The sequence below is a fragment of the Streptomyces sp. NPDC057743 genome (assembly GCF_042798755.1).
In the GTDB taxonomy this organism is placed as follows: Bacteria; Actinomycetota; Actinomycetes; order Streptomycetales; family Streptomycetaceae; genus Streptomyces.
The window spans coordinates 334,105-389,563 of sequence record NZ_JBHVJX010000001.1 but is presented as its reverse complement, the minus strand read 5'-3'; the positions used below and the strand labels follow the sequence as shown (position 1 = coordinate 389,563).

The following is a 55,459-nucleotide window of genomic DNA, read 5'->3' as shown; positions in this document are numbered from 1 at the left end:
ATTCCCCGCCAGAATGCAGAAGTTGACCTGAAGGGGCGATTCGGGTGTGGCACTCTGCACACCATGCACCGAGCCGACCGCCACCCGTCGCGCCGCACGTTCCTCGATGTCACCGGCGCCGTGATGGCCGCCGGCCTGACCGCCGGGTGCACCTCGTCGCACTCCACCCCGTCAGACCCACACGCCCCTTCCCCCGCGGCCGCCCCCATGCCGGTTGCGGCGACGGGCCGGCACCAGGCAGGCATCACGCTTCCCCAACCGGCTCAGCCCCATCTCCTCGCCGTGGTGGCCGACCTCGGCGCCTCCGTGGCTCCCGGCCCGCTACTGGCCGAACTCGGCCAGGCCATCCGCACGTTCACCACGGGGACCGACCCGCGGCTGCTGGGCCTGCCACCGGGCGACCTCACCGTGACCGTCGGCGTGGGCCCCCGGCTGGTGCGCACGGCCGGCGCCTCGCTGCCCGGCGCGGCCGACCTCCCGCGGTTCTCCCGCGAGCGCTTCGCCCCGCAGGCACGCGGCGGTGACCTGCTGATGCAGATCTGCGCCAGCGACGCGTTGCTCCTGCCGGTCGTCTCCGCCGCGCTCCTCGCCCAGGCCGGTGACCGCATCCGCGAACGCTGGCGGCAGTCCGGACGCCGCGGTACCAACGTGCCGGTCGGCAACGGCCGCACCGCGCCACGCAACCCGCTCGGTTTCATCGACGGCATCGTGGGCCCGCACACGACCGCCGAACAGCGACGCGACCTGTGGCTTGCCGGTCCCCCCGCGGTCGCCGGCGGCACCCTTGCCGTGCTGCGGCGCATGGAACTCGACCTGCCGCGGTTCGCCGCGCTGTCCGTAGCCGAGCAGGAAGCGGTCTTCGGACGGCGCCGGGCCAGCGGTGTCCCGCTCTCCGGTGGCACCGTCGACTCGGGCCCGGAGCTCGGCGCCAAGACACCGGACGGGCGCTACCTCGTCCCCGCGGACGCCCATGCGCGCAGGGCGCACGCCACCGTGGTGGGGGTCGGCCTCATGCTCCGCCGCTCCTACAGCATCGACGAGCCCACCCCCGGCCTGCTCTTCGTCAGCTTCCAGAACGACCTGCGGACCTTCACCGCCACCCTCGCCCACATGGACACCTCCGACGCGCTGTTGCCCTTCACCACCACAACCGCCAGCGCGACGTTTCTGATCCTCCCCGGCTTCGACGGTCAACATCCGCTCGGTTCCCGGCTGTTCGGCTGATCACGCCGCGCCCGTGGCACTCACGGGGAGGCTGCGCGGTGTTCAGCTGGCGATGCCGACCGGGTGGACCTTGATGCTCTCGTCGTACGAGCCGCCCAACTTCAGGGCGTCCGCAGGCCACTTCAGGGACACGCTGTGGGTCTCGTTCGGCGGCGTCACGATGATGTTGGTCGGATTCGTCTGGCTGTCGCCACTCACGTCGGCCTGGTACGAGATGCTGAAGGTGGCGGTGTCACCAGGCTTCAGGTTGGTGATACGGGGCACCTCACGCCCGCGGTGAACAGGGGCGGAGGTGCCATCGGCGTCCTTCAAGTCGACGCCGGCGAAGCCGGTCACCGAGCAGGTGCTGCCGGCCTTGCTGGTCATCTGGATGGTGATGTCGCCCGTCTTCTGGTCATGCGAGGAGTTGCCGGCCTCTATCACCAGGTCGGAGGTGCGGCAGAACCTGCTCTTGCCGCCACCCTTCGCCCCACCGTTCCCCGCGTGGGCACGGGAGGAATTGGCCTCGCCGGTACCCGACTTCGCCTCGCCGGAGCCCGGCTGCGTCTTGCCCTCCTGCTTGTCGGTGCCCTGCGCCTCGGACGAGCCCGAAGCGCCGCCCTCGGCACCGACCGAACCCGCGCTCGCGCCGGACTGACCCGCCAGCTTCGCCGCGTTGGCGTCCGAGCCGGAGCAGGCGGTCAGTGACAGGGCAGCGGTCGCGGTCAGGGCCGCGGCGGCAACCCGCACGGCGCGGCGACGAGCGATGCGGGCATGGGTGGTGGAGCTCATTTCGGGTCCCCCCGGTGAAGTCGGTGTCGGTATCTCCTCGCTACGACACCCACTTTGATCAAGCCCGCTATCGCTGCGCTGCCGCACCGCTAACGCCCAACTAATACGGCGCTCAGGGTACTTGAGGCCCCCGGTACTCCTGCATCGCGTCGATCAGCCAGCGCGCCAGGTAGTCGGCGAACGAGGAGCGCGGGAGCAGTCGGTACGTCGGCTCGGCGTCGAGCTGCCAGAGGAGTACGGGGACGGGGCCCACCGTGGTGGACACCGCCTGGCCGGGGCCGAAGGCCCGGGGGTGGAGGTCGAGCGGGCAGCCCTTTTCCAACACCTGTCGGGCGGCGGGGCCGCGCAGCTCCACCGTGGTGCGGTTCGCCGAGACGTTGACCACCGAGCCAGGGTCGGTTCCGAGGGCGGCTCGCAACTCGGCGGTGACGGCGTGCTCTTCGGCCTGGGACAGCACCAGCCACTCGTCGGGCCCCAGCCAGGCAACGGTGTGGTGGCCTCCTTGTGCCGAGGCGGTGTCGCCGCACCGGCGTGGGAGGGGCGTGCCGAGGGTCTTCTCGATGCGGTCGGCCGCGTCGGAGCCGGGGTCGACGCGCAGGTTCACCATGGTGGTGAACGGCCGCTCGGTGAGCGTGACTTGGCGGGTTCCGGTGACGGTGGCGGCGCGCATCCGCTGCGTCAGGTGGGCCAGGGGGCTGGTGCGCAGGGCCACCGGGCCGGTACCCGCGTCGGTCGTCGTCGGCTCAGCCATCTCGCTTGGTCCCTTCGGGGTCGTAGAGGACGGGGTCGGCCACCTCGACGGGGACGAGGTCCGTGCCCACCGGGGCGAGCAGGGTCTCGCCGATCCTGGCCCGTCCGCCGGCGACGAGGGCGAGGGCGAAGGGGCGGCCGAGGGCCGGGCTGTGGTAGCTGGAGGTGACGTGGCCGAGCATCGGCACCGGCCCGGCCTCGGGGGTCAACGGCACGTCCGGCGCGATGAGTTGGGTGCCCTCGGGCAGCCGGGTCGTGCGGTCGCTCGGCAGCAGACCGACGAGTTGTTTGCGGTCGGTGCGGGCGGTGTCGGCGCGGGAGTAGGAGCGCTTGCCGAGGAAGTCCTTCTGCTTGGAGACCGCCCAGGACATGCCCGCGTCGTGCGGGGTGACGGTGCCGTCGGTGTCCTGGCCGACGATGATATAGCCCTTCTCGGCCCGCAGGACGTGCATGGTCTCGGTGCCGTAGGGGGTGATGTCGTGCGGGCGGCCGATCGCGTAGACCTCGTCCCAGACGGCCGGGCCGTACCACGCGGAGACGTTGATCTCGTAGGCGAGTTCGCCGGAGAAGGAGATCCGGCAGATGCGGGCCGGGATGCCGGAGGCCAGGGTGGTCTCGCGGAAGGCCATGAAGGGGAACGCCTCGGCGGACAGGTCGACTTCGGGGGCGAGGTGGGCGACGACCTCGCGCGAGTGCGGGCCGACGACGGCGATGGTCGTCCACTGTTCGGTCACCGAGGTGCAGTGGACGTCGAGTTGGGGCCACTCGGTCTGGAGCCACTCCTCCAGCCAGTCCAGGACCGCGGCGGCGCCGCCGGTCGTGGTGGTCATGAAGTAGCGGTCGTCGTCGAGGCGGAGCGTCACGCCGTCGTCGAAGATCATGCCGTCCGGCTTGCACATGACGCCGTAGCGGGCCATGCCTGGCTTGAGCTTCTTGAAGGCGTTGGTGTAGATCCGGTTGAGGAACTCGCCGGCGTCCGCGCCCCGGATCTCGATCTTGCCGAGGGTGGAGGCGTCCATGAACGCCACGCCCTCACGGGCCGCGCGACACTCGCGGGCCACGGCGGCGTCCATGTCCTCGCCGGGCCGTGGGTAGTAGCGGGGGCGCTTCCACTGCCCGACGTCCTCGAAGACCGCGCCTTGGGCGAGGTGCCAGCCGTGCAGGGAGGTGGTGCGCTCCGGGTCGAAGAGTGCGCCGCGCTCCCGGCCGGCCAAGGCGGCGAACGCCACCGGTGCGTACGGCGCGCGGTACGCCGTGGTGCCGATCTCGCCGGGTGACGCGCTCTGGCCGAGCGCCTCGGCGATCACCCCGATCGCGTTGACGCCGGACGTCTTGCCCTGGTCGTTGGCCGTACCGAGCGAGGTGTAGCGCTTGACGTGTTCGACGCCGCGCATGCCGGCGCCGGTGGAGCGCAGGATGTCGGCGGCGGTGACGTCGCGTTGGAGGTCGACGAAGTGGGTGTCCAGGCTGCCGTTGTCCGGGCCCGGTACCAGCCATAGGGCGCGTACTGCGGCAGGGCGTGCCTGCTGGTGGTGTGCCGCGGTGGGGGCCGGCGCCGGGAAGCCGGCGTCCGTGGCCGCCAGCGCCCCGGCGCGGGTGCCCTCGGCCAGGCAACCGTCGAGCGGGTACGTCCCGTTCGCCGCGCCGGCGATCCGCTGGTTGCGTACGGTGCCGTCGGGCACGAAGGCGACCAGGTCCTCGTCCCAGCGCAGGCGGCCCTGGCGCTGGCTGTGCAGGTGAACTACCGGGCTCCAGCCACCGGAGACGGCGAGCAGGTCGCAGTCGAATGACTGGGTGGGGCCGGTGAGTTGACCGTCCGCATCGATCGCCTGGACGGTGACCGACGCGAGCCGCCCCTGGCCCGTGGTGGCGACGACCGTGCTGCCGGTGAGGACCCGGGTGCCGGTTGCGGCGGCGACCTCGGCGGCGCGCGGGAACAGTTCCGGTCGGGCGTCCACGACGACGGCGATGGGAATTCCGGCCGCGTGCAGATCGGCCACCGTCGCGTAGGCGCTGTCGTTGGTCGTACTCACCACTGCCCGCGAACCGGGCGCCACGGCATAGCGGTTGAGGTAGGTGCGCACGGCCCCGGCGAGCATCACCCCGGGGCGGTCGTTGCCGGCGAAGACCAGCGGGCGTTCGTGTGCGCCGGTCGCCAGGACGACCTGGTTGGCCCGGATGTGCCACAGGCGTTGGCGGGAGATGCCTTGGGAGGGGTGGGGGGCGTCGGCTCCGAGGTGGTCGGTGCGGCGTTGGAGTGCCAGCACGTAGTTGTCGTCGTAGGAGCCGAAGGCCGTGGTGCGGGGCAGGACGGTGACTTCGGGGGCCGCGTCGAGGGCCGCGCGGAGCTCGGCGACCCACTCCAACGCGGCCTGGAAGCCCACCTGTTCGCCGTGTCCGGAGAGCAGCGAGCCGCCGGGCTCGGGCTGGTCGTCGACGAGGATGACGCGGGCGCCCGAGCCGGCCGCAGCGGCGGCGGCCGCGAGCCCGGCGGGCCCGGCGCCGACGACCAGGACGTCGGTGTGGACGTACTTCTTGTCGTAGACGGCGGGGTCGGGGGCCGGGTCGAGCCGGCCCATCCCGGAGAGCGTCGTCGCGGACAGGCCGTCGTACAGCTCCACGGTCGTCGCCGGCAGCATGCCCTCCGAGCAGGGGCCGTCGAGCTGCACCAGGGCGTTGGGTTCCTCGACGCCCGCGGCGACGATGCCGCGCGGGCGGCCGCGGTAGAGCGACGGGGCGAGGGCGACGAGGCCGTTCGCCAGCATCGCGGAGGCGACGGTGTCGCCGGGGTGACCGGTCAACTCCCGCCCGTCAACGGTGAATTGCAGAACGGTCGTGCGGTCGATGCGGCCGCCGAGTGGGAGCCGGAAGTGTGGGTCGGTCATCGGTTCCCTCCGGCCTGGGGCAGTGGGGGGCGGGGCTCGTCGAGCCGGTAGGCGGCGAGTACCTCGTGGGTGGCGGTGTCGCGCAGGACGTTGAACCAGCGGCGACAGCCGGTGCTGTGCATCCACCGCTCGGCGAAGGGGCCCTTGGGGTTGTCGCGGTAGAAGAGGTACTCGGCCCACTGTCGGTCGTCGAGGTCCGTGGGGTTCTCGGGGTAGGGGACGTGGGCCTGCCCCCCGTAGTGGTACTCGGTCTCGTCGCGGGGACCGCACCATGGGCAGTTGATCAGCAGCACGGTGTCCTTCTCTCGGCGGCGCTCGGTGGGCTCAGCCGGCTCGGCTGGTTCGGTGGGCTGCTCAGTGGGCGACGGCTGCGGCGCCGTGTTCGTCGATCAGGGCGCCCGTGGTGAAGCGTTCGAGGGCGAAGGGGGCGTTGAGTGGGTGCGGTTCGCCGGTGGCGAGGGTGTGGGCGAAGGTCCAGCCGGCGGCCGGGGTGGCCTTGAATCCGCCGGTGCCCCAGCCGCAGTTGACGTAGAGGTTCTCGACGGGGGTGGTGCCGATGATCGGGGAGGCGTCGGGGGTGACGTCGACGATGCCGCCCCAGGTCCGCAGCACATGCGCCCGGGCGAAGATCGGGAACAACTCGACGGCGGCGGCCATCTGTTGCTCGATGACGTGGAAGGAGCCGCGCTGCCCGTAGCCGTTGTAGGCGTCGACGCCCGCGCCCATCACCAGTTCGCCCTTGTGTGCCTGGGAGACGTAGACGTGCACGTGGTTGGACATGACGACGGTCGGGTGGACCGGTTCGTGCAGTTCGGAGACGAGTGCCTGGAGGGGGTGGGACTGCACCGGCAGTCGGACGCCGGCGCGTTCGGCCAGTACGCTGCTGTGGCCTGCGGCCGCGAGGCCGACCCGGCCGGCGTGGATGCGGCCGCGACTGGTCTCGACGCCCACGACGCGTTCGCCGTCCCTGAGGAAGCCGGTGACCTCGCAGCCCTGGATGAGGTCCACGCCCAGTTGGTCGGCGCGGCGGGCCAACGCCCAGGCAACATGGTCGTGTTTGGCGATGCCGGCCCGTGGTTGGTAGGTGGCGCCGAGGACCGGATAGCGGGTGCGGGGCGAGACGTTGAGGATGGGGCAGACCTTGGCGACCTCGTCCGGTTCGAGCCATTGGGCGTCGACCCCGTTGAGGTGGTTGGCGCTCGCGCGGCGCACGCCCTCGCGGACGTCCTGGAGGGTGTGCGCGAGGTTGAGGACGCCGCGCTGACTGAAGAGGAAGTCGTAGTCCAGCTCTTCCGGGAGCCGTTCCCACAGCTTGAGCGCGTGCTCGTAGATCGCGGCGCTCTCGTCCCAGAGGTAGTTGGAGCGGATGATGGTGGTGTTGCGGGCCATGTTGCCGCCGGCCAGCCAACCCTTTTCCAGGACGGCGACGTTGGTGATGCCGTGGTTCTTGGCGAGGTAGTAGGCGGTGGCCAGACCGTGGCCGCCCGCGCCGACGATGATGACGTCGTAGGAGGGGCGCGGCTCGGGGTTGCGCCAGAGGAAGTCCGGGTGCTCCGGCAGCGGTTCGGCCGTCATGTGGCGCGTCCCTTCAGGTCGGTCGGGTGGGAGTAGAGCGGGAACGCACCGGCCAGCTTCTCCACCCGGTCGCGCAACAGGCCCGCGCGCTCGTCGCCGAGCCGCTCGTCCTTCAGTGCCTGGGCGATGATGTCGGCGACCTCCCGGAACTCGGTGTCGCCGAAGCCGCGGGTGGCCAGGGCCGGAGTCCCGATCCGCAGTCCGGAGGAGACCATCGGCGGACGCGGGTCGAACGGCACCGCGTTGCGGTTGACGGTGATGCCGATGCGGTGCAGCCGGTCCTCGGCCTGCCGCCCGTCGAGCGCGGAGTTGCGCAGATCGACCAGCACCAGGTGGACTTCGGTGCCACCGGTCAGCACGGTGATCCCGGCCTCGGCCACGTCATCGGCCAGCAGCCGGCCGGCGAGGATGCGGGCGCCGTTGAGGGTGCGTTGCTGGCGCTCGGCGAACTCCTCCCCCGCCGCCACTTTGAACGCCACCGCCTTCGCCGCGATGACGTGTTCCAACGGCCCGCCCTGCTGGCCCGGAAAGACCGCCGAGTTGAGCTTCCTGGCCAGCCCGGCCCTGCTGAGGATCACTCCGCCGCGCGGCCCTCCGAGGGTCTTGTGCGTCGTGGTCGTCACGACATCCGCGTACGGCACCGGGTTGGGGTGCAGGCCCGCGGCCACCAGCCCGGCGAAGTGCGCCATGTCGACCATCAGGTACGCACCCACCGCGTCGGCGATGCGGCGGAAGGCGGCGAAGTCCAGCCGGCGGGGGTAGGCGGACCACCCCGCGACGATCATCTTGGGCCGGTGGGCGAGGGCGAGTTGCTCGACCTCGTCCATGTCGATGCGCAGGTCGGTTTCGCGCACGTGGTACGGCACGACGTGGTAGAGCTTGCCGGAGTAGTTGAGGCGCATGCCGTGGGTGAGGTGCCCGCCGTGTGCCAGGTCCAGGCCGAGGATCGTGTCGCCGGGGTCGAGCAGTGCGGACATCGCGGCGGCGTTGGCCTGGGCGCCGGAGTGCGGCTGCACGTTCGCGGCCTCCGCGCCGAACAGCTCCTTCACCCGGTCGATGGCCAACTGCTCGACGGTATCGATGTGTTCGCAGCCGCCGTAGTAGCGGCGGCCCGGGTAGCCCTCGGCGTACTTGTTGGTGAGGACCGAGCCCTGGGCCTCCATGACGGCGGCCGGGGTGAAGTTCTCCGAGGCGATCATTTCGAGGGTGGACTGCTGGCGGTGCAGTTCGGCGTCGACCGCGGCGGCGATGTCCGGGTCGAGCTCGTTGAGCGGGCGGGAGAGGGAGGAGGGGGCGAATGTGCCGTTGGACGGGTCCGTTGCCATCTGTGCACCATCCTGGGAGCCAACTAATGGGCAACTGATATATCAGTTGCTGCGGTAACGTATGGGAGCTCGGCGAACAGGTCAAGGGGGCATCATGCAGCAGGCGGCGACCGCATCCGACGACGAGGAACTCTCCCTCGCCGAACGGGCCTACCGCGCCATCCGCGACCTGCTGGTCATGCTGGAGATCCGCCCGGGCGCACCGATCCACGAAGAGCAACTGGCGCAGTCCCTCGGCGTCGGACGCACCCCCGTGCGCGAGGCCCTCAAGCGGCTCCAGTACGAGCGCCTGATCACGACCTATCCCCGACGCGGCACCTTCGCCACCGACGTCAACATCACCGACCTCGCCCATATCTCCGAGGTCCGCCAGGAGTTGGAGCCGCTGGCCGCCGCCCAGGCAGCGCGACGCGCCACGGCCACCGACCGCACCCACCTCACGGCCCTGCGACAGGAACTCACGACTGCGGCCACCCGCCCCCTCGACGCCGTCGCCCTCATGCACCTGGACCTCCAGGTCCACCGCGCCATCTACGCCACAACCCACAATCCGTACCTGGAGGACACCCTCGTCCGGCACGACAACCTGGCCACCCGCATCTGGTGCCTGTTCATCGACCGCCTCTCCGACATGGCCGGCCACGTCGAGGAACACGGGCCACTGATCGAGGCGATCGTCGCCGGCAACCCGGAGCAGGCGGCAGGGCTCGCCCGCGACCACGTCGAGGGTTTCGAACGGGCGATTCGCAACGCCCTTTGACGAGGCGGCCGTTGACCGCCCTCGACGTGCGCGCCGCGTTGGCCACGACATCGCCGCCCGCCTCGACTCCGGCGCGGCCTTGACTGCCACCCTCACTCCGACAGCCCAATAGCCCCTGACTGCGCGAGCCCGCATCGCGGCTCTCTGCGTCGCCGCCGGGCTCGCCTCCGCCCCTACGGTCGCGCGTCCGTCCGCCCCATGCCATGGTGAACCGACCGGTTCAACGGACATATGAGGCAAGGCGCAAGGCGCTCCGGCATCGCGTTTCCGCAGTCGTCCGGGGGCGCCTCTCGGGCCGCCTGCATCCTGCCGGGTTGGGCCGATGGGTCCGGCGAGAGGAGGCCGGGATGCCGGCGGAGGGCGAGGAACAACCGTCCTCCCCTGCGTTGACGCGACTGGCCGCCAAGGCAGCGAGCAGGGGGCTTCGGCGCGCGGCCCGGCGCTTGTTGGCGCGGGCGTTGACGCGGGATCCCGGGTACGAGCCGGCGTGGTTGTGGCTGGCGGCGGTGGCGCGCGACGACTCCGAGCGCCGGTTCTGCCTGGAACAGGCGGCGAAGGCGTGCCCCGACAGCGTTGCGCACCGTGATCTGCGGCGGTTGCGTCGGGTGGAGGCGTGCCCGCCGCCTGAGGTGGCTCATCTGGCAGGTCCGCCCCCGCCGCCGGAGGCGGTGCCCGGTCGTGCGGAGCGGTTCGGCGGCCGGAGCCGGTGGTGGCTGGTGGGTGCGGCCGTCGTGGTGGTCCTGGCGTTGGTGCTCGGCGTGCTGCAACTCGTCCGCGGGGAGGAGAAGGAGCCACTGTACGTGGCGCTGGTGGCGGGTTCCCGCAACGGGGCACTGCGGGGCGAGAAGGTGGTCAAGGCCGTCCAGTCACATCTCGACCACGTCAACGAGAAGGGCGGCGTGCATGGCCACCCCGTGCGGCTGTTGCGCTACGACGACAAGGCCGCGACTGACCCGGCGACGGCGCGTGCCACCGCCCGGCGAGTGGTCGCCAACGGCCGGGTGATGTTGGCCATCGGCCACTTCTACAGCGACAGTGCGCTGGCCGCCGGCCCGGTGTACGCCGCCGCCGGCGTTCCGCTGATCACCCCCACCGCCGCGGTGGATGCGGCCACGGCCGAGCCCTGGGTGTTCCGCGCCATTTTCGACGACAGCTACCAAGGGCGGTTCATCGCGGCCTACCTCCGCCATGTCCTCAAGTCCCAGACGGCCACCGTCATCCACGACGACAGCACATACGGCCGGGACATGGCGTCCGGATTCACCCGGGCGTTCGCCAAACTGGGACGGGTGCGCCGGGACCTCTCGATCGGCCCACGGTCCGAGAGCGCCACGGAGCGGAGCCGACACATCGACGCCATCGTGCGTGCCGTGCGGGCCGACCCGGACGCGGGGACGATCGTGCTGGCCACGGAGTACACCCCCGTCCCGCCCCTCGTCCTCGCGCTGCGCACGCACGGCGTCCACAACCCCGTCATCGGCGGCGCAGACCTCCGTCCGGACACGCTCTCCCGCACCCTGGCCGCATTGCAGGAGCGGCTGCCACGGGGGCCGTCCGTCACCCAGCAGCTCTATGTGGTGTCCCCCCAGCTCAGCGACAGTCTGACCGGGGCGGGGGCGCAGTGGGCCTACTCCTTCCGCCGCCGCTTCGGTACCACGCCCTCCTGGGCGGCCATCGCCGCGCAGACAGCGGCCGATGCGGCCGTCCACGCGCTGGATCGGGCCGGCGTCGGCGCCAGTACGGCCTCGGCCCGCGACCGGCGGGCCGTCCGGGACGCACTGGCGGCCATGGACAGCCCCGGGCGGGGCTTCTCCGGTCTCTACGGTCGGGTCTACTTCGACCGGACCCGCTCCTTGCGGGTGCCGGCCAACGTCGGCGTCATCGAGCGCGGCCAGTTCGTCTCCGCTCCCCTGCAGCTCGTCGAATACCGCGGAGACGAGGGCGAGTTGGCCCAGGAGCGCGCCGCGGGCCAGGTCGTCGACTTCGACGGCCGGGTCCTCTCCCTCCAGCAGGTGGTGCGCACCGGCTTCAACTTCAACCGGATCAGCGATCTGGACACCCGTGCGCGGAAGTTCAAGGCCGACTTCTTCCTGTGGTTCCGTTACTCGGGCGATGACGGGGTGACGGATGTGGAGTTCGCCAACCAGTCGGATCCGCGGTACCGGCTGCCCGCACCGATCCGCAGCAGAACCGAGGGAGGCGTGAAGTACCGCCTGTACCGGGTGGTTACCACCTTCACCGCGGACCTCGACTTCCACGACTACCCCTTCGACCGCCAGCACCTGATCGTCCTGCTCCAGAACCGGACGCACGCCGCCTCGCGCGTGCTGTACGTCGGCGACCGCGCCATGCTCAGCCAGAGCCAGTCCGAACTGCTGCAGAGCGGCCGGGACCCCGGCACCTCGGTCAACGACCTGCTGAACTGGCACATCCAGGAACTGGCGCTCCACAAGGACCGCGTGGGCAGCACGGCCAGCCTGGGCGACCCGGGCGTCAGCCAGGCCGAAGCCGGAGTCCACTACAACCAGTACACCGCCAACTTCACCATCGCCCGGGACGTCGGCAGCTTCCTGGTGACGAGCCTGCTGCCGCTCATGCTGCTGGTCATCGTCACCTACGCCACCCTCCTGTTCCCCCGCGACCCCAACCACGCCCCCACGCGGGTCAGCATCCAAGTCACCGCCATCCTCACCGCCGTCGTCCTGCGCACCACCATGCTCAACGCGCTGCCGGACGTCGGCTACACGGTCGCAGTGGGCTGGGCCTTCTACGCGTACTTCGCGCTGACGGTCGCCTGCGTCTTCGTGGTACTGGCCGGTGCCTGGCTGATGGAACACCGACGGATCGCGGCCTGGCGCAGACTGACCCTCATCGCACGCATCGGGTTCCCCGTCTACTGCGCCGCGGTGGCGCTGGTGTACGTGCTGTTGTACGGCTGATCCTTGCGATCCGGGAAGCCTGACACTTCAAGCACTCCGTGCAGACGTGCGGAGCCTGCGTGGTGGTTGGACACTCGGGAGTGCTGCGCCTGCGAGCAGGCGGACGACGGGCGCAAGCCCCCGTTACGCCCCTGGCGGGCGGACGCGGACGCTCAGAGTTCCTACGCCTGGAGGTCGAGCATGGCACGGCTCCACCTACGCACAGCAGCCGCTGCAACCCTCGGCATGCTGATCACGACCACCACCTTGTCCCTGGCCGCCAACCAAGCCGCGGCCGAACAGTCAGCTCCCTGCCGCACTTCCGACCTGACGCCCTCCTGGGCACCCGGCGGATCGGCCAAGCCCGGGGGCGTGCCGGACGAACAGCTGACCGCCGTGGTGGCGGTGAAGAACACCGGTTCCCAGGCATGCACCCTGCATGGCTATCCCAAGGTGACCCTGAAGGCGGGCACGGCACGGTCCGGAGCACCAACGGAGACGCTCCACGACCAGGTATCGGTGAAACCGAAGACGGTGACCCTCAAGCCGGGCGCATCCGCACGGTTCACCCTCACCTTCCTCTCGGAGAAGGCGAGCAACGAGAACGCCCTCGTCCCCGCGGTCGTCGACATCACCCCACCAGGCAACACCAAGTCCAGGGAACTGAAGTGGCGGTGGGGCCCCGTGCTCAGGCACGAATCGGCCACGCACCCGGGCAACTTCGTCAGCCCGGCCCACCCCTGACCCTCACGACGTACCGCTCGGCCGGGCAACACCGGACGTTCCCAGGTGCTCCTCGTAGACGACGTGGACCTGCTGAGCGCGCGCACCGTTGCCGGCAATGCTGCGCGCCGGTGCTCACCACCCCAATGCCCCAAGTGCGCCGCGGAGTTACCGCGCTACCCGACGGCTCCATCCGCATCGTTGCCGTTCACCGCTTCAGGCGTCCGAGCGTCGATCGCCAACGCGCCGACGACGGCGCCGAATTGGACGGGCACGCCCAGGCGCAGCGACCCGTCGGTGGCGCAGGGCACACCAGCCGGCGTACATACGATTATCCCATTGCGCTTCCCCTTGGCATATGCCTCACTCTGCCAACTCCCCGGCGTGTTCCGCCGATTGGAACTGGGGACTGTTCGGCGGTGACGGTCACTCAGGGGCGCCCCCTTGAGTTCCGTTTCCCGCAACGCCCGGTCCTGTCAGGGAGGAAAAATGGCACGGCTCCACTTCATCAAGGACGACGGCTTCGCCCGCTACAAGGTCCCGCTCACCGGAGGAACCCCCTTCGTCCTGTACTGGGACAAGGGGGACCAGGGCATCTTCTACCCCGTGACGTTCTACGGGGGCGGCGGCAGCGCAGGGGAGGACTTCGCCTACTACACGAAGGGGCAGGAGGGGAAGGGCATTCCCGCCTCCGCCGTCCTCCAGCTCCGCTTCGACACCGCGGAGGAGCACCTCACCCCGGAAAGCCTGGCCGGCAAGCCGCTCCAGTACCGCAACGGACGCACGGGCTCATGGATTCGGCCGTACCAGCGCAAGGGCGACTACTACTACATCGCCGGCAGCAACTCGGGCGAGAACCGCATGCGCAGCATCAAACGGGCCGTGGTCTACGAGGGAGACCGGATCCGTTTCGCCCTGCGCATGGACATCGAAGGCAAGGGCGACTCGTGGTTATCGCGGGACGAGCACCTCGGCAGCATCCGCATGCGCGACGACGAAAAGCTCTGGGGCCGCCTGATAGCCCACCGGCGCGGCGACGTCGCCAACGACGCCACCGGCGGGATCAACGCCCTGTACTACCCCCGCTCCTACGGCGAGCTCACCGATGGACTCATCCTGGCCTCCCAGGACATCGACCCCACCGGCGAGGAGAACGACCCCGACGACGAAGAGAGCGAAACCGAGTAGCCCGCCGGACAAGCGGCGCGGACCGCCTACAGCCGTCATGAGCTTCCCCCGCGAACGCAAGGAAGCCGTGCCGGCATAACAGCCCGAAGACCCCTCAGGTCCACTCCAGCTCGGAGTGAACGTCCGAGGGGCCTTCCCGTAGCAGAACCCGAACGTCCGACCAGCGCAACGCTCCCGATCCTGGCCGCCCAACCACACCTGAAGGACGCTCACTTGGGGCCGAGCCGCAGACCGCATGGCGTGACGTCGCCCCAACCTCCTTCTGTGGCCGGCCAGTAGGAACGCGATAAGGCAATGCGGATACCCGCAACGCGTCAACTTAACCATTTCTTCTCGCCGTTCTGACACATACCGCAAGACCGGGCCCGTGCACATCACAACAAAGCAAAAAGCAGGACAACCCTCCGGCGACTTTCCGAGAATGGTACGGAGCGCCATCTTGCGCCCTGCTGCACACACCGTGCCGGGCCGTACACGCCGAGTTGAAGCGTCCCAACGGCGCTCCCGCAAGCGATGTTTGAGGAGTTATTTGTGCCGGCTGAACACGCCGAGAATGCCGATGCCGAAGCCGCGAGCCGAGACTCGCTGAAAGTGGAAGAAATAACCGTCACCAACCCTGATGTGACGAGAAGGGCGATTGGCGCGGCGGCGATCGGAAATGTCACGGAGTGGTTCGACTTCGGCGTCTTCGCCAATCTGACGCCCGTGCTCACCGCGGTGTTCTTCACCGGCGCAGGTGAGACCATCGGCACGATCGGCACCCTCGGCCTGTTCGCCGTCGCCTTCCTGGTGCGCCCGATCGGCGGCATGTTCTTCGGCCCGCTCGGCGACCGCATCGGCCGCACCAAGGTCCTCTCCATCACCGTCATCATGATGGCCATCGGCACCTTCGCCATCGCCTTCATCCCCGGTTACGAGACCATGGGCCCGGCCGCGCCCCTGCTGATGCTGCTCGCGCGGCTGATCCAGGGATTCTCCACCGGTGGCGAGTACGGCGGGGCAATGACCTTCATCGCCGAATACGCCCCCGACAAGAAGCGCGGATTCCTTGGCAGTTGGCTGGAGTTCGGCACCCTGACCGGCTATCTGTTCGGCGGAGTAGCCGGCCTCGTCATCCAACTGCCCGGCGTCATGTCCCACGAGGCGCTGCTCTCCTGGGGCTGGCGTATACCGTTCCTCATCTCCGGCCCCATCGGCATCATCGGCCTCTATCTCCGCCTGAAATTGGAGGACACCCCGGCCTTCCAGGCAGTGGTCGCGGAGACCAAGGGCCGCGAGGGCAACCAGACCCTCAAGGAGATCCGCCGGATCTTCGCCAACTACTGGCGACCGATGCTGGTCTGTATGGGCCTGGTGCTGGTCTTCAACGTGGTCAACTACATGCTCACCACGTACATGTTGGAGTACATCGGCAAGTTCGCCCCCTCGGTGAGCTCCACCTGGGCGCAGCTCCTGGAGATCTCCGTCCTGGCCTTGGGGATGATACTCATCACCTTCGTCGGCCGGCTCTCCGACCGCATCGGCCGCAAGCCGGTGATGTACTTCGGCTGCGGCATGCTGGTCCTGCTCGGCGTGCCCTCGGTGCTCCTGATCCAACAGAACACGCTGACGACCGTCTTCCTCGGCCTGGTCCTGATGTCGTTGATGCTGCTCTGCTTCAACAGCACCGTCCCCTCCGCACTGCCCGCGCTGTTCCCGACCGAGATCCGGTACGGCGGCCTGTCGATCGGCTTCAACCTCTCCGTTTCGTTGTTCGGCGGCACCACCGCCGTCATCAACGCCCTCCTGGTGGAGGCTACCGGAGACGTCAACGTGCCCGGCTACTACCTGATGGCCGCCGGCGCGATAGGCGCCGTCGCCTGCTACTTCGCGGTGGAGTCCGCCCGCCGCCCACTGCCCGGCTCCGCCCCCGCGGTGGAATCCGTGGAGGAGGCCCGCGAGTTGGCCCGCACGGGACTCGCCACGCGCTGAACCAGCTCCCCCAACGGCCCGGGGCCACGCCGCGCTCGTCTCCCGAGCGTCTCGGTGGTGGGCTCCGGGCCTTCTCACGCCCACCACGAGTGACGATCACCGTGCGACGGGCCGTCCGTGTACCGGCGGGGCTCCCGGGTCCGTGCGGACCGATGCCTCCCCGGCGTACCGGGCGCGCGTGACTCGGCTGCGCCGGTCGTCGTTAGCACCTGTGATGTCTGAGCGCCTGCCTGCCGAAGGTCTCCCCGTTGCGGTCATTGGTGCCGGCCCCAGCGGCCTGGCCACCGCCGCCATGCTCGCCCGCCTCCGCGTACCGGTAGTCGTCCTGGAACGCGGCGACCACGCCGGCGCGAGTTGGGCCGAGCGCTACGACCACCTGCGGCTGCACACCACCCGGGGCGCGTCGGGGCTCCCGGGCCTCAAGTTGCCCAAGCAAGGCGGCACTTGGACGGGTCGGGACGAGTACGTGAAGTATCTGGAGCGGTACCGTGCCCTGCACCACCTGGACGCGCGTACCGGGACCGCCGTGCATCGCGTCGAGCGCTCCTCGTCCCTTGGCGCACGGTGGCGGGTCCACACGTCCTCCGGTTCCCTCGCGGCCCGGGCCGTGGTCGTGGCGACCGGACGCAGTCACACGCCCCACCTCCCCAACTGGCCCGGACGCGACGGATTCACCGGCACCTTCCTGCACTCCGCCGAGTACCGCAACCCCGCCCCCTACCGCGGGAGATCCGTCCTGGTGGTGGGCGCCGGCAACAGCGGAACGGAGATCGCCACCCTGCTGGCCCGGCACGAGGCCGAGTGGGTGTGGATCGCGGTACGCACTCCCCCCAACATCCTCCCGCGCAGCTCCAGTCGCTGGCATCTGCTCGGGCGGGTGACGGAGCCACTCCCCCTTGCCTGGCGCGACCGCTCATCCCTCCTGACGCAGCGCTGCACACTGCCGGACATGACCTCGTTCGGCATTCCCCGGCCCCGCACCGGGCCTTTCGTCCGCAATGTACGCGAGGGCGTAAATCCCGTGCTGGACCACGGTTTTGTGGCGGCGGTGCGGTCGGGGCTGGTGGAGCCGGTCGCCGCGGTCGCCGCCTTCGACGGCCCCCGCGTGCTGCTCGCCGACGGCACGCACCTGACCCCCGACGTGGTCATCGCCGCCACCGGCTACCGTCCCCATCTGCACGCCCTCCTCCCCGACCTCGACGTCCTCGACGAGGCCGGCTACCCCACCGTCCACGGCCGCCGGACCCACCCCACCGCTCCCCACCTGTACTTCGCCGGCTTCACCAACCCCCTGAGCGGCGCGTTGCACCAGGTGGGCGTCGAGGCCCGGGCCATCGCCCGCGCCATCGCCCGAGGACCAAGCACCCCCGCCTCGGTGCCCCGCCCTCGGGACGGCCATCACGGCCGCTGACCCCGCGGGGAAGCACACCGTGGGCCCCACCACAGCCCCTCAGCCAGTCAACGTCTCCGCCAACCAGGCAATGCCGCCCACCGCCACCCCGTACCCGGGAATCGCGAGCAGCGGCCAGGGAACGGGGCGCGGGACCAACACCTTGGCGTGGAAGGCGAGGTCACGGTACTCGGGCATGCCCTCGGTGCCAGGCAGTGTCATGAAGCGCGGCCGTACCGTGCAGAACAGCAGCCAGTCGATGACCAACAGGTCGAAGAGGGTGAGGGCCAGGAAGCCGGTGGCGCCCAAGGCAAACGGCGGCAGGAATCCCAGCCGACCGTCCACCCGTCCGTGGAGGTCGAGCACACCGGCCACCGGAACGGCCACGAAGAGCAGGAGGTTGAGCAGGCCGGCCACCGCGGCGGTCTGTCTACCGCGCGCGCTCTGCCCCCCGTAGCGCTCTCTGATCGCGGGCGGGTAGTCGGAAAGCAGGGCGTCCCGTGCCACGAGCAGAGCACCGATGACGACCAACGTGAACAGGGCAACCAGGGCGAGTGCGTAGCCAACACTGACACGAGCGACGTCCAACCACGTCAGGGAAGGATTCATGACATCCGAGCGTAGGGCCAACCTGGGAAGGCTCCGTCATGTGCTCCGTCATGTGCTCCGTCATGTGCTCCGTCATGTGCTCTGCCATGTGCCTGGGATGTCCCTTACGGAAACCACACCTCGCGGATGGTGTCCTCGCCCTCCTCGCTCCGTTCGACGAGGAACGTCGACTCGAAGCGTTCCTCGTCCGCATAAACGGACAGGGCGCCGCCGGTCAGCATGTGGAGGAGGGCGTCGTGGTCGACGGCCTCATCGCCGTCGGCGTCGGATGCGCCGCTCAGCACATCGGGGGCGATGCCGGCAGCGGCCAGAGTGGCACGCGGATCGCCGGTGACCTCCCACTCGCCGAAGCCCTCGATCGTCAAGTCCGGGGCGTGCGGGGCGTCTGGAGTGACTGGGGTGCTGGGCGCGGCAACGAGAACCTTCGTGTAGGAGGCGCCGAAGTCCCGTTCGCAGACGGCGACGATCCAGGCGTTCGGATGCCTGTCCTTCTGTGCCTGGAACTCGTCCTCCAGGGCGCCGGCCAGCACTCCGTCCTCGACGAGCGCCGGGTCACTGATCTTGACCGTGGAGCCCCACACGGACGCGCGCACTCCGTCCAGTTCTTCCCGACTGGCCGGGCTTGGTGGATGCGCGAGTCGGGACGGGGTGCACTCGTGGCGGATGGCGGAGACGGTTGAGAGGGACAGCACCGCGGCCCTGGCCGCCCCCGGGTCGTGGGCAGTGGCGGGCGGCCGTTCGTGGGGCAGGAGTGGGGCGCCGAAGGGCGGATGGATGATGACCAGATGCGCGTGTCCGCTGTGACGCGGGTCCACCTGTGTTTCGGGAGATACGAGGCTCATGGTGCCGAGTATGTCGCGGCCCACTGACACTCACGGGGCGGTGGTCAACGGCCCGCCGTGGATGGGTGGTTGGGAGTACTGGCGCGCTCTCAGCGCGCACTCCGCGGGCAGATGCGGGGCTCGTGCGAGCGCGGGCAGGGCCACCGGTCGGTAGCGGCGCAGCTCACCGCTCCGGCCAACTCCCCAGTCGGTCAGGGGGACTTCGGACGATCGGTGCCGACGTGTCCCGGTTCGCGCATCCCCGGGTTGTCGCGATGCCGGGGTATCCGCTTGGATCGCCTTCTGTGAGTAACTTCCAGCCGCCACCGCCTCCCCACCAGCCCCAGCCCGGCCCCGGCTTCGGCCCCCCGCAACCGCACTACGGTCAACCGCAGGGCGTACCGCCTCAGCCGTATCCCCCGCAGGCCCCAGCACCGCAGGGACCAGTACCGCCTCACGGGGCGCCGCAGCCGTTGCAGCCGCAGATGGGCATGCGGCAGGGCCCGCCCCCGCACCTGCTCGCGACCCCCGGCATGCGCCTGCTCGCCCGCTTCATCGACTACCTGATCGCCGCCGTGTTGATCGGGGGTGCCTGGGTGCCGACGAGTATCTGGATGACGAGCACGTTCAAGGCCGGAGACGACCGCGGGGCGCCCATCGTTCTCGGCCTCTTTGCCTGGACGCTGCTCATCGGCCTCTTCTTCGAACCGCTGACGATGGCGATGGGCGGCACCATCGGCAAGGCCATCTGCGGCCTGCGCGTCGTCAAGCTCGAAACCGGTGAGAAGCTGGGCTTCGGTCACGCCCTGGGACGCTGGCTGGCCTATCTCGGCATCGGCATGGTGCCGGTCCTGGGCCTCATCAACGTGCTGTCGTGCATTTGGAACGAGCCGTTCCGGCAGTGCATGCACGACAAGGCCGCCAACACCGCGGTCGTCAAGCGCCGCTGAGCGGGGCGTCTGAACCGCCCCGCCTTCCTGACTCCGCATCAACACGCCGTGGTATCAGGTGAGTTCGAGCGAGAACCCCCGGCCGCGTAGGCTCCTCGGGAGTACGGGGCACGGGAGAGGATACTGGGCGCGGGTGAGGAGCAGCCGTGGGCACGGGGTTCGCATCGGGTGCGGAGCAGTGGCGGGCTCGCCTGGGGACGCTTCGCCAGGTCGTCCGTCAACAGATGGTGGCCAGGCAACTCGCGGTTCACCTTCCGGACGTGCCGGCCCGGCGGGTTCTGGACGTGGGCTGCGGGCAGGGCACGCAGGCCCTGCTCCTCGCCCGCCGCGGCCACCACGTGGTGGGGCTGGACTCCTCCGCCCAGCTCCTTGATGACCTGCGTACGGCCCTGGAAGCGGAGGGGCCCGAGGTCCGGGAGCGCGTGAGCCTGCTCCAGGCAGATGCCGAGCGGCTCACGGAGCTGTTCGCGCCGGCCAGCTTCGATGCCGTGCTGTGCCACGGCGTTCTGATGTATGTCGACGACCCGCGCCCGCTCCTGACGTCCATCGCGCAGGTGACGGCTCCCGGCGGGATCGTCTCGCTCCTGGTGCGTAACGGCGATGCCCTGGCGATGCGGCCGGGTCTCCTCGGTGACTGGGACGGCGTTGAGCAGGCTTTCGAGGGCACCTCCTACCTCAACCGCATCGGGGTCAGGGCCCGCGCCGACCGCCTGGACGACTTGACGGCTGCGCTCGCCGAGCGGGGCATGCCGCTGCGCGAGTGGTACGGCGTTCGCGTCTTCACCGACGCCGCCGCTTCTGATGCCGCGTTGCCCGAACCTGGGGAGCTCGACCGGCTGTTGGCGTGCGAGGAACGGGCCGGACGCACCGATCCGTATCGCCACGTGGGCGCTCTGCTGCATCTGCTCGCCACGCGTCGGGCGGACCAGGCGCCGACCTCCTGAGGTCGGCCCTCTTCACCTTGGCGACGATCGGCCGCAGGCGCTGGTCGACGCTTCGCCTGCGGGCCGGTAACCGCACTCTGGCCCGTGCGCACAACGCGCAGAACGCCGATAACGGGATGCGCGCGCACAACCTGGAGCGGCGCGACCAACGTCGGATAGCTTGCCCGGCTGGGACGGAGGGCCGACCGCCCCAACAAGCCGAACCGACCGGGGAGTTCACATGGCGCCATTCATCGAGCCGGTGGGCGGAACGCACCGCACGAGCGGAGGCCGGCGGTGACGCCGCACACCTGGACGCTGCTGATCACCCTGGCGGCCGCCATCGGGGCGCTGATCGTGTTGATCAACTCGCGGTTGCGGTTCCATCCGTTCGCGGCGTTGGTGCTCGTCTCGATCGGCGTCGGCCTGGCCGCCGGTGAATCCCCCGGCACCATCTCCACGTCCCTGGAGCAGGGTGCCGGCAAGATTCTCGGCAACGTGGGTGTCACCTTGGCCTTCGGCGCCATGTTGGGCCGGGTGCTGTCGGACTCGGGAGCCACCGACAAGATCGCACGGCTGGTCGTCGACCGCGCCGAGGGCCGACGGCTTCCGTGGTACATGGCGGCCGCCGCGTTCGTCATCGGGATCCCGATGTTCTTCGAGATCGGGCTGATCGTGCTCCTCCCGCTGATCTTCAGCGTGGCCCAACGCCTGCGCCACACCGACAAAGTCAAGGGTTCGCCCTACCTCTACCTGGCCGCTCCCGCGATCGCGGCGCTGTCGACGCTGCACGGCATGGTGCCCCCACACCCCGGGCCGCTGATCGCGGTGCAGGGCCTGCACGCAAACCTGGGCCTCACCACGCTGGTCGGCCTCGTCTGTGCCATCCCGACCGTCATCCTCGCCGGGCCGGTCTACGGCCGATGGATCGCGCCGCGACTCGCGGTGTACCCCGACAGCGAACTGGTGGCCCAGTTCACCGGCGGCCGCACGACATCCGGCGACGATGTGGTGGCGCCGGCCAGAAAGCCCGTCCCCACCGGGTTCGCGGTCACCGCGGTCCTCGTTCCCGTGGCCCTGATGCTGCTCAACACCCTGGCCGAGCTCGCCCTCGCGAAGACCAGCCCCCTACGGCCGGCGCTTGCCTTCATCGGTGAGCCGGTGATCGCCATGTTCGCCGGCTTCCTGGTCGCGCTCTTCGTCCTCGGATACCGCAGCGGCATGCCCTCCGAGGCGATCCGTACGTCCTTGGCCGACAGCCTCAAGTCCGTCGCCGGAATCCTGTTGATCATCGCGGGCGGCGGGGCGTTCAACCAGGTACTCGTGGACTCCGGCATCGGCAAGGCCGTTCAATCCGCAGCAACCGGCGCGCACCTCAACGTACTTGTCCTCGGCTGGCTCGTGGCGCTGCTGCTCTCGTTCTCGACCGGATCGGCGACGGTGGGCATCGTGGCCGCGACCGGCATCCTCGCGCCCCTCACCGCAACGGGAGGGAGCCTGCACACCGCACTGCTCGTCATCGCCATCGGCGCCGGCTCCATCGGCCTCAACTACGTCAATCACGCGGGATTCTGGCTGGTCAAGGAATCCTTCGGCATGACGCTGGGGCAGGCCACGAAGTCCCACACCGCCATCCAGACCCTCGTCAGTGTCTGCGGGCTCGCCATGACCCTGCTGCTGTCGAGCCTCACCTGATCGCGCTGCCCGAACCGCACTGCCAGGGCCAGGTGTTGAGTACCGGGCCTGGCTCACCCGAGCACTCCGCGGTCATGCTTTCCCCTCAAAGGGACTACGGCATTCCTCCCTTACCGCCCACTTTGATCACGAAGACTGGTGCGGAGTCGTGTGCCACCCGAAAAGGGAGGACCCTATGCGCAACGACCCCAACCGGCCCCACGACCCGCCGCCCGTCGACTGATATGGACGGACTCGCCCCACACCCGAGGACTGACTGGGCCCACGAACTCAGCGACCATCTCGACTGGCACTGGCGGAATCGGCTCCGCCCCCGGCTGGTGGGGCTGACCGACGAGGAGTACTTCTGGGAGCCGGTTTCCGACTGCTGGACAGTGCGCCCGCGCCGCAGCGAAAGCGAGAGGGGCGGCGGACAGTTCACCGTCGACTACGCCTTTCCCACCCCTGCCACCGCACCCTTCACCACCGTCGCCTGGCGGCTGGCGCACCTCACCGTCCATGTCCTGGCCAAGCGCGCCGAAATGTATTTCGGCGGGCCACCGATCGACTACGACGGCTACGTCTACGCCGGCACTGCCGCCGCCGCACTGGCTCAGCTCGACCGGTCTTACGACGACTGGTCGTCCGGTATCCGCCAGGCAACGACGGCAGAGCTCGGCCGCCTACTCGGGCCGAGCGCTGGCCCGTTCGCCGACCGCCCGCTGGCGGCAGTCGTGCTCCACATCAATCGCGAGGTGATTCATCACGGAGCCGAGATCGCGTTGCTGCGCGACCTGCATCTCCACCTGCCTCAAGCCTGATGCTTGCATGCTTGCGCAGCCCGCCCGTGGCAAGTACCCGCGTAGCGTTGGGCTTTGACTCGTCTGCCGCGGGGCGGGTACGGCTCACTGATTGCTTACCTGGGCAGGGAGACTCGCCCTGACCGGTCGGTCGGTGAAGTAGTCGACGATGATATTGATCACCTCTTGGGGGCGCTCAAAGCACACCCAGTGGTCCGACTCGGGGATGGTGAAAAACTTCCCCTCCGAAATGGTTTCCGCGAAGGCCCGTTGGTACTTTGGGGCGGATACGGTGTCGTGTTCTCCACAGAAAACCAGGGTAGGTACGCCTTGGAGGCCACCGGTGGGGTTGAGTTCCTCGGTGGCCGAGCGGTTGAGGTGAGTGAAGTTCTGCGGGCTTGAGGAAATCGCATGGGTAACCAGTCGCTTCACGTAGCGATGGGCCAGTTTTCGGTTTTGGACCACGCGACTCTCATCCTGGCAAAGCCACAACTGCAGCACCCGGCGAATGAACTCCTCGGGCTCACCGCAACTCATGTAGCGCGCGGCTGCGCGCCATTGGGAGAGCTGCCGTTCGGTGACGTATGCGGGCACGCCGCCGAGAAGAAGACGGGAGATTCTTTGGGGATGGCGTCGAGCGAAGGAGAACGCGACGGCAGATCCAAAGGAGTATCCGAACAGATTGACTCGATCGTAGCCGAGGTCGTCGAGGACGTTCTCCAGCGCACGGCACATGGTGTCCATGCCTTGGTCCATCCGTAGCGGGTCAGCTTCACCTGCGCCGGGCAAATCGAGCGTCAATAGGTTGGCCAACGGGCCTACCGGGCCATCGAGATGGCCCCATCCGTGTTTGTCCTGTAGGGCGCCGCCTAGCACGAGAATCGGTTCGGTTTGCGGATTCGGTTGCCGCAGGAGCCGGTAGTAATACGTTAGCCCCTCCACAGTGAGGGCCTTGACGGTCTCCGCACTCGATTCCATTTTGAAGGTATATCCTCAACTTCGTGGCAGCATGAGCTCAATGACGGCTGATCACCAGGGCGGAGTTGTGTCCGCCGAACCCGAGAGAGGATTTCACGGCGAACTCGAAGCGTGCAGGCCTGGCGTCTTTAGCCACTACCTCAACGGGGATTTCAGGGTCCGGGGTTTCGAAGTTCGCAGTCGGCGGCACCAGTTGATGCTGGAGTGCCAACACAGCAAACGCCGTCTCGATGGCACCGGCCGCGCCAAGGGTGTGCCCGGTCATCCCTTTCGTTGATGTCACCAGAGGGTGTTGCCCCAGGACGCGATGCAGCATTGCCCCTTCGATCAGGTCGTTCAGCACGGTGGACGTGCCGTGCGCGTTGACGTGGCCGATGTCCGCGGGACTCACGTCCGCATTGGCCAAGGCGGCGCGCAGGGCGCGTTCGGCGCCCGCCCCTTCGGGGTGCGGAGCGACCGGAGAGTAGGCGTCATTGGACGAGCCGTATCCGACGACGTGGGCCCTGATGCGTGCGCCCCGAGACCGGGCGTGCTCAGGGCGCTCCAAGACAAGAATTCCGGAGCCTTCCCCCAAGACGAACCCGTGCCGACCGGCGTCGAAAGGGCGGCAGGCGCCTGCCGGGTCGTCCCGTTGCGTAGAGAGACCTCGCGTCTTGCACAGACTCGCCACAGTCAGTCGCGAACACACTGACTCGGTTCCACCTGCGATGGCGATGTCGCACATTCCCGCCTGCAAGAGTTGGCGCGCGTAGCCGACGCTGTCCGTTCCCGACGCGCAGGTTGAGTTGACGGCCATGCTCGGTCCGCAGGCCCCCAGGTCTCGGCAGACACTTGATGCGGCGCTGTTGCTCGTGAAGAGAGCGGCCAGCATGGGGGACACGCGGCGATGGCCGCGTTGCAGCAAAGTCGCGTGCTGCGCCTCGTAGTTGGGGAGTCCGCCGTTGGCATTGCCGATGATCACCGCTACCCGCGCCGGCTCCCACTGGGAAGGGGTAAGAGCGGCGTCAGCCACGGCTTCTCGGGCCGCCAACACGGCCAACTGCGAAAAGCGATCCATCAGTCGTCGGCTGTGCACGTCCAGCTCGGCGGCGATGTCGGCTCCGTCGACCAGATACATGAAGTCGTTCTGGAGGCCCTGCAGTTCCTCGGGCTGACGAACACCCGAAGGCTTGTTCTTGTGGGTCACCTCCTCCCAGTTCGCTGCGGCTCCGATGCCTGCCGCAGTCAGCATGCCGATGCCGGTTACGGCCGCGGCATAGGAGGCGTTCGACTTCCGACGGTTTCCGGTTGCGGCCGTCACGGGACGAACCCCGTCCGCATTCATGACAAGCTCGTCAGCTTCGGCTCCCGCAATGACCACCATCTTACTACAGGAGTCTTCTTCGTGAGATCAAGCGTCGCGAGCAGGCTCTTCATCCGGTCCCTCCCTTTGCCGCCGTTTGTTCAAACGAGCCCGAGGGGCCCAGCACGTCCGGACCAACGACGGCACTGACAGGGGCGTCACTCTCTCGCCGGTAGCGATTTCTTTCGATTCACATCCTTGAGAGTGAGTGCCGGGCCCGTTTCAACCAGGTGTGTTGGGTGGCCAGTTGGGCCGGCAGGCAGGGGAAGGCACGTTGGGGGCGTGGTGCACACGTTTGTGGCGTGCCGTCATCCGCACGGCGCCGCAGCCGTCAGGAAACGCCAGCACCCTCACCGCGGCCACAAGTTCGGTGGCACTACCCGCTGTTCACCGTGTGGGTATACGACGCGTCGGCGTCATCGCCTTGCGGGCCTTGCCAGACCAGTACCCGCAGCGGGCGGCCGTTGGCCTTGACGGCACCGAAGCGCGCCGCTCGATGAGCCACGTCCGACTCCTTCACGAAGCGGCGCTCGGCGACCTGCTCACCCTCGTCGACGGGCCACCACTGGTCGGGAGCGTCCTTCACGTCGAGGCGCCAGGTGTACCGGACATAGCGGCTGAGGACGTCGTACACGCGCGCGGGCGCAAGGCCGATCGCCTCGGCGATGGCCGGTGCCCGCATGCCGCGCTGCGCCGCGTGCAGGATCACGGCGGGGGTGGCGGCGACGACGGCCTCGCCGGCAATGCGCAGCGCACACACGTCGCGGAGGTCGAGTTCGTTGGCGAGCTGCTCCAGGTGCGCCTGTAGGTGCTCGGGATCGCCACACCGGCTTTCGTAGTTGTCGGCGATCCACCGCACGTGATGCAGTGGGTCGTCGCTCTCGTCGGCGCCGTCACCGGCTCCGGGGGTCGCGGCCCGGCGTTCGCGCGCGTACTGGTCGAACGCGTCTATGACCTGGAGCATCAGCCGTGCAGAAGGCTCGGCGGATGACTTTCTTGTGGCCCCTAGCCGGTCGGGGATGTGGTCGGCCATGCGCGCGATGCTAGCGGCCTGCTCTGCAGGCATATGTGGGGACACGTCGGTTTCGCGCCACCGCACCGCGCGGCGACCTCGCCGCGGTGGCGCACCGATGCTCTGTTTATCCAACTCCACTGCACTGCCGTGTAGTTGTGCATCACGGGCGTTCAGGTGCGTGCCCCATGCATCAAGGTCGGCGCGGTGCGCTTCCCACTCGTGTTGTTGACTCCGGCGGAGCGGTGGTCCGCTCCGCGCCGTGCGGCCGAGGGCTCGCGCTTACGACAGCGTCAGCACGGACGCCGGGTAGAGGGCGACGCGCAGCGCGCCACCCTCGCCCGCGCCGCCCGGTGGGGCGAACCGCGGGTACGCGCCGCCGCTGACCTGCAGCCGCACCCGATGCCCGGCCGCGAAGCGGTACGCCGTGGCGCTCATCGGTACCACGACCTCCAGCGGCTCCGCCCCGTCCCGGGCCCGCACGCGCACCAACCCGTCGCAGACGTTGACCGACCGCCCCCGCTCGTCCACATCACACAGTCGCGCGAAGATATCGAAGGCACGGCCGATGGCGATGCCGTCGGAGGCGCCGTCACCGGTACGCCGCGCCCACTCCCCCGTCACCCGCAACCGCGCCGCGACCGACCCCAGCACCTCCAGCGGCTCGTCCAGCACCGGGCCGGTGAACGTCAGCACGTCCGCCCGGGCCTCCAGCGCCCGGTTGTTCCGGCGCCCCGCACCCTGCGAGAGCACCGGACCGCCGACGGCCGGCGTTGGATCCGCAGGGTCGTAGTGGAACTCCGCCACCGGGCCCGCCCCGCCCTCCGGCGCCTGGCGCCCGAGGCGGCCGCCCGCGGCCAGGTACCAGGGCCCGTCCGGGGACGGTGCCACCGGCGGCCAGTCAGCGAGATCCCGCCACTGTCCCCCTCCGTCCCCGCCTACGTGCACCCGCACGCCCGTGGAGCGCAAGCCCTCCCGCTCGCCCCGGAGCTGCGCCCGCAGCCAGGCCAGGCTTCCCGCGAACACCTCCGGCCAGCCCTGCTGGAACGCCGAGGTGTGTGTCCAGGGCCCGATCAGCAGCGCGGTCTCGCCTCCTGCCTGTCGCAGCCGCCGGTACTGCTCGATGTTCTGGTCGAGGAACACGTCCTGCCACCCACCGATCACGCACGTGGGGACCGTCGGCTTCTCCGCGGCCGCCCCTGTCAACGCCCCGCGCCAGTACGGATCGTCACCGTCAGTCCGCATCAACGCCTCGGTCAGCCAGGTGAGTTCACGCAAAGGGCCGGACGCGTCCGGTATCCGCAGCCGGTGCGCGCCGCGCAGCCATCGTCGGGCCCCCAGCGCCGCCCGCAGGAACGGCACCGCTCCCCGGTGCAGGTACTCGATACCGACGCCCGACACCAGCGCGTTCTCCAGATGAAGCGCGCCGCCACCGTGGATGAACGCATACGGGTCGTGCATGCCGACCTGCACCACCATCGCCCGCAGCTCCGGCGGCGGCTCCAGGGCCAGCGCCCACTGCACATACCCCAGGTAGCTGGGGCCGATCGTCCCCAACACCCCGTTGAACCAGGGCTGTTGGCGCAGCCACGCCACCGCGGCCCGCCCGTCCGCCGCCTCGTTGCGCCACGGTTGGAACACGCCGCCCGACCCACCCGTGCCGCGACAGCTCTGCACCACCACATGGAAACCCTGCTCGGCGAAGAGGATTCCGTAGAGCGCAGCCCACGGGTTTCCCCGCCCATAGGGCGAACGCACCAGCAGTGTCGGGAACTCCGTCCCTCCGCACGGAAAGTAATGGTCGGTCAGCAGTGGACTGCCGTCGGCCGCGGGGGCCACGAGCGCCGGTTCCCACCCCACCTCGTACGGGCCGACCGGCAGTTTCCGCCAGGTCGCCCGCATCCAACGCGCCGACAGCGGTGGCCTCCGATGCGGAGCGCCCCCACCCGTCACGCTCCCTCCGACGCCAGGCATGCTCGATGCCGTCATCGCTCTCCCCCTCCATCACGTATTCTCGTACACAGCACGAGAATAGCGAATGCTTGGATGACCCCATGGACCCCCAACAGCTCTGGCTGACCCCCGACCGCCCCCGGCGTGGACGCCGTCCGGCCTTCAGCCGCGAGGCGATTACCGAGGCTGCGGTCGAACTCGCCGACGCCGAGGGGTTGGAGGCCGTCACCATGCGGCGGGTGGCCGCGCAGGTCGGTGCCGGCGCGATGTCGCTCTACAGCTACGCTCCCGACAAGGAGACGTTGGTGGACCTGATGGTCGACCATGTCAATGGCGAACTCCCCGTGACCGGCCCCCTGTCGGGCGACTGGCGGGCTGACCTCAAGGCCATCGGACATCTTCAGCGTTCCCTGATGTTGCGTCATCCCTGGTTGCCCGCGGTCCTGTTCGCTCGCCAGACGCTTGGCCCGCACGCGTTGGCGTTCCTGGAGCACGCCCTCGCGGCGCTGCGCCCCACCCGGCTGGACGGCGCCTCCAAGCTGGAGGTCTTCAGCCTCCTGACCGGCTTCGTCGCCTCCCATGTCACCCACGAACTCACCCGCTCCGCCGCCGCGGACGCCCCGGACCGCGCCGCGGCCGAGGCCCGCTATCTCGCCACTGTCGCCGCCGACGGCCGCCATCCGGAACTCGCCGCGGCGTTGGCGACACCCGGCCGTCCGCTCACGCCCGACGCGACGTTCGCACGGCTCTTGGACCGGTTGGTCGACGGGCTCGACGCGGACCCGGGGGCGGGGACGGGCGCGAGGCCGGGCGCGTAGGGAACCACGGCTCGCCGCTGCCACCACGGTCTCGCCTCGGCAACGGCTTGCCCCGCCGTGGTCACCGCACCGCCAAGTCCCGCGTCCGAACCGGCCGAACCGCCCGATGGGTGAGGCGCGGGCGACAGGCCGTACGCATGGCAAGGGGCGCGCCCTCAGGCGCCCGGCGTGACCAGGTCCTGGGAGCCGATGACGGTCAGGAGGGCGAGGCGTTGGGCGTCCCCGGTGCCGGGTTCTGCGGTGTAGACCATGATCCGTAGGTCGCTGCCCGCCACGGTGAGGAGGTCGCAGTCCAGCGTCACGGGTCCGACCTGCGGGTGGTCGATCGTCTTGCGCGGGGCTCTGCGGTGGCCGGGGGTGCCGGCCTCCCAGAGCTCGGCGAACCGTTCGCTGCCCGTGCGCAGTTCCGTGATCAGCCGTTGCAGCCCGCGGTCGGCGGGGTAGCGCTCGGCGACGGCGCGCAGGTCGGCCACGAGCGTGGCCTCGTGTTCGCGTTGCGCCTGCGGCGTGCGGCGGGCCCTGCTGGCGCCGGCACCGAGGAAGTGGCGCCACACGCCGTTGCGTTCGTTGCTGCCCTGGGCGGGCAGCTCGCCCATCAGGGCCTCGTACGGGGCGTTGGCCACGAGCAGGGTCCAGGCGGCGTTGAAGACCGCCACGGGCGTCCCGGTCAGTCGGTCCAGCAGCCGTTGAATGCTCGGGGTGAGGTACGCAGGCACCGTCTCCGGTCCCGGCGGTGCGAGCCCGGCCAGCTGGAAGAGGTGCGCGCGCTCCTCCATCGACAACCGCAACGCCCGGGCCAGGGCCTCGACGATCTGGGACGAGGGGTTGGTGGCCCGCCCCTGTTCGAGCCGGGTGACGTAGTCGACGGAGATCCCGGCGAGCATGGCCAGCTCCTCCCGGCGCAGACCGGCCGCGCGCCGCCGTCCGCCGGTCGGCAGCCCGGCCGCCTCGGGTGGGACGCGGTCGCGCCAGCGGCGCACCGCCTTGCCGAACTCCGTCGTCGCCATGCGACCAGTGTGCCTCGCGGACCGTCCGGTCTTCCTGGTACTGCCAGTCCCAGGAAGACGGGTCTCCTGGCTGTCGGAGCGGGCCGGCCGGACGATGGGGTCATGACGACAACACTGATCACCGGAGCGAACAAGGGCCTCGGCTTCGAGACCGCACGCCGCCTCGTCGCCGCAGGTCACACCGTCTACATCGGCAGCCGGGACGCCGCCCGAGGCCGCCAGGCAGCCGAGAAACTGGGTTCCCAGGCACGGTTCGTGCAGCTCGACGTCACCGACGACGCGTCCGTCGCGGCCGCGATCCAGACGATCGAGGCCGACGGCGGCCTGGACGTGTTGGTCAACAATGCCGGCATCGAGTTGCGGGGCGAGAACAACGAGGTGGCCGGGGCCGCGGAGGTCACGGCCGACGCGATGCGGGAGGTCTTCGAGACCAACGTCTTCGGTACGGTACGCGTCACACACGCGGTCCTTCCGTTGTTGCAGCGCTCCGCCGCCCCAGTGGTGGTCAACGTCAGCAGCGGCCTGGCCTCGATCACGCACGTGACCACCCCGGGCCACCCGGCCGCGGCCTACCCCGGCGTCGCGTATCCGGCGTCGAAGACCGCGGTCAACATGGTCACCGTGCAGTACGCGAAGGCGTTTCCGCGGATGCGGATCAACGCGGTGGAGCCCGGCTTCACCAAGACCGACCTGAACGGGAACACCGGCGTGCAGACGGTCGAGAAGGGCGCCGAAATCATCGTCCGCATGGCGCAGTTGGGCCCGGACGGTCCCACCGGTGGCTACTTCGATGCGGCGGGGCGGCTGCCCTGGTAGGCGTCTGGGGCCCCGGTTGCCGGCGCCGGCTGTCGATAGTCGGCGCCGGCCGTGGCCGAGGCCCGAGCAGCAAGGCCGTGCCGCGCCCGGTCGATTGAGCGCCGACAGACATCCTGCGCCACGACCACAGCCAACCCACCGCCGCCTACGGGACCGCCGGGGCCCCGACTCCGACCACGCCTACGAACCCGCGGGCGCACCCACCGAGCCCGCCACCGCCGCGCCGAACTTCGAGAGCGCGGCCAGGCTTTCGGCGACCGCCTCGGCGCCGTAGCCCAGCATCTGCCGTTCGTAGTCGTCCACGGCATCGCGCAGTGAGCGGCGGCCCTGGGCCACGTCGCGCAGCCGGCTGCTGAGCAACTGTGCGTCCCGCAGGGCGGTGTTGGCGCCGTTGCCGCCGCTGGGTGAGGTGGCGTGGGCGGCGTCGCCGAGCAGGGTCACCGGGCCGCTCGGCCAACGGGCCTCGCCGAGTTGGACCACGCGGATCGCCAGCGGCGTGCTGTTCTCCGGATCCGCCGCGTCGACGAGCGCGCGCAGGTCCTCGTGCCAGCCGTCGAGGTACCGACGCACGATGTGGTGCGAAGCGCCCGGCGCAGTGTCCAACGTGGCCCCCGGCGGCGGAAAGAAGACCCAGCGCAGGTAGTCGCCGTCGTCCGGCAGGCTGACCTCGGGCGCCAACTCGGCGGCAGCTTCGTGTGGTTGACGCCGAAACTGCATCAGGCCGAGCATCAGGGAGGCTCCGCCGCCGGACACGATGGTGCCCAGACCCGGGACGAGTCGAGCGAACCGCTCGTCCAGCGCGGTCCGGCCGATGACGCAGCGCACGCCGGTGTCGGTCGGCGCGACGTCTACCAGGCGGGCGCGGACTGCCGAGTTGATGCCATCGGCGCCGACCAACACCTCACCTGTCGTATCGGTGCCGTCCGCGAACTCGGCCCGCACTCCGCCGTCCGCCAGGATCTGAAAGTCCGTCAGTCGCTTTCCGGTGTGGACGTGGCCGTCCAGACCGGCCAGCAGCAGTTGGCGCAGCACGTGCCGGTCGGCCATGGTGACCCGCAGCTCCTCGCCCGTGGGCGACGGGATCTCGCCCATCGGGTTGAGCGACGGGTCGAGGATGAGCCGGGGGCCGGAGGCGTCGCCGAGCACCGCGTCGAGCAGCGGTTGCCAACGCTTCGGCAGGCATCCGTTCAGGGCCGCTTGCCCGACCTCGCTCAGCCCGATCCGATAGCCCTGGAACCGGGCGGTGATGCCTGGGTCCTTCTCATAGACGTCCACATCGACGCCGGCTCGCCGCAACCCTTGGGCCAGACAGAGCCCACCCAACCCGGCGCCGACGATGACTACTCGCATGCCCTACCCCCTTGGACAGTGTTCAATTGGACGGCGCTCAAGTTATGCAGCCGCGGGCCCGGAAGGCAAGGCATGATGGGCACCAGCAGCCTGGCGTGAGGGGTCGGAAATGCCGTTGAACCAGAGCGTGGTACTGGAAGCCGCGCTGCAACACCTGGACGAGGAGGGGCTGGACGGGTTCTCCATCCGCAAACTGGCCACCCGCCTCGGAGTCCGGGTCGGCGCCCTCTACTGGCACTTCGAGTCCAAACAGGCACTGCTGGACGCCATCGCGGAGCGCATCGCCACCGAGGCGGCAGACGCCCTGCCCCTGCCGCCTGGAGACTGGGCCAGGCAACTGCGCGCCATCGGCCGGGCCTTGCGCGGGGCCATGCTGGCGCGCACCGACGGGGCCCGGGTGATCGCCGGCATGAGCCACCCCGGCCCCGCGGCCAGGGCATTCATCGCGCTCCCCATCGCCACCCTCCAACAGGAGGGCCTCACCGCGGATGACGCGGCGGCCGCCACCGACGCGCTCACCAGCTACGTCAACGGCTTCACCGTCGAGGAACAGGCCCGCAAGCAGGACCAGAGCCGGGCGGAACGGGACCGCCTCTTCGAGTTCGGCCTCACGGTAGTGGTCAACGGGGTGGGTTCGCTGCTCTGAGGGTCGGCACGGCGGCATTCTGGCGGGACGGCCAGCCAGTCACCCCAAGTCGCCATGCCCCGTCAACGTCATCACCGACGGGCGCGCCCACACTTGCCGCGCGGACCACACTGCAGCAACCCGGCCAAATCCGCACGACCGAACGATTCATCGGCTGACGGCGAACCGGTCAGCAATCGGCCGGAAAATGCCGCGTCACACGAGGCCCTCATGGGGAGGTACGAACGCGATCAACACCGCAGAGTAATCGGGGAGTTACGTGAAGTGGGCACAGGAATTCGAAGCCGTGAAGGGCAAACTCGACAAAGTGCTCGGGTTGTTGGATCGCCTTGAGGATCCAACGTATGGCCTCTCCTCACTGCACGGGGAACTCACGCAGAGCCGTCCGCAGCTCCAGGAGGCCATTCGGCAGGGCACCACCGAGCTGCGTGACGACAACCGGGAACTGCGTTGCCGCCAGGACCGGTTGACCAGCGAACTGCACGAAACCCGGGGCGAGTTGCGGCAGCTTTTGGAACTCGCCGACGTGCTGCGCGCCGCCGCGGCCCACCCCCCGCCCCAGGACGGCGTGCCGGAAGACTCCCGAGCGGCCCCGCGCGACGAGCCCCCCGTGGAGGCGCCGGAACCGGCCGCCAGCGAGCCTGACCCCGGCCCCACCACCACCGCACCAAGCCCGCACGCCGAGCCCAACACCAACCAGCAGGCGGAGACCATGGACAACATCGAGCCGCAGCCCGAGTCCGGGGACAACAGCCAAGACCGGGAGCAGGACCACGCCCTCAAGAAGGCGATCGAGGACGCCTACCGCGGCGCCCCCACCACCCCCGCGCAAGCCCCCGAAGCCCGCCCCGAGGACCCGAAGGTGGCCCACGGCGTACTGCTGCTCAAGGCCGCCGGTGTTGCCTCCGCGGAGCTCATCGCACACCGGGACACCTGGGAGTGGCTCTCCGTCCAGGTCGTCGACCACTGTCACTTCCGCACCCCGCCCGCCATCCAGGACAGGGACGAAGGCCGCATCGAGACGGTCCTGTCCGGGCGCTCGCTCATCGCGCTTCTCATCGAGCTGTGGAACACCCGCCATCACGCCGCGCCGCTCGACATCGACTGGGCGATGGCGACGACCGCCTACGACCGCATCGCCGCCCAACTCACCAAGGTCGAGGGGCAGGGCCAGGCCATCCGCATCATCTTGGACGACGGTCTTCCGCGCGGCGAGGACCAGGGTTCGCAATGACCGGGGTTCGCAATGACCGGGGTCCGGCTTCGATCGGATCCTGCGGATCCCCCCACCGCGGCAGCGGCCGGCGCTGACAGGGCGTGAGCACGTGCTCCGCCAACTCGCCTGCCTGGAAGGCGAGTTGCGTCAATCTCCAGCCGTGACGCTCGCCGCCGTTCCTCGCTGGTACTGCTCGCGTCGGCAGCGCGCCGGAGTCCCGCCGACCCCGACGCGTCTGCCTACCTCGGCACGCAACGTGCGGAGAACGCGGACTCCTGGCCATGCGCCACCCCATCACGCCCCAGCCGGGGTCAAGGCCGGAGCACGATCTTGCCGTGGGTGTGCTGCTGTTCCAACTCGCGGAAGGCGTCTCGCACCTGTCCCAGCGGGTAGGTGCGGGCGATCGGCACCTCCAACTGCCCGCGCGCGGCAAGCCGAGCCAGCTCGCCGAGCACGACCGCACACGCCGCCGCGCCTTCCCCGTGGGTTCGCGCACCGACCCTGGCCGCGGCCTGCCAGTCGCGGATCGTGTTGATGCGCTCGGGCCGCACGCCCAGCTCCACTGCCAGCGCCACGTAGCCGTCGCCGAAGGTGTCGATGAACGCGTCGACTCTGCCGTCGGACGCCTGCCGGATTCGCTCGGCCACCCCCTCCCCGTACTCGACCGGGAGGACACCGTGCTCCTTCAACCAGGCATGGTTCGGCTCACTCGCCAGTCCGATCACCGTGGCGCCGCGTCGCCGCGCGAGCTGCACGGCAAGCGATCCGACTCCGCCCGCCGCACCGGAGACGACGACCGTGTCGTCCGGCCCGGGGTCCACCGCGAACACGGTGGCGTACGCGGTCGTGCCGGCCACGTACAACGACCCGGCCACGTCCCAAGGCAATCCCGCCGGGCGGGAGACCAGATTCACGTCGTCGACCACGACGAACTGCGCATGGCTGGCCCGCTTGTGGGTGAAGCCCAGGACCTCGTCGCCCACCGCGAAGCCCCGGACGTGCGGGCCGGCCTCCACCACGACGCCAGCCAGATCGCTGCCCTGCCCCGAGGGAAAGGACGCCGGCCAGCGTTCGTGCAGCCCACCCGTGCGGATGTGTGCCTCACCGGGCTGAATCCCGGCCGCGCGGACCTCCACCAGCGCCTGCCCGGGGCCGGGCACCGGCCGCTCCACCTCCTCCACCCGCAGCACATCGATCCCGCCGTACTCGTGAAACCGCACCGCCTGCATTGCGTGACCACCGCACTTCCTCGTTCGGACAAGGCGTGGACAGCCGCGCGCCGGAGGGGGCGACGTCGACCGTGCCACCGTCTTCAAAGGCCAAGCGCTGATCCGTATTCCCACGCCGACGGCGAGGGCGAGGGCGAGGAGCGTGTGGCGCGGCTCGCCACACGCTGTCCAACAAGGCAGGGCGACCTACCGGCCGAACGCCCCACCCGCCCCGAAGCCAACCTCCGCGAACCGCCTGCCGATCCGTCGGTAGCCGGCCGCGTTCGGGTGCACGCCGTCCGGCAGGTCGTCGACGTCGGCAGCGGCGAAGAGCTCGCGCCCGTCCAGATAGTGCAGGTTCCGGTCGCGCTCGCCGCGTTCCGCGACGATCCGGGCGAGTGTGTCGCGCACGACGTTCAGCGTCAGGGCGCCCCGGGCCACGTCGGCGGGGTCGCCGGTGGCCTTCGGGCCCTCGGGGGTCTCGACCCGCGGGCCCGGGGTGTCCTCCAACGACGGGCAGAGAATCGGCGAGATCAGCAGCAACGGGGTGTCGGGGTGCCCCTCGCGGACCGTGTCCAGGAAGCCGTGCACCGCCGGGACGAAGGTGCGCTGCCGGAACGACGCGCTGCCGACGATGTTGATGCCCACCTTGAGGCTGATCAGGTCGGCCGGGGTGTCCCGGATGGTGCGCGCGACGTAGGGGTCGAGCATCGCGTTGCCGGCCTGGCTGAGGTTGAGCAGGTCCACCCCGGCGAGCGTGGCGGCCACCGCGGGCCAGGTGCCGGTGGGGGCGTCCGCCTCAATGCAGTGGCTGATCGAGCTGCCGTGGTGTACCCAACGGCGGCGGTCGCTCGGTGCGGGCGGCACGACCCCGGCGTCGGCGCGCAGGGCGATCAGTTCGGTGCGGGTCTGCTGCGGCAGCCACAGCTCGACCTCCTTCGGCCCGGCCGGCAGGTCCGCGAACCGCGCGGCCCCGGGGGCGCCCGGTTCGAGCCGCTGTTCCGCCTTTGCGACGGCCAGGCGCACCACGTTGCCGACCGGCACCTCGGCCCGGCCTGCCACCTCCCCGTCCACCACCAGCTCCACAGCCCCCGGGCCCATCGGGTCCGGGCTGTCGTCGAAGTGCCATACCGTGGTGAGGACTTGGAGTTCCAGCCGTCTCGCCTCGGTGCGGAACGCCAGGCGGACACCCGTGGGCATCTCGGCCACGCCCCGCGTGAACGCGTCCGGATACTGCGCCCTGGTCCACGCGGGCAACCGCAACGGCAACACCCCCGCCCCCACGGTCTCCCACTCCAACGCCCCACGGAACTCAACCGGGCCACCGGTCAAGGGGATCTCCTGCATCGAACTGGCGGTGGGCATGGGCACCCCTCCACTTCCTGTCGCTCACCGTCGAGTGAACACCACCGTTGAGTGAACACCACCGTTGAGTGAACACCACCGTCCGGCAGCCGTCATCGTCGGGCCCGTGACCACAGGGGCCTCCGCATCGCGGCAAACTCCCGTCGCTCCAGCCGCCGTTCAACCCGTCGTAGGGTTCACCCTCGTGCGGCCTGGCAGGCGAGGACGTGCCAGGCCGCACCTCGGGGCCGGGGCTTATCGGGTCCTGAAGCGGCGGTAGAGGTTTCGGGCCACGTACACCCCAGGCCCTCCGAAGCCGACGATGTCGACGCGCCCTTCGCCGGTGATGTCGGCGAGGAAGCGGGGGTGTCGGTCGACCCGCCAGCCGCCGGCGTCCTCGTCGTACCCGAACCCGCGGCACACCAACTGCGCCTGCTCAAAGGTGCCGTCGCCGCGGCTGTGCGCCACCCAGACCCCTTCGTTGCCGAAGCCCACGACATCCGGGTTGCCGTCGCCGGTGACGTCGGCGAGGAGTCGAAGGTGCTTCCCGCCCGTCCATCCCTGGGCGAGCCCGAAGTCGTTCAGGACGAGCTTCGCGGGCTCGAAGGTGCCGTCGCCGCGCCCGCGCGCCACGACGACGCCCTGCGGGCCGAAACCGACGATGTCCAGCGCTCCGCCACCGGTGGTCTTGAGCAGGAAGCGGGGGTGCTCCTCGACCGAGCTCCACCCCTGTTCGACCCCGAAGTCGTCGAGGACGTAAAGCGGTTCGGCGAACGCCCCGTCCTCGTCCTGGAGTGACACCCAGACGCCGTCGTCATGACAGCCGACGACGTCGAGCCTGCCGTCGCCGGTGGTGTCGACGAGGAAGCGGGGATGCTTCTCGACGAGCCAACCCCCCGCCTCCTCACCGTGGCCGAACGCCTTCAGGGCCGGTGCCTCGGCGAGCGGTGCGAAGTTTCCTTCCTCGTCCTGGAGCGAGATCCAGACACCGTCGTCATGGCACCCAACGACGTCGAGCCTGCCGTCGCCGGTGGTGTCAGCGAGGAAGCGGGGGTGCTTGTCGGCCAGCCATCCGCCGGCCTGCGCACCGTGACCGAACGCCTTCAGGGCCGGCTGGCCGCCCGCGGGCGCGAACGCCCCGTTCTCGCCTTGAGGGGTCACCCGGACACCGTCGGCGGCGAGCACGACGACGTCGGACCTGCCGTCGCCCGTCGTGTCCACAACCGTCCACAGGTCCGCGGGACTTGGCGAGGGCACGGGTGGGTGCAGGACGCGCTCGTCGTCGAACGTCCCGTCGCCCCTGCTGGACGATGTGACGGCCCCCTTCCCGGGTTTAAGACCCACGATGTCCGCCCGCCCGGCTCCCGTGGCGTCGGCGAGGAACCGCGCGCCGACCCCGGCCCACCAACTCGGTTGCCCATCGGGAGTGTTGAGGGCCCTTTCGCTCTTCCACCCCCCGGCGTCCTGGTCGCTCCCGAACTCTTCGAGGACCAGCAGCATGTCGCTGAAGGCGGGCGTCGCGTCGGGTGCCGGCCGCAGCGCGGTCGAGCGGGCCAACCGCCAGGACTGGCGGCCGTTCCAGTGGCTCAACGGTGACCAGCGCAGCACGGGGTCGCTGATGCGCTCGGGCTCGGCCGGGACGAACCGCCACCGCTGGCTCCTGGCGCCGTCGTCGTACGCGCGCAGGACGATCCGGGTGTCGTCCGGGCCGGGGTCGTCGAGGTCGAGGACGGCGCCGTCGGCCGCGCCCTCGATGAAGTAGAGGCCCGCTTCGCCCTCAACGGGGACGACGCGCCACTGCTGGCCCTTCTTGCCGGCGGCGGCGCCCCATTGGAGGACGCCGCGGTCTGCGGCGGCGGGGTTGTCGAGCACCTTCCCACTGGCCGCGTTGCGGATCACATATGCCTGGTCGTCTTGGGCTTGACCGCCTTGACCACCCTTCGCGGCCTGCACGGGGGTGAGTTGCCACTGTTCCGGGCTCGGGCCGTCATCGGGGAAGTCGCGGACGACGAGCGCTCCGTCCGCGCTCGGCGCGGCCTTGGCGCCGAGGGTCTTCCCCGTGGCGGCGTTGACGATCTCCAGTTTCAGTTCTTCCGTGGGCACGGACATCATGGTGCCTCTTCCAGGCGGTAACGGCGTTGGCTCGGGACGGGTTTGGCACTGCGGGGACCACGGATCAGGTGAAGACGTGGTGGTAGGGGACGTTCCACTCGTTGGGCAGCCGCGGGTAGAACGTGTTGATGACCCGCGTGAGGTGGCGGTGGACAGCGCAGGCGCCGTCTACATCGCCGACGACGGCAACAGCCGGGTGCGGAAGATCTCGGCCGACGGGACGATCACTACGGTCGCCGGCAACGGCCAGGCGGGCTTCAGCGGCGACGGCGGCCCCGCCACCTCAGCCCAGCTGAACGTCCCCTTCGGGGTCGCCGTGGACTGCGTCGACACCCTCTACATCTCCGACCACATCAACAACCGGATCCGGAAGATCGCCTCGCCGAGACTGGCCGGGCTGCCCGATTCGGGCGCAGTGGTTTCGTGGGCCAACGTCCGGAGCAGGCTGCGGATGGCGGTGCAGCGTGAGTCCACCAAGGACGGGGCCGAGATTCACCAGGCCCTCGCCGCCGCCAGGGACGGTCAGCGGTGGCGGCTGGTCGCGGCGGGCCAGGACGGCGGCGAGGTCCTGTACACGATCGAGAACGTGCGCAGCGGCAAGGTCCTGGAGGTCGTCGGAGCGGGGTTGGCGGCTGGGGCGATGATCGCGCAACGCCCCTACGAGGGTGGCAACGCACACCACCAGCAGTGGAAGCTGATCCCGGTAGGCTCCGTGACCGACACCCCGCGGGTGTACGAGATCGCGAACCGGAACAGCGGCCTGCTCCTGCGAGTCGACACCAACGCCCGCGCGGCGATCGGGCAGTACCCGGCGGACGGCGACCACCGCTCCCGGCAGTGGCAACTGCTCCCCGTATGACGCGCGGTGGTCAGGGGCGTCCTCGCCCCTGACCACGTCACCAACTTCGCGGCCGTGCGCCGGAGACAGGGAGGACACATGCCCAGCCACCACCCCGTGCTTCGGCCGGCCCGTACCGACGAGGCCGAGGTCATCGCCACGATGTGGCACGAGGCGTCGGCCTGGCTGCGCTCCCGCGGGATCGACCAGTGGCAGTACCCGGCGAACGTCGAGAAGATCGCCCGTGACATCGCGCGCGGCACCGCCCATGTGGTGCTCGACGGCGCCGCCGCCCACCTGGGGACGATCACCCTCGACGGGTTCGCCGACCCCGAGTTCTGGGTACCGACGGATGCCCCGGACGATGCGCTGTACGCGCACCGGGTGATCGCCCGCCCCGCCGCCAGAGGTACCTCCTTGGGGGCCGCGATGCTTGACTGGGCCTCCCGGGAAGCGGAACGGGCCGGAAGGTGCTGGCTCCGGGTCGATGCCTGGAAGAGCAATCCGGGACTCGGCCGCTACTACGAGTCCCAGGGGTTCGAGAAGGTGCGGACCGTTGACCTACCGCACCGCTCCTCCGGCGCCCTCTACCAACGCAGGACCGGAGCAACCGCCGCCGGTGGAACCGTTCTCCGGTGAGTGCCATGTCAGCCCACTGACCGCTCGTGGCCGACTCTCGGGTGAATGGCGGAGTAGCGCGGCGCGGGTTGGGCAAAGTAACCGCCGTCACTCCACTCGTACGGGAGGTCTCGGCATGACGATCAGTCACCGCACCATTGGCACGGGCGCACACAAGGTCATGGTCCTGCACGACTGGTTCGGCACCAGCGCGGGCTGGGGGACGTTCCTTGACCACCTGGACCCGGAGGAGTTCGGCTACGCCTTCCTCGACTACCGCGGCTACGGTGAACGGCGTTATGTGGAGGGCGAGTTCACGCTCGCCGAGATCACCGCGGACGCGTTGACGTTGGCCGACCAGCTGGGTTGGGAGACCTTCTCCGTGGTCGGTCACTCGATGGGCGGCAAGGCGGCGCAGCGGGTCCTGGTCGAGGCCCCGCGTCGGGTGCGCAAGCTGGTCGGGGTGGCGCCGGTCCCGGCGGGTCCGTATCCGTTGGAGGGGGATGCGTACGACCTCTTCCACGGTGCGGCGCAGAATCCGGCCAATCGACGGGTGATCATCGACATGATCACCGGGCACCGGGCCTGTGACCGTTGGTTGGACACCATGACCAACCGCTCGGTCGCCCTCTCCCGGCCGGAGGCCGTCGCCGCCTACCTGACCGACTGGACCACGCAGGACTTCGCGGCCAAGGTGGCCGGCAGCACCCTCCCGGTGAAGGTCTTCGTCGGCGAGCACGACCTGGCCATCAACGCCGAGGTGATGCGCGCCACTTGGCTGACCCACTACCCCCAGGCCGAGTTGGAGGTCCTGGCCAACTCGGGCCACTACCCGATGCACGAACTCCCGGTGGCCTTCGCCACCGCCCTGGAGGCGTTCCTGCGCGCCTGACCGCCCAGGCACCTGCGCGGTTACGGGTCACCCGTAACCCTCAGAACCCCGGCGGCGGGTAGGGACTTCCGCGCTCTGGCCCGCACTCGCCGCCGGCACCACTCCCGCCCGCCTCGCGGACCGTCACACCCCACGCCTGGTCCGCGAGGCGGGACGGGAACGAGACGGACATGGCGCTCGGCCGCGGGCGCCTGGGCCAGGGGGGCGGGACGCCGTGACCGAGGGTGTCGGGATCGGTCTTGACGGCATGGACCTCCCACGGCTGCTTGCCTGGGCCGTGCACCCAGACCCTGCCCTAAAGTTGCACCCTGTATCGAAAAGTATCAATGTAGAGGCATGTCGAAACAAGAGTTCGTGGTGATCGATCAGGCCGGGGAGGGCGACGTCTGTCGCCCCGGCCTCCTGGCGGCGCCCCTCGACGAGGGGCAGGCCGCAGAACTGGCGAAGGTGTTCAAGGCACTGGGCGACCCGGTGCGGCTGCGCCTGCTGTCGATGATCGCCTCGCGCGCCGGCGGCGAGGTCTGCGTCTGCGATCTGACCCCCGCGTTCGACCTGTCGCAGCCGACGATCTCGCATCACCTCAAGCTGCTGCGACAGGCCGGACTCATCGACTGCGAGCGGCGCGGTACTTGGGTCTACTACTGGCTGCTGCCGGAGATGACCGACCGCCTCGCGGGCGTCCTGACGCGTCCGGCCAGCGACTCCCTGCCCACCCCCACCGACCCCACCGGGGCCGCCTCATGAGCGTCGCGCCCGAGGCGGCCGTCGCCGGCCGCCTGTCGTTCGTCGACCGGTACCTCGCGGTCTGGATTCTCGTCGCGATGGCCGTCGGCCTCGGCCTGGGCCGCGCCGTGCCCGGCCTTGGCGGCGCCCTCGCCCAAGTCACCGTGGCCGGCGTATCGTTGCCCATCGCGCTCGGCCTGCTGGTGATGATGTACCCGGTACTCGCCAAGGTGCGTTACGACCGGCTCGACACCGTCACCCGCGACCGCCGTCTCCTGCTGCCTTCTTTGCTGCTGAACTGGATCGTCGGCCCGGCAGTCATGTTCGCGTTGGCCTGGCTCTTCCTGCCCGACCTTCCCGAGTACCGCACGGGCCTGATCATCGTGGGGTTGGCCCGCTGCATCGCGATGGTCGTCATCTGGAACGACCTGGCCTGTGGCGATCGCGAGGCCGCCGCCGTCCTGGTCGCGTTGAACTCGGTGTTCCAGGTGATCGCGTTCTCGGCCCTGGGCTGGTTCTACCTTTCCGCGCTGCCTGGCTGGCTCGGCCTTCAGCAGGCCGGCCTCGATGTGTCCGTGTGGGAGATCGCCCGCAGCGTGCTGATCTTCCTGGGAATCCCGCTCGCCGCGGGATACCTCACGCGCCGGTTCGGCGAGCAGGTCAAGGGGCGCGCGTGGTACGAGGCGCAACTGATTCCGCGGATCGGGCCGTTCGCCCTCTACGGGCTGCTGTTCACCATCGTTGTGCTGTTCGCACTGCAAGGCGACGCGATCACCGCGCGCCCGCTCGACGTCGCACGCATCGCGCTGCCGCTGCTGGTGTACTTCGCCCTCATGTGGGCCGGCTCCATGGCGCTCGGCCGCGCGGTCGGACTCGACTACCCGCGGACGACGACGCTCGCGTTCACGGCCGCGGGCAACAACTTCGAGCTGGCCATCGCCGTGGCCATCGCCACCTTCGGCGCCACCTCGGGACAGGCGCTCGCCGGCGTGGTCGGTCCCCTCATCGAGGTGCCGGTGCTGATCGGCCTCGTCTACGTCGCGCTCCACGCCCGCCGCTTCTTCGTGGCGCCCAGGCCCCCGGCCGAGGAGGGTCGCACCCGTGCCTGCCAGGCGCGCGGTCTTCGTTAGGACCTGGCCGATGGGCCGAGACCGGCAGGGCCACGCGCGATGTCTGGTGCGGGGCGGACGATGAAGTCCACGCCCGCCAAGGGCAGTTCCTCAAAGCGCTCCCCAGGCCCTGTCGTCAAACTCCCGTCGTTCGCCCGAAGGGCGGGCGACGGGAGTTTGACGACAGGGCCTAGGCGCGCCGGATGTCGTGGTCGCCGCACGTGCGGCGGTATCTGCCGGCCCCATCATCCCGGGGAGTCCCAAAGCTGGGCCGCCCCGGGATGACATGGGCCATCGGGCAACCTCCGATGAGCCGCCCGCACCCCTCGCTTCCCGTCAAGAAGCCGCCAGCTCCGTCAGGAACTCGACCAGGGCCGCGTTCACCTCCGTGGGTCGCTCCTGCTGGGTCCAGTGGCCGCAGCCCGGCAGCACGATCGGTGCGCGGCGCAGGTTGGGCATCAACTTCGGGAGGTTCGCGATGAGTTCACTCGCGCCGGGGAACGCGGGGACCAGGTCGCGGTCGCCGTAGATGTACAGCGAGGGCGGGGCGATGACGGCGCCGTCCCAGGCGGCGGTCAGCTCCCAGTTGCGGTCCAGGTTGCGGTACCAGTTCAGGGCGCCGGTGAAGCCCTTGGCATAGCTGGCGGTGACCTCGTCGAGGTCCTGCTCGGTGAGCCAGTCCGGGAGCGTCTCGGGGTCGGTCATGTCGGCAAGCCAGCCCCGTGCCGGGTCGGACACCAGGGCCGAGTCCGGGTGGCCGGCGCGCGGGCCGTCGCCCGAGGCGGAGTAGAAGAACGTGCGCAGGGTGGTGCGGGCGTCCCGGCCGAACTCGGCGTCGGCGACGCCGGGTTGGTTGAAGTAGTTCCAGTAGAACCGCCCGCCGAACCGCTCCTGCATGGCCCCGAGCGGCGCGCGGTCCCCGCGGAACGGCGGCGGGACGCTCAGCCCCGCCACCCCGCGCACCACGTCGGGCCGCAGCAGGGCGGTGTGCCAGGCCACCGGCGCGCCCCAGTCATGTCCGATGACGAACGCCTGCTGCTCGCCCAGGGCGTGGATCAGGCCGACCACGTCCCCGACGAGGTTGAGGATGTTGTACGCCTCGACGGCCTCCGGGTGGTCGCTGCGGCCGTATCCGCGCTGGTCGGGGGCGACCACCCGGAATCCGGCGGCGGCTAGCGGGCCGAACTGGTGGCGCCAGGAGTGCCAGGACTCGGGGAAGCCGTGCAGCAGCACGACCAGCGGCCCCTCCCCCTCCTCCGCGATGTGCAGCCGGATGCCCTTCACGTCGATCATGCGATGCTCAACCATGGGCGAACCCACTCCTTAGCGATACGGACTACACACACGCGCTACGCGTCACTACCACCGCAGCTTTACCCCACGCCGCCGGGCGCGCAACAGTCGCTCACTGACCGGGCGGCGCCGGCACCAGGCCGTCCGCAACCAGGCCGGCGAAGACCGCTTCGCCCAGGCCCTGGACGGCGGACTGGGGGCGGACCATGACGGTGAACTCCTTGATCCGGCCGTCGTCGTCGAAGTGCAGCAGGTCGATGCCGTGGATCTCCTTGCCGGCCACCGTGGCGCGGAAGAGCAACACGGCCGAGGGTGCTGACGTGCCGTCAGCACTGGTCTCGGCAGTGCCGGCGTGCTCGCCGACGTAGCGGAAGTCCTCGAACGTGCGCATCAGGACCCGGAAGAGGCCCAACACCATCGGCTTGCCCTCGAAGGGGGTGAACTTCACGGGGCTGTAGAAGCGGATGTCCTCCGTGAAGAGGCCGTCCAGCGCGTCGAGTTCACGGGCGTCCACGGCGGCACGGAACCGCTCGGCAGTCACAACGGTCGACATGACTTGCTCCCTTCATAATCATCTTCGTGATTACTCATATCCATGACTATCATGGGTGGGGCATTCGGTGACAGAGGCTCAGAGCAACGAAGGAGGCGATCGGTCGATGGCGCTACGGCATGCGGTGTTGGCGGCGCTGCTCGACGGGGAGTTGAGCGGATACGAGTTGGCCAAGGCGTTCGATCTCGGTGTGGCGAACTTCTGGCACGCCCGGCCGCAGCAGCTCTACGCCGAGCTGACCCGCCTGGAGAAGGACGGGTTGATCGCGGGCCGGGAGGTGGTCCAGGAGACGCGGCCGACCAAGCGGTTGTTCCACGTCACCGATGCCGGGCTGGCGGAGTTGGAGGAGTTCACGGCCGCCGCCACCAAACCCTCGTCGATCCGCGACGACTTGCTGGTGATGGTCCAGGCCGCCGACCACGTCGACGCCGAGTCCCTGATCCCCCAGCTCTCCGAACGTGTCACCTTCGCCCAGGCGAAGATCGACCTCTTCGACAAGGTGCTGCGCACGATGCGCAAAGACCGTACGGAGGAGGAGTTCCTGCGCGAGGGCGACCGCATCGGCCCGTACTTGACCTGTCTGCGCGGACTGGCCTTCGAGCAGGGCAACCGCGACTGGTGCGAGCGCACGATCGCGGTCCTGCGGGAACGGCAGCGGGCCCATGACCGGCACTGACCCGGCGTACCGCCGTTACGTCGCACTGGGGGACAGCCAGACCGAGGGCCTGGGCGACGGCGACGACGCCACCGGTCTGCGCGGCTTCGCCGACCGCCTCGCCGAGCACCTCGCACGCGCCAACTCCGGCCTCGGCTACGCCAATCTCGCCGTGCGGGGGCGCCTGGCGGCGCAGGTCCGCGCCGAGCAGCTCGCCCTCCGCCCCGACGTGGCCACCGTGGTCGCCGGCGTCAACGACCTGCTCCGCCCCCGCTTCGACGCCGACGATGTCGCCAGTCACCTGGAGGCGATGTTCGCCGCCCTCACGGCCCAGGGCGCCCATGTCGCCACCCTCACCTTCCCCGACCTCGCCCGCATCACCCCGCTGGCCCGCCCGCTCACCCCGCGCGTCACCGCCCTCAACCACCGTATCCGCGAGGCCGCCCGACGCCACGGCGTCACCGTCGCCGAAACCAGTCACCACCCCGTCGTCACCGACCCGCGCCTGTGGAGCCCCGACCGCCTCCACGCCAGCCCCCTCGGCCACCAACGCATCGCCGCCGCCCTCGCCCATGCCCTCAACGTGCCTGGCGCCGACGGCTCCTGGACCCATCCACTCCCCCAGCCGGCCACCCCCACACCCGTCGGCTGGCGCGCCACCACCGCCGAACTCCGTTGGGCCGCCACCTTCCTGGGCCCCTGGCTCGCCCGCCGCCTCCGCGGCCGCTCCTCCGGCGACGGCCACACCGCCAAGCGCCCGCATCTCGCCCCGGTGAACGCGCCGCCGGCCCCGGACATCCTCGATGGTCCCGGCGGCAGCCCATAGCGCACCCCGAACGAGCTCGCCAGACAAGGTCCCCATATACCTGATTTCCCCCTCAGGGGGCGTTCGAGGCCGTGATGTGGCAGGAGACGGGGCCAGGCACCAGGCAGCGGGGCGGTCCGTGGCCGCTCGGGGGCGGGCAGTTGGCGCCGTAGTTGTCGGTGTGCGCCGCCCGGGACGGGCGGTGGCACGTCTTCGGCCTGCGGTACGCCGCTCTGGGGGCGACCGACGATGCGCACCGCCGTCAGCTCGTGCACCTGGCACAGACCGAGCCCGACGGCCCGTTCGGTCCGTGGCACGTTTGTGCTCGCGGCCCGGCTCCTTCGTCCGTCGAAACCCTGATGCTGCCGGTCACCTACGACACGGCCGACCCGAACCGCGTGGTCGCCGCAGAGCCCCAGGCCCGCGAACTGTGGAACGCCCTGCGCACGGACCGCCCCGTCCCGCCCGCCGCCAAGAAGTCACCGGCACACGGGGTCGAGTGACCCACCGCCCCCGCTCCGCAGATCCTCACCTACAGTGCTGTGACGCGGGCCTCGTACTGTCGGCGGGGCTCATGCCCATACCGCGTTCCGGGGGGATATCGATGGAACTCGCCCAAGTCCGGCTGCTCGTCGCGGACTTCCGTGGCTGCTACCGCTTCTACCGCGACGTCCTGGGGCTCAGGCCGCAGTTCGACGCGGAGGACGGCCCGTACGCGAAGTTCACCCCCGACGGCGGCTCCGCCGGTATCGCCCTCCAGGAACGCGGGCACATGGCCCAGGTTCTGGGCGAACTCGCCGACGAGCCAAGCGGTTACCGGTCGCTGGTCGTCTTGCGGGTCGATGACATCGACCGCTACTGCGACGAGATCACCGCGCGAGGAGCCGAACTGGCCCATGGGCCTGCCCCCATGACGGGCCGCATGCGCGTCGCCCACCTCAAGGACCCGGAGGGGAACGTCGTGGAACTCCAGGAGTGGCTCGTCCTACGGGGGTGACGGTTGCCACCACGAGCCTCCGGCTCACCCGGCCATGAGCGCGAGGATCCCGAGCCCGACGAACACGACGAGCAGGCTCAGCAGCACCTCTCCCGTCATCCCGAGGACGGCCGCGAGGACCAGGGCCCGCACGGCGAGGTGCCGCTGAAGGCGGAGGACTTCGGACGATGACCTGTCGGACGATGGCCTGTCGAACGATGACTTGTCGGGTGGTGGATTGTCGGAAGGTGGTTCGTCGGTCGACGGCTTGTCCATCTCGCTCCCTCCCTCGTAGTCGCCTCGCACGCTCCCCTCACCCCCGCCAGAAGTACATGCCGGTCATGACCACGGCGATGGCCAGGATGATGGCCCGCAGGAGCGCGGCCGAGAGGCGGCGGGCAAGGTGGGCGCCGGCCCAGCCGCCGGCCACCGCGCCGACCAGCATGGCGGCGAGGACGAGCGGAGCGCCCAGGATGTCCGAGGCGAAGAGGAACAGCACGGCCGCGCTGAGGAAGACGGCCGCGAGCTGCGCGACCCGCATCGGGTTGCTGGCCGCGGCGTCCAGCCCGAGCCCGATACTCCACAGCGCGAGCATCGTGATGCCTACGGCCCCGCCGAAGTATCCGCCGTACACGGCGAGGAAGAACTGACCGATCAGGACGGCGCGGGAACTCATGCTGACCGGGCGGCCCAACAGGCCGCTCAACGCCTGGGGGAGGCGACGCCCGAACGCGAGGATCAGCGTGGCGGAGGCAAGCAGCCAGGGCGCCGCGGCATCGAACGACGACGCCGGCAACACCAGCAACAGTCCGGCGCCGACCCCTCCACCCACCATGCTGATCGCCGTCAGCGCCTTCGTCGACACCCCGCCGACCGGGGCAAGTTCGCGTCGGTAGACCCACGCGCTGGCTACCGCGCCGGGCACGAGGGCGACCCGCGACACCGCGTTCGCGACCACCGGCGGCAGGCCGAACGCGACGAGCGCGGGCAGCGCGACGAACGTGCCCCCGCCACCAATGGCGTTCAACGCCCCGGACGCAACGCCGGTCAGCAACACCCACAATATTTCGCTCACGCGCCGAGCATCGCCCCGTCGTCGAAGCGTCCACAATGCGTAATCGGCGTACCCAGCCTAAGGTTCAGCCGTAGCCTGGGGCGGTGCGCTACGACCTGGACGACCTCCGCCTCTTCCTCCACATCGTGACCGAGGGCTCGATCACGGCGGGCGCCCACCGGATGCATCTGAGCCTGCCGTCGGCCAGCGCCAGGGTCCGTTCTCTGGAACACCACGCGGGCGTGGCCCTGTTGATCCGCGGGCGGCGGGGCGTGCGGCCGACGCCGGCCGGGACGACGCTGGCCCGCCACGCGCGGGACGTGCTCGCCCAGACCGCGCGGCTGGAAAGCGCCGTGGCGAGCTACACCCGGTCCCCCACCGCCCCGTTGACCCTGATGGCCGGCGGTTCCGCGATGCACCGGCTGGTGCCGCGGGCCCTGGTGTCGTTCCTCCGGGCGCACCCGGACGTCGATGTCACGGTGTCCGAGAGCCGCACCCCGCAGACGGTACGGATGCTCACCAACGGCGAGGCGGACCTCGGGGTGGTCCTCAACGACGAGGCACACGACTCCGGCCTGCGCTGGGAGCCCCTCGGTGACGACTCCCTCGTCGTGATCGGCCAGGCCGGCGGAATCCTCGCCGGGCGGACCGCCCTGACCTACCGCGAGGCCGCCGAGCACCCGCTCGTCGGCCTCAACTCCGCATCCTCCCTGCGCCGTTGGATCGAGAGACACCTCGCACCGCACGCGCCGGTGGTCCACTACCGCACCACGGTCGCCAACCTCCACGTCCTCATCGCCCTCGCCGCGGCCGGCGTCGGACTGGCCGTCGTACCGCGGCCCGCCATCGACCCCCACCAACCCCTTGAGGTGTGCGAACTCCAGGACCCCTGGGCCCGCCGCCACCATCTCCTGGCCTGGGGCGTCAAGGACCACCCCAACCCGGCGGCCGTCGCCGCACTCGCCGAACACCTACGCCAGGCAGCCCACTTCGACCCCGCCTTCCCCAACACCCACGCAAGCCCGGACGATCGGCCCCGCGTACGCGACCACTGACCACGGCGGCAGGAACCGGAACGACCGGCTGGTCGTCCTCTTGGGCATGCCCCGCGTTCTCCTTCTCGGAATCGACCCGCGTGCAGTGCCCGGTATGGACGGAGCCGCCATCCGAGCTGCGCTCGATCAGGAACTGGCTCGTTTCAGCGAACACGCCATCGATGCGTCCATGACGCTGATCCCGCTGGACGAGTCCGCCGATGCGCCCGAGTCGGCTGTCGTTGCAGCGCTGTCCGAAGCCAGTTGGGACGTCGTCGTCATCGGGGGCGGCATCCGCAAGCCCGATCCGCTGCTGCCGCTCTTCGAGCAGGTCGTGAATCTGGTCCGGCGGCATGCGCCGAAGGCGGCGATCGCGTTCAACACGAGCGGCGGCGACAGTGTCGAAGCGGCCCAGCGGTGGCTATGAGCCAACAGTGGTGGCTATGAGCCAGCGTGTGTGGCAATCGGTACGGCATGACACGGGGATCGGGGCCCGGCCGACGGGCCGCCACAGGGTGCGCCCGTCTTCCGGAGGAGTGGACGCACCCCGTGGCGCATGACGCAGGATCAGCTGTACCGAGCGGCTGGGATCAGCTGTTCCGAGCGACTGTCGGTGCGCCGCTCTTCGTCGCGTCCTGTCCGTCCGCCGGCGGCGCCGCTCTGGGGGCGTTGCCCCGGGGAGCGGCGGTCAGGGCGGCGGCGAAGCGGGGCCAGACGAGGAGAACGATGGGGTAGATGGCGTAGCCGATGCGGGTCGCGGGCGATAGCAGGATGGCCAGGATCAGGCCGAGGGCCAGCCGGTCGGCGGCCGCTACGGTACTCCGCGGCGGGCGGGCCAGCAGCGAGATCCCCACGCCGAGGGCGCTCAGTCCGATGAGCACCACGGTGACGGCCTTGCCGTTGGGGACGAGAGAGACGATCAGATGCCCAAGCAGGGGGCTCTGGGCGGACGAGGCGGTGGGGCCGAGGCCCAACGGGTAGAGGACGACGTTCTGGTAGAACGCCCCGGTGTCGCCCAGCGCCACGGGGAGGGTGCAGAGCACGGCGATCCCCAGGGCCCCCGTCGCGCTACGGACGGCGGCGCGCCCGCCGCGGGTCACCGCGAACAAGGCGACGAGGACGGGGATGGCGGGCCAGGCGGTCCACTTCAGCGCGGCAGCGACCCCGAGGGCCAGGCCCGCGCGTCCTGCGTTCCCCCGGTGGGCGAAGGCGAGGGCCAGGCATATCAGGCCGATGACGGGCGGGTCGACGCCGCCGATGGCCAGCGGCAGCGCGACGACGGGGCAGGCAATCAGCCACAGGACGCCCATGCCGCCGGTGATGCCGTGCGGCGTGTGGTCCGTGCGCTTCGCCAGCACCCGGACGGTGCCGAGCGCGGCGGCGAGGAAGCCGATGCCGAACCACAACCGGGCACCGGTGAGGGGCGTGTCGCCGAAGAGGACGTGCGGTATGCCGAAGAGCGACATGCCCGGCAGATAGGGGTTGAACTCCGGCACGGTGCGCGGTGTGGCGTGGTACGGGGTTCCGTTGGAGAGCAGCAGGTCCGCTCCTCGTTCGACCACCCCGACCTCCATCTGGGCCGTGCCGACCACCGTGAGGTACGTCAGGGGCACGACTGCCGCGCCGAGGACGGCGATCACGGCGGGGACGCGGGCCCATGCCTGGGTCGAGCGTGCCGCGACCGCGGCGGCGCAGCCGTATCCCAGTGCGGCGGCCAGCCCCCATGCCTCTTGCGCGGTGCCGGGCGGAGAGGACAGGCCCACCGCCAGCGCCACCACAGCGGACACGGTCAGGATCGGCCAGTCCCAGCGCCGTCGTGGGGACGGCGCGGATGAGGGGGTAGTCGTCAGCATCGCCCGCGGACCTCCCGGCGCATCCGGGCGTCCGACCGGCTGGAACGCGGTCCGCACGCGGGCAGGCAGAGACAAGGGTGTGGGGGAAGCGAGATGATCACTTCCCCCACTCTACACGCCGTGTATACATGCAGTGTGTAGCGGGTGTCCGCACGCCCCCTGCAACCGGCCGGGGAGCACCCCTCGGTCACCTTTTTGCGCGTCAACTCCTCCTAAGAATCAACGGAGTTGACGGTTATCCCGACCCCGCGTCAGTCTCCGTGACGACGTGCGCCCCGTCGTCCAGAACTCCGCAAGCGTGCGCGGCACCCTCACCAACCACGCAGAGGGCCTCCGTGCGCTGGAGCGCCGGAAAGCACGCCCCGTCCCTGGCCTTGTTCACTGCGCTCGGCACGGCAGCCGCCGAACTCCAACGCGCCCTTTCCTGGCCCCACTTATGGGGTCGACACTGGTGGAGTCGACACTCACGGAGCCGACATGCGCGATTTCCTCCGCAACAACCCGGTGATGGTTCGCTCGATCACCGTCGCTGTCCTGTCCCTCATCGGGACCCTCGTACCCGCCCTGGCCGACATGGCTGTCAACGAAACCGTGATCGGTGCCGGGGTCGCCATCGCATCCGTATGGCTCGGCCTTGGCGCCCACCAACGCGTGACGCCGACACACAAGATCCCCGACCCCGACAACAACACTCAGGACTGACTGTTTCCAGCCATCGACACATAAGCCCCTTACCGGCCCCGCCCGGTAGGGGCTACAGCCTTGCCCTGGACCTGCCGCCGCGGAATGCGGAATGCGGAATACAGGACGGTAAAGCCCCACTTGCGACGTAGCAACTACTTGCCGCGCAAGCCGCCGCAACTGCGGCACAAGGAGGTGCAGAAGGCGCCGACGGAAGGCCATCTACCTTGCATGTTCCCCCGGGTGGGGTGGCGTCATCGTTGGGTTCGGATCCTCGCTACGCTCGGGCCAGCACGGGGCCGCCGGCTGGCCTGACACGAACGATCTGGACGGGGAATTTCCATGCGCTACCTGGTACGCGATCGCATGCTGGCCTTCCATGAGGAAGCCTGGATCGAAACCGAGCACCGGGAGAAGCTGTACAAGGTCAACCGGAAGCTGCTGCGCCTGCGGACCACCTTCGACTTCGTGGACACCCAGGGCAACCAGATCGCCAGCATCGTCAAGAAGGCCCTCACCTTCCACCACACCATCCTGATCAAACAGAACGATGAGGTGGTGGGCTGGATCAGCAAGCGGACGTTCAGTCTCTTCGGGGACCGGTTCAAGGTCAGCCTGCGAGACGGGCGGCGGCTGCGGATAGTCGGGAACTTCTGGGACCGGGAGTTCGACATCCAGCACGACGGCACCACCCTGGCGCACATCTCCCGGCGCTGGTTCAGCATTCGGGACGCGTACGCCGTCGACGTGATGGGCCCGCAGGACGACACGTTGCTGGTGATCCTGGCGGTGTGCGTCGATCACACCCTCCAGGACCTCAAGGACGAATAGCTCGCCAACCCTGCGCACTTGCCGCTGTCGGCATCGTGAGACGTTCCGCGAGCGCCGCTACGGGCGGGCGGGCGCGGTGGCCACGCGCATGCGGGCGCGGAGCGTGCGCAGCGTCCCGTCGAGGAGCTCGGCCGGGGACGGCAGGATGTTGAGGGCGACGGTGCGTCGGACGATGTCCGCGCCCTGTCGTTCGATGCCGCCGAGCAGGTGCTGTTTGGCGATCAACGGTGGGCGGAGCAGGAGTTGTTCCTCCGCCCCGGCGTGGCGCAGCGCGTCCTGGGCGATGTTCATCGCGGTGCGGGCCTGTTGGCAGGCGTGGGCGACGAAGGCGCGTACGGCCGGGGTCTGTTGTCCGGATTCCAGGTCGGTGCGGGTGACACCAAAGCGCGTCAACATGGTTTGTGGGAAGCGCAGTTGACCGTGGCGCAGGTCCGCGGCGAAATCGGCGAGGTCGTCCACGCGTTGGCCCGCGTCGGCCACGAGCCGCAACAGGGTGTGGTCAATTCGGTTCGAGGCGCCGTGACTGCGGGCACTGCAGACGAGGTTGAGGTAGGTCACGGCGGCACCGTCGAGGCAGCGGTAGTAGTCCTCGTTGGTGGGGTACCCCGCGAAGGAGAGGACCTCCGCCTGCCCCACGAGGTAGTCGCGAACGTGAGCATGCGGAACGCCGTTGACCGCGACAGTGTGCAGGAAGGCCCGCACCAGTACGTGGGGGGAGGATCCGTTCGTCAGCGCGTTCGCGACCGCTTCGGCCCAGGCGTGGAAGCGGCCGCTGTGGCTATGGGCCGGGGGGAGGTCGGCCAGGTCGTCGGTGTGTTTCGCGAAGGCGATAGCGGCGAGGACGTGGGGTTGCCAGGCTGGCGGCAAGATCGTGCGCACCCCTGGGTAGGAGAGCGGTTCCACGCGGGCCACATAGTGCGCCGCTGTGGTGTAGTCCGCGCGCAACGCTTCGACGTCAATGCCGCCGGCATGCAGAGTGCGACTCCAGAGCACCATTGTTGACGGTCTCCCTCCATGGCTTGAACTGGCGGATGACGCCGCCCCCACCCGGGTAACACCTATCCAAACCAGTGCAAACACATGCAACGCACATGAGGAGGATGGATGAGGACAGACACCGCGGCACGGCACGTCGCGTGCATCATGGACGGCAACGGTCGTTGGGCACAGCAACGGGGGTTGCCGAGAACACTCGGACACAAGGCCGCCGAGAGCGCCATCGACGCCGTGATCAAAGCGGCCCTGGAAGAAGAGGTCGCCTGGCTGACCCTGTTCGCGTTCTCCACCGAGAACTGGTCACGCCCGCAAGAGGAGGTCTCCTCCCTCATGGACATCGGCTACCAGTTCCTGCGCAACAAGGTCCACGAGTGGCACCGCGCCGGCATCCGGTTCCGTTGCCTGGGCGAGCCGTCCTCCCGGATCTCCGACGGCCTGCGCCAAGAGCTCCAGTACGCCCAGCAACTGACGCAGGACAACGACAAGATGACGCTCACGGTGGCGGTGAACCACGGCGGCCGCAGTGAGATCGTGCGCGCGGCGCGCAACCTGATCGAGGAACAGGTCCCGGCCGAGGAGGTGACGGAGGAGAGTTTCGGCCAGCATCTACCGAAACCCGACATGCCGGACGTGGACCTCGTCATCCGCACCTCCGGCGAACACCGGTTGTCCAACTTCGCGCTGTGGCGGTGCGCCTACGCCGAGTTCGCCTTCCCCGAGGTGCTCTGGCCCGACTTCCGCGCCGAACACTTCCGACAGGCTCTTGCCCTCTACGCCCAGCGACAGCGCAGATTCGGCGGTGTCACCGGCTCGATCCCCCAACCCCGTTCCCCCCAACCACAGTCACCGGACGGCCTCGTGGCGTCGCTGCCCTGCCTCTCCAACGTCCTGAGCCTCCCCGGCGGCATCGCCACCCGGCTCGGTGGACACCTGCTGACCGGGTTGTACGACACGGCCCGGTACGCCAAGGCCCAGCTGGAAACCCGTCCCACAGCGCGGCTGTGACCTCTCCATTGATACCGCCCGCCGCCACGTACCGAGCCGGCACCTGCGGCCCACGCGGTCAAAGCGGGGTAGCCGCCCGCCAACTCGCCCGGCCTGCGGGGTCATCACCCACACCCGCTCGGGCTCGCCCGGCACCGATCGGGCCTTGGGTGACCAGGTAGGTCGCACTGCCGGCTCGGACGTGTGCGGTGGCGAGCCGTTCGAGGCGACGGCTTCTCAGGTACGCCGAGACAAGAAGGCGACCAGCCCTATGTAAGAGAGAGCCGCGGTGGCCACGAACCAGAAGTACGGGTCGCCGCTCCGCCCGGACGCCAACTCACCAACAAAGGCACACAGATTCCCCACGGTCAGCACGATGCCCGTGCCGGCCCACGCCCACCCTCCGATCCGGGCGAAGCGCTCGTCGGGCTCCTTCTCCGTGACGCCCTGATAGGTCTCGCTCCGGCGCCCCAGCAGCACCAAGGCAAGGCTGCAGACCGCCAGG

Annotated in this window: 51 protein-coding genes and 2 pseudogenes (1 of these 53 cut by a window edge); 29 read left to right on the top strand and 24 right to left on the bottom strand. The window is 69.8% G+C overall.

Annotated elements, in window-relative coordinates:
• Window positions 1-63: 63 nt before the first annotated feature.
• Complete coding sequence (locus tag ACFVFQ_RS01795) at window positions 64-1,224, top strand: Dyp-type peroxidase (RefSeq protein ID WP_383406834.1); 1,161 nt, start codon at window positions 64-66, stop codon at window positions 1,222-1,224.
• Window positions 1,225-1,266: 42 nt separating this feature from the next.
• Here ACFVFQ_RS01795 and ACFVFQ_RS01790 read toward each other — a convergent pair whose 3' ends face one another.
• The 6 genes from ACFVFQ_RS01790 to glyA form a co-directional block, all read right to left on the bottom strand.
• Window positions 1,267-1,995: a DUF4232 domain-containing protein gene (locus ACFVFQ_RS01790; RefSeq protein ID WP_383406831.1), complete on the bottom strand. Its 729-nt coding sequence runs from the start codon at window positions 1,993-1,995 to the stop codon at window positions 1,267-1,269.
• Between the two features lie 112 nt (window positions 1,996-2,107).
• Window positions 2,108-2,746, bottom strand: a complete 639-nt coding sequence (locus ACFVFQ_RS01785) for a sarcosine oxidase subunit gamma (protein ID WP_383406828.1) — start codon at window positions 2,744-2,746, stop codon at window positions 2,108-2,110.
• Complete coding sequence (locus ACFVFQ_RS01780; RefSeq protein WP_383406825.1) at window positions 2,739-5,630, bottom strand: sarcosine oxidase subunit alpha family protein; 2,892 nt, start codon at window positions 5,628-5,630, stop codon at window positions 2,739-2,741. Before ACFVFQ_RS01780 ends, ACFVFQ_RS01785 begins: the two co-directional genes overlap by 8 nt.
• Window positions 5,627-5,923: a sarcosine oxidase subunit delta gene (locus ACFVFQ_RS01775; RefSeq protein WP_383406822.1), complete on the bottom strand. Its 297-nt coding sequence runs from the start codon at window positions 5,921-5,923 to the stop codon at window positions 5,627-5,629. Before ACFVFQ_RS01775 ends, ACFVFQ_RS01780 begins: the two co-directional genes overlap by 4 nt.
• Window positions 5,924-5,984: 61 nt before the next feature.
• The gene (locus ACFVFQ_RS01770) at window positions 5,985-7,205 is read right to left on the bottom strand and encodes a sarcosine oxidase subunit beta family protein (RefSeq protein WP_383406819.1); all 1,221 of its coding nucleotides are present in this window, start codon (window positions 7,203-7,205) and stop codon (window positions 5,985-5,987) included.
• Window positions 7,202-8,530, bottom strand: coding sequence for a serine hydroxymethyltransferase (glyA, locus tag ACFVFQ_RS01765; protein WP_383406817.1), 1,329 nt, complete (start codon window positions 8,528-8,530; stop codon window positions 7,202-7,204). Before glyA ends, ACFVFQ_RS01770 begins: the two co-directional genes overlap by 4 nt.
• Before the next feature lie 94 nt (window positions 8,531-8,624).
• Here glyA and ACFVFQ_RS01760 point away from each other — a divergent pair, with 94 nt between their 5' ends.
• The 6 genes from ACFVFQ_RS01760 (at window position 8,625) to ACFVFQ_RS01735 (ending at window position 17,501) form a co-directional block, all read left to right on the top strand.
• Window positions 8,625-9,290, top strand: coding sequence for a GntR family transcriptional regulator (locus tag ACFVFQ_RS01760; protein ID WP_383406814.1), 666 nt, complete (start codon window positions 8,625-8,627; stop codon window positions 9,288-9,290).
• A gap of 347 nt (window positions 9,291-9,637) precedes the next feature.
• On the top strand, window positions 9,638-12,229 hold the full coding sequence (locus ACFVFQ_RS01755) for an ABC transporter substrate-binding protein (RefSeq protein ID WP_383406810.1): 2,592 nt from the start codon (window positions 9,638-9,640) through the stop codon (window positions 12,227-12,229).
• A gap of 180 nt (window positions 12,230-12,409) precedes the next feature.
• Window positions 12,410-12,952 (top strand): DUF4232 domain-containing protein, encoded by a 543-nt coding sequence (locus ACFVFQ_RS01750; RefSeq protein WP_383406803.1) that lies wholly within the window; start codon window positions 12,410-12,412, stop codon window positions 12,950-12,952.
• A 468-nt stretch (window positions 12,953-13,420) separates the two neighbouring features.
• Window positions 13,421-14,119: a hypothetical protein gene (locus tag ACFVFQ_RS01745; protein ID WP_383406796.1), complete on the top strand. Its 699-nt coding sequence runs from the start codon at window positions 13,421-13,423 to the stop codon at window positions 14,117-14,119.
• Between the two features lie 591 nt (window positions 14,120-14,710).
• On the top strand, window positions 14,711-16,090 hold the full coding sequence (locus ACFVFQ_RS01740; protein WP_383406794.1) for an MFS transporter: 1,380 nt from the start codon (window positions 14,711-14,713) through the stop codon (window positions 16,088-16,090).
• A 214-nt stretch (window positions 16,091-16,304) separates the two neighbouring features.
• Window positions 16,305-17,501: a flavin-containing monooxygenase gene (locus tag ACFVFQ_RS01735; RefSeq protein WP_383406791.1), complete on the top strand. Its 1,197-nt coding sequence runs from the start codon at window positions 16,305-16,307 to the stop codon at window positions 17,499-17,501.
• A 39-nt stretch (window positions 17,502-17,540) separates the two neighbouring features.
• On the opposite strand, the gene ACFVFQ_RS01730 is transcribed toward ACFVFQ_RS01735, so the two are convergent.
• Entirely contained in the window at window positions 17,541-18,089 is a 549-nt protein-coding gene (locus tag ACFVFQ_RS01730) for a hypothetical protein (RefSeq protein WP_383406788.1), read from the bottom strand.
• A gap of 104 nt (window positions 18,090-18,193) precedes the next feature.
• Window positions 18,194-18,931 (bottom strand): DUF6333 family protein, encoded by a 738-nt coding sequence (locus ACFVFQ_RS01725; protein WP_383406785.1) that lies wholly within the window; start codon window positions 18,929-18,931, stop codon window positions 18,194-18,196.
• Window positions 18,932-19,383: 452 nt separating this feature from the next.
• Here ACFVFQ_RS01725 and ACFVFQ_RS01720 point away from each other — a divergent pair, with 452 nt between their 5' ends.
• The 4 genes from ACFVFQ_RS01720 (at window position 19,384) to ACFVFQ_RS01705 (ending at window position 23,278) form a co-directional block, all read left to right on the top strand.
• A complete protein-coding gene (locus tag ACFVFQ_RS01720) occupies window positions 19,384-19,860 on the top strand; it encodes an RDD family protein (protein WP_383406782.1) in 477 nt (158 codons plus the stop codon).
• Between the two features lie 146 nt (window positions 19,861-20,006).
• Window positions 20,007-20,804 carry a class I SAM-dependent methyltransferase gene (locus tag ACFVFQ_RS01715; RefSeq protein WP_383406777.1) on the top strand — a complete coding sequence of 266 codons (798 nt, stop codon included), beginning with the start codon at window positions 20,007-20,009 and terminating at the stop codon, window positions 20,802-20,804.
• A gap of 276 nt (window positions 20,805-21,080) precedes the next feature.
• Window positions 21,081-22,478 carry a GntP family permease gene (locus tag ACFVFQ_RS01710; RefSeq protein WP_383406772.1) on the top strand — a complete coding sequence of 466 codons (1,398 nt, stop codon included), beginning with the start codon at window positions 21,081-21,083 and terminating at the stop codon, window positions 22,476-22,478.
• A gap of 224 nt (window positions 22,479-22,702) precedes the next feature.
• Window positions 22,703-23,278, top strand: a complete 576-nt coding sequence (locus tag ACFVFQ_RS01705) for a DinB family protein (protein WP_383406769.1) — start codon at window positions 22,703-22,705, stop codon at window positions 23,276-23,278.
• A gap of 84 nt (window positions 23,279-23,362) precedes the next feature.
• Here ACFVFQ_RS01705 and ACFVFQ_RS01700 read toward each other — a convergent pair whose 3' ends face one another.
• From ACFVFQ_RS01700 to ACFVFQ_RS01685, 4 genes are all read right to left on the bottom strand, one after another.
• Complete coding sequence (locus tag ACFVFQ_RS01700) at window positions 23,363-24,235, bottom strand: alpha/beta fold hydrolase (RefSeq protein ID WP_383406766.1); 873 nt, start codon at window positions 24,233-24,235, stop codon at window positions 23,363-23,365.
• A 37-nt stretch (window positions 24,236-24,272) separates the two neighbouring features.
• Window positions 24,273-25,535: a beta-ketoacyl-[acyl-carrier-protein] synthase family protein gene (locus ACFVFQ_RS01695; RefSeq protein ID WP_383407019.1), complete on the bottom strand. Its 1,263-nt coding sequence runs from the start codon at window positions 25,533-25,535 to the stop codon at window positions 24,273-24,275.
• A 418-nt stretch (window positions 25,536-25,953) separates the two neighbouring features.
• Window positions 25,954-26,610 (bottom strand): hypothetical protein, encoded by a 657-nt coding sequence (locus tag ACFVFQ_RS01690; protein WP_383406763.1) that lies wholly within the window; start codon window positions 26,608-26,610, stop codon window positions 25,954-25,956.
• 261 nt (window positions 26,611-26,871) lie between these two features.
• On the bottom strand, window positions 26,872-28,491 hold the full coding sequence (locus ACFVFQ_RS01685; RefSeq protein ID WP_383406760.1) for a CocE/NonD family hydrolase: 1,620 nt from the start codon (window positions 28,489-28,491) through the stop codon (window positions 26,872-26,874).
• A gap of 152 nt (window positions 28,492-28,643) precedes the next feature.
• Between ACFVFQ_RS01685 and ACFVFQ_RS01680 the strand changes: the two genes are divergently transcribed.
• Window positions 28,644-29,360, top strand: coding sequence for a TetR/AcrR family transcriptional regulator (locus ACFVFQ_RS01680; RefSeq protein ID WP_383406757.1), 717 nt, complete (start codon window positions 28,644-28,646; stop codon window positions 29,358-29,360).
• Window positions 29,361-29,515: 155 nt separating this feature from the next.
• Here the strand turns inward: ACFVFQ_RS01680 and ACFVFQ_RS01675 are convergent, their stop codons facing one another.
• A complete protein-coding gene (locus tag ACFVFQ_RS01675) occupies window positions 29,516-30,367 on the bottom strand; it encodes a helix-turn-helix domain-containing protein (protein WP_383406754.1) in 852 nt (283 codons plus the stop codon).
• 102 nt (window positions 30,368-30,469) lie between these two features.
• On the opposite strand from ACFVFQ_RS01675, the gene ACFVFQ_RS01670 reads away from it, so the two are divergent.
• Window positions 30,470-31,183 carry an SDR family oxidoreductase gene (locus ACFVFQ_RS01670; protein WP_383406751.1) on the top strand — a complete coding sequence of 238 codons (714 nt, stop codon included), beginning with the start codon at window positions 30,470-30,472 and terminating at the stop codon, window positions 31,181-31,183.
• Window positions 31,184-31,363: 180 nt separating this feature from the next.
• Here ACFVFQ_RS01670 and ACFVFQ_RS01665 read toward each other — a convergent pair whose 3' ends face one another.
• Window positions 31,364-32,533, bottom strand: a complete 1,170-nt coding sequence (locus ACFVFQ_RS01665) for an FAD-dependent oxidoreductase (RefSeq protein WP_383406748.1) — start codon at window positions 32,531-32,533, stop codon at window positions 31,364-31,366.
• Between the two features lie 109 nt (window positions 32,534-32,642).
• On the opposite strand from ACFVFQ_RS01665, the gene ACFVFQ_RS01660 reads away from it, so the two are divergent.
• Both ACFVFQ_RS01660 and ACFVFQ_RS01655 read left to right on the top strand, forming a co-directional pair.
• A complete protein-coding gene (locus ACFVFQ_RS01660) occupies window positions 32,643-33,179 on the top strand; it encodes a TetR/AcrR family transcriptional regulator C-terminal domain-containing protein (protein WP_383406745.1) in 537 nt (178 codons plus the stop codon).
• Between the two features lie 259 nt (window positions 33,180-33,438).
• On the top strand, window positions 33,439-34,413 hold the full coding sequence (locus ACFVFQ_RS01655) for a hypothetical protein (protein WP_383406742.1): 975 nt from the start codon (window positions 33,439-33,441) through the stop codon (window positions 34,411-34,413).
• Between the two features lie 293 nt (window positions 34,414-34,706).
• Here ACFVFQ_RS01655 and ACFVFQ_RS01650 read toward each other — a convergent pair whose 3' ends face one another.
• From ACFVFQ_RS01650 to ACFVFQ_RS01640, 3 genes are all read right to left on the bottom strand, one after another.
• Window positions 34,707-35,624, bottom strand: a complete 918-nt coding sequence (locus tag ACFVFQ_RS01650) for an NADP-dependent oxidoreductase (RefSeq protein ID WP_383406739.1) — start codon at window positions 35,622-35,624, stop codon at window positions 34,707-34,709.
• A gap of 186 nt (window positions 35,625-35,810) precedes the next feature.
• Window positions 35,811-36,968 carry a GDSL-type esterase/lipase family protein gene (locus tag ACFVFQ_RS01645; RefSeq protein ID WP_383406733.1) on the bottom strand — a complete coding sequence of 386 codons (1,158 nt, stop codon included), beginning with the start codon at window positions 36,966-36,968 and terminating at the stop codon, window positions 35,811-35,813.
• A 234-nt stretch (window positions 36,969-37,202) separates the two neighbouring features.
• Complete coding sequence (locus tag ACFVFQ_RS01640; protein WP_383407016.1) at window positions 37,203-39,056, bottom strand: FG-GAP-like repeat-containing protein; 1,854 nt, start codon at window positions 39,054-39,056, stop codon at window positions 37,203-37,205.
• Between the two features lie 145 nt (window positions 39,057-39,201).
• Between ACFVFQ_RS01640 and ACFVFQ_RS01635 the strand changes: the two are divergent.
• The 5 genes and pseudogenes from ACFVFQ_RS01635 to arsB form a co-directional block, all read left to right on the top strand.
• A pseudogene (locus ACFVFQ_RS01635) lies at window positions 39,202-39,918 on the top strand (RICIN domain-containing protein); the annotation flags it as partial.
• 78 nt (window positions 39,919-39,996) lie between these two features.
• A complete protein-coding gene (locus ACFVFQ_RS01630) occupies window positions 39,997-40,536 on the top strand; it encodes a GNAT family N-acetyltransferase (RefSeq protein ID WP_383406730.1) in 540 nt (179 codons plus the stop codon).
• Window positions 40,537-40,651: 115 nt separating this feature from the next.
• A complete protein-coding gene (locus ACFVFQ_RS01625; protein WP_383406727.1) occupies window positions 40,652-41,407 on the top strand; it encodes an alpha/beta fold hydrolase in 756 nt (251 codons plus the stop codon).
• A gap of 336 nt (window positions 41,408-41,743) precedes the next feature.
• The gene (locus ACFVFQ_RS01620) at window positions 41,744-42,151 is read left to right on the top strand and encodes an ArsR/SmtB family transcription factor (protein WP_383406724.1); all 408 of its coding nucleotides are present in this window, start codon (window positions 41,744-41,746) and stop codon (window positions 42,149-42,151) included.
• Window positions 42,148-43,260: an ACR3 family arsenite efflux transporter gene (arsB, locus tag ACFVFQ_RS01615; RefSeq protein ID WP_383406721.1), complete on the top strand. Its 1,113-nt coding sequence runs from the start codon at window positions 42,148-42,150 to the stop codon at window positions 43,258-43,260. The genes ACFVFQ_RS01620 and arsB overlap by 4 nt, the downstream gene beginning before the upstream one ends.
• Before the next feature lie 315 nt (window positions 43,261-43,575).
• Here arsB and ACFVFQ_RS01610 read toward each other — a convergent pair whose 3' ends face one another.
• Together ACFVFQ_RS01610 and ACFVFQ_RS01605 are read right to left on the bottom strand one after the other, a co-directional pair.
• A complete protein-coding gene (locus ACFVFQ_RS01610) occupies window positions 43,576-44,547 on the bottom strand; it encodes an alpha/beta fold hydrolase (RefSeq protein ID WP_383406718.1) in 972 nt (323 codons plus the stop codon).
• Between the two features lie 97 nt (window positions 44,548-44,644).
• Window positions 44,645-45,085 (bottom strand): nuclear transport factor 2 family protein, encoded by a 441-nt coding sequence (locus ACFVFQ_RS01605; protein WP_383406715.1) that lies wholly within the window; start codon window positions 45,083-45,085, stop codon window positions 44,645-44,647.
• A 106-nt stretch (window positions 45,086-45,191) separates the two neighbouring features.
• Here ACFVFQ_RS01605 and ACFVFQ_RS01600 point away from each other — a divergent pair, with 106 nt between their 5' ends.
• From ACFVFQ_RS01600 to ACFVFQ_RS01585, 4 genes and pseudogenes are all read left to right on the top strand, one after another.
• Window positions 45,192-45,761, top strand: a complete 570-nt coding sequence (locus ACFVFQ_RS01600; protein ID WP_383406712.1) for a PadR family transcriptional regulator — start codon at window positions 45,192-45,194, stop codon at window positions 45,759-45,761.
• Window positions 45,748-46,566, top strand: coding sequence for an SGNH/GDSL hydrolase family protein (locus tag ACFVFQ_RS01595; RefSeq protein ID WP_383406709.1), 819 nt, complete (start codon window positions 45,748-45,750; stop codon window positions 46,564-46,566). Before ACFVFQ_RS01600 ends, ACFVFQ_RS01595 begins: the two co-directional genes overlap by 14 nt.
• Before the next feature lie 308 nt (window positions 46,567-46,874).
• Window positions 46,875-47,048 (top strand): annotated as a pseudogene (locus ACFVFQ_RS01590) (LytR family transcriptional regulator); the annotation flags it as partial.
• A 101-nt stretch (window positions 47,049-47,149) separates the two neighbouring features.
• On the top strand, window positions 47,150-47,542 hold the full coding sequence (locus ACFVFQ_RS01585; protein ID WP_383406706.1) for a VOC family protein: 393 nt from the start codon (window positions 47,150-47,152) through the stop codon (window positions 47,540-47,542).
• 24 nt (window positions 47,543-47,566) lie between these two features.
• Here the strand turns inward: ACFVFQ_RS01585 and ACFVFQ_RS01580 are convergent, their stop codons facing one another.
• Together ACFVFQ_RS01580 and ACFVFQ_RS01575 are read right to left on the bottom strand one after the other, a co-directional pair.
• Window positions 47,567-47,797, bottom strand: coding sequence for a hypothetical protein (locus ACFVFQ_RS01580; RefSeq protein WP_383406703.1), 231 nt, complete (start codon window positions 47,795-47,797; stop codon window positions 47,567-47,569).
• Window positions 47,798-47,834: 37 nt separating this feature from the next.
• The gene (locus tag ACFVFQ_RS01575; RefSeq protein ID WP_383406700.1) at window positions 47,835-48,596 is read right to left on the bottom strand and encodes a sulfite exporter TauE/SafE family protein; all 762 of its coding nucleotides are present in this window, start codon (window positions 48,594-48,596) and stop codon (window positions 47,835-47,837) included.
• Window positions 48,597-48,679: 83 nt separating this feature from the next.
• Here ACFVFQ_RS01575 and ACFVFQ_RS01570 point away from each other — a divergent pair, with 83 nt between their 5' ends.
• Both ACFVFQ_RS01570 and ACFVFQ_RS01565 read left to right on the top strand, forming a co-directional pair.
• Entirely contained in the window at window positions 48,680-49,630 is a 951-nt protein-coding gene (locus ACFVFQ_RS01570) for a LysR family transcriptional regulator (RefSeq protein WP_383406697.1), read from the top strand.
• A 46-nt stretch (window positions 49,631-49,676) separates the two neighbouring features.
• On the top strand, window positions 49,677-50,036 hold the full coding sequence (locus ACFVFQ_RS01565) for a hypothetical protein (protein ID WP_383406694.1): 360 nt from the start codon (window positions 49,677-49,679) through the stop codon (window positions 50,034-50,036).
• Window positions 50,037-50,199: 163 nt separating this feature from the next.
• Here ACFVFQ_RS01565 and ACFVFQ_RS01560 read toward each other — a convergent pair whose 3' ends face one another.
• Complete coding sequence (locus ACFVFQ_RS01560; protein ID WP_383406691.1) at window positions 50,200-51,396, bottom strand: glycosyltransferase 87 family protein; 1,197 nt, start codon at window positions 51,394-51,396, stop codon at window positions 50,200-50,202.
• Between the two features lie 543 nt (window positions 51,397-51,939).
• On the opposite strand from ACFVFQ_RS01560, the gene ACFVFQ_RS01555 reads away from it, so the two are divergent.
• Together ACFVFQ_RS01555 and ACFVFQ_RS01550 are read left to right on the top strand one after the other, a co-directional pair.
• Window positions 51,940-52,164: a hypothetical protein gene (locus ACFVFQ_RS01555; RefSeq protein ID WP_383406688.1), complete on the top strand. Its 225-nt coding sequence runs from the start codon at window positions 51,940-51,942 to the stop codon at window positions 52,162-52,164.
• Between the two features lie 321 nt (window positions 52,165-52,485).
• Window positions 52,486-52,974 carry an LURP-one-related/scramblase family protein gene (locus ACFVFQ_RS01550; RefSeq protein WP_383406685.1) on the top strand — a complete coding sequence of 163 codons (489 nt, stop codon included), beginning with the start codon at window positions 52,486-52,488 and terminating at the stop codon, window positions 52,972-52,974.
• A gap of 57 nt (window positions 52,975-53,031) precedes the next feature.
• Here the strand turns inward: ACFVFQ_RS01550 and ACFVFQ_RS01545 are convergent, their stop codons facing one another.
• The gene (locus ACFVFQ_RS01545) at window positions 53,032-53,970 is read right to left on the bottom strand and encodes a phytoene/squalene synthase family protein (RefSeq protein WP_383406682.1); all 939 of its coding nucleotides are present in this window, start codon (window positions 53,968-53,970) and stop codon (window positions 53,032-53,034) included.
• 108 nt (window positions 53,971-54,078) lie between these two features.
• Here ACFVFQ_RS01545 and uppS point away from each other — a divergent pair, with 108 nt between their 5' ends.
• On the top strand, window positions 54,079-54,975 hold the full coding sequence (uppS, locus tag ACFVFQ_RS01540) for a polyprenyl diphosphate synthase (RefSeq protein WP_383406679.1): 897 nt from the start codon (window positions 54,079-54,081) through the stop codon (window positions 54,973-54,975).
• Window positions 54,976-55,191: 216 nt separating this feature from the next.
• Here the strand turns inward: uppS and ACFVFQ_RS01535 are convergent, their stop codons facing one another.
• Window positions 55,192-55,459 carry the 3' portion of a hypothetical protein gene (locus ACFVFQ_RS01535; protein WP_383406676.1) on the bottom strand. Its footprint extends 119 nt past the window's final position, so only the last 268 of its 387 coding nucleotides appear in the window; its start codon lies off the right edge, out of view; the stop codon is at window positions 55,192-55,194.

What these genes read in the sequence shown, in the direction of transcription:
- ACFVFQ_RS01795 (WP_383406834.1), top strand. Translation starts at nt 64, where the DNA reads ATGCACCGAGCCGACCGCCACCCGTCGCGCCGCACGTTCCTCGATGTC.
- ACFVFQ_RS01790 (WP_383406831.1), bottom strand. Translation starts at nt 1,995, where the DNA reads ATGAGCTCCACCACCCATGCCCGCATCGCTCGTCGCCGCGCCGTGCGG.
- ACFVFQ_RS01785 (WP_383406828.1), bottom strand. Translation starts at nt 2,746, where the DNA reads ATGGCTGAGCCGACGACGACCGACGCGGGTACCGGCCCGGTGGCCCTG.
- ACFVFQ_RS01780 (WP_383406825.1), bottom strand. Translation starts at nt 5,630, where the DNA reads ATGACCGACCCACACTTCCGGCTCCCACTCGGCGGCCGCATCGACCGC.
- ACFVFQ_RS01770 (WP_383406819.1), bottom strand. Translation starts at nt 7,205, where the DNA reads ATGACGGCCGAACCGCTGCCGGAGCACCCGGACTTCCTCTGGCGCAAC.
- glyA (WP_383406817.1), bottom strand. Translation starts at nt 8,530, where the DNA reads ATGGCAACGGACCCGTCCAACGGCACATTCGCCCCCTCCTCCCTCTCC.
- ACFVFQ_RS01760 (WP_383406814.1), top strand. Translation starts at nt 8,625, where the DNA reads ATGCAGCAGGCGGCGACCGCATCCGACGACGAGGAACTCTCCCTCGCC.
- ACFVFQ_RS01755 (WP_383406810.1), top strand. Translation starts at nt 9,638, where the DNA reads ATGCCGGCGGAGGGCGAGGAACAACCGTCCTCCCCTGCGTTGACGCGA.
- ACFVFQ_RS01750 (WP_383406803.1), top strand. Translation starts at nt 12,410, where the DNA reads ATGGCACGGCTCCACCTACGCACAGCAGCCGCTGCAACCCTCGGCATG.
- ACFVFQ_RS01745 (WP_383406796.1), top strand. Translation starts at nt 13,421, where the DNA reads ATGGCACGGCTCCACTTCATCAAGGACGACGGCTTCGCCCGCTACAAG.
- ACFVFQ_RS01735 (WP_383406791.1), top strand. Translation starts at nt 16,305, where the DNA reads ATGTCTGAGCGCCTGCCTGCCGAAGGTCTCCCCGTTGCGGTCATTGGT.
- ACFVFQ_RS01730 (WP_383406788.1), bottom strand. Translation starts at nt 18,089, where the DNA reads ATGAATCCTTCCCTGACGTGGTTGGACGTCGCTCGTGTCAGTGTTGGC.
- ACFVFQ_RS01725 (WP_383406785.1), bottom strand. Translation starts at nt 18,931, where the DNA reads ATGAGCCTCGTATCTCCCGAAACACAGGTGGACCCGCGTCACAGCGGA.
- ACFVFQ_RS01705 (WP_383406769.1), top strand. Translation starts at nt 22,703, where the DNA reads ATGGACGGACTCGCCCCACACCCGAGGACTGACTGGGCCCACGAACTC.
- ACFVFQ_RS01700 (WP_383406766.1), bottom strand. Translation starts at nt 24,235, where the DNA reads ATGGAATCGAGTGCGGAGACCGTCAAGGCCCTCACTGTGGAGGGGCTA.
- ACFVFQ_RS01690 (WP_383406763.1), bottom strand. Translation starts at nt 26,610, where the DNA reads ATGGCCGACCACATCCCCGACCGGCTAGGGGCCACAAGAAAGTCATCC.
- ACFVFQ_RS01685 (WP_383406760.1), bottom strand. Translation starts at nt 28,491, where the DNA reads ATGCGGGCGACCTGGCGGAAACTGCCGGTCGGCCCGTACGAGGTGGGG.
- ACFVFQ_RS01680 (WP_383406757.1), top strand. Translation starts at nt 28,644, where the DNA reads ATGGACCCCCAACAGCTCTGGCTGACCCCCGACCGCCCCCGGCGTGGA.
- ACFVFQ_RS01675 (WP_383406754.1), bottom strand. Translation starts at nt 30,367, where the DNA reads ATGGCGACGACGGAGTTCGGCAAGGCGGTGCGCCGCTGGCGCGACCGC.
- ACFVFQ_RS01670 (WP_383406751.1), top strand. Translation starts at nt 30,470, where the DNA reads ATGACGACAACACTGATCACCGGAGCGAACAAGGGCCTCGGCTTCGAG.
- ACFVFQ_RS01665 (WP_383406748.1), bottom strand. Translation starts at nt 32,533, where the DNA reads ATGCGAGTAGTCATCGTCGGCGCCGGGTTGGGTGGGCTCTGTCTGGCC.
- ACFVFQ_RS01660 (WP_383406745.1), top strand. Translation starts at nt 32,643, where the DNA reads ATGCCGTTGAACCAGAGCGTGGTACTGGAAGCCGCGCTGCAACACCTG.
- ACFVFQ_RS01650 (WP_383406739.1), bottom strand. Translation starts at nt 35,624, where the DNA reads ATGCAGGCGGTGCGGTTTCACGAGTACGGCGGGATCGATGTGCTGCGG.
- ACFVFQ_RS01645 (WP_383406733.1), bottom strand. Translation starts at nt 36,968, where the DNA reads ATGCCCACCGCCAGTTCGATGCAGGAGATCCCCTTGACCGGTGGCCCG.
- ACFVFQ_RS01640 (WP_383407016.1), bottom strand. Translation starts at nt 39,056, where the DNA reads ATGTCCGTGCCCACGGAAGAACTGAAACTGGAGATCGTCAACGCCGCC.
- ACFVFQ_RS01630 (WP_383406730.1), top strand. Translation starts at nt 39,997, where the DNA reads ATGCCCAGCCACCACCCCGTGCTTCGGCCGGCCCGTACCGACGAGGCC.
- ACFVFQ_RS01625 (WP_383406727.1), top strand. Translation starts at nt 40,652, where the DNA reads ATGACGATCAGTCACCGCACCATTGGCACGGGCGCACACAAGGTCATG.
- ACFVFQ_RS01620 (WP_383406724.1), top strand. Translation starts at nt 41,744, where the DNA reads ATGTCGAAACAAGAGTTCGTGGTGATCGATCAGGCCGGGGAGGGCGAC.
- arsB (WP_383406721.1), top strand. Translation starts at nt 42,148, where the DNA reads ATGAGCGTCGCGCCCGAGGCGGCCGTCGCCGGCCGCCTGTCGTTCGTC.
- ACFVFQ_RS01610 (WP_383406718.1), bottom strand. Translation starts at nt 44,547, where the DNA reads ATGGTTGAGCATCGCATGATCGACGTGAAGGGCATCCGGCTGCACATC.
- ACFVFQ_RS01605 (WP_383406715.1), bottom strand. Translation starts at nt 45,085, where the DNA reads ATGTCGACCGTTGTGACTGCCGAGCGGTTCCGTGCCGCCGTGGACGCC.
- ACFVFQ_RS01600 (WP_383406712.1), top strand. Translation starts at nt 45,192, where the DNA reads ATGGCGCTACGGCATGCGGTGTTGGCGGCGCTGCTCGACGGGGAGTTG.
- ACFVFQ_RS01595 (WP_383406709.1), top strand. Translation starts at nt 45,748, where the DNA reads ATGACCGGCACTGACCCGGCGTACCGCCGTTACGTCGCACTGGGGGAC.
- ACFVFQ_RS01585 (WP_383406706.1), top strand. Translation starts at nt 47,150, where the DNA reads ATGGAACTCGCCCAAGTCCGGCTGCTCGTCGCGGACTTCCGTGGCTGC.
- ACFVFQ_RS01580 (WP_383406703.1), bottom strand. Translation starts at nt 47,797, where the DNA reads ATGGACAAGCCGTCGACCGACGAACCACCTTCCGACAATCCACCACCC.
- ACFVFQ_RS01565 (WP_383406694.1), top strand. Translation starts at nt 49,677, where the DNA reads ATGCCCCGCGTTCTCCTTCTCGGAATCGACCCGCGTGCAGTGCCCGGT.
- ACFVFQ_RS01555 (WP_383406688.1), top strand. Translation starts at nt 51,940, where the DNA reads ATGCGCGATTTCCTCCGCAACAACCCGGTGATGGTTCGCTCGATCACC.
- ACFVFQ_RS01550 (WP_383406685.1), top strand. Translation starts at nt 52,486, where the DNA reads ATGCGCTACCTGGTACGCGATCGCATGCTGGCCTTCCATGAGGAAGCC.
- ACFVFQ_RS01545 (WP_383406682.1), bottom strand. Translation starts at nt 53,970, where the DNA reads ATGGTGCTCTGGAGTCGCACTCTGCATGCCGGCGGCATTGACGTCGAA.
- uppS (WP_383406679.1), top strand. Translation starts at nt 54,079, where the DNA reads ATGAGGACAGACACCGCGGCACGGCACGTCGCGTGCATCATGGACGGC.